A 56957-nucleotide genomic window follows, 5' to 3' on the forward strand; every position below is an offset into this window, starting at 1 on the left:
CGAACCGGGCATCCCGGGAATGGCGTTGGAGGGGTGCAGCTCGTCGGTGCCGTCGTCCCAGCGGAGCAGATAGGGAACCTGCGGATCGGCAATCAATCCGTTGATGCCGATCTGCCGCCAGGTCAGCTCCTGGCCGTCGGGGAACTTGCGGTTGCCCGGCACGGAGGCCCGGCCGAGGCGTTCCTCGAAGGGGGAGAGATCGTCAACGGCAACACACCAGCCCATCCATCCGCCGCCGCATTCGGAGCGCTGGCGCACGGCCTGGCCGAACGGCGCCTTGTCCGACGCCGGGTGGTTCAGGACCTCCACCACCTCGACGTACTGGTTGTTGGCCAGGGGCAGGATCATATTGCGGGTACCGAATCGGGGGTGGACGCCACCCTTCACGTAATCGGCGCCGAGAGCAGCAGCAATCCTCTCGGTGGTGGCCAAAAGACCGTCGGGTTCACAGGCATAAGAAACATGGTCCAAGCGCATGCGGCCCATTGTGGCACGTTGTGATACGCGTCTCGACCAAGGGAAGCCTAAGTGCGGAATGTTCCCGGCCGCAGCTCGGAATTACGGCGAAAAAGCGCCGATATTTCACGGTGCGTCATAGAGGTTGCGCGACGGCGGCATATCGGTTTCCATGGGTGCAGGTCATGAGTGCCAGCAGATAGCCCCGGCTTGCTGGCCGGCAACCCTCCAACCGCGGTGGGGTGCCCCGGGTGAAGACCTGGCCGTACGCCAAACGGGCGTCCGGCAAGCGCGGGTCCCACGACCCCACCGGACATCCGGCGTACCCGGATGCACACCGGCGGCGTTGTGCGGCCCCTGGTTTGAGGGAGCATCATGAGTGCAGATTGGTCATTTGAAACCCGCCAGATCCACGTAGGCCAGGAGCCCGACGCCGTCACCGGTGCCCGAGCCCTGCCGATCTACCAGACCACGTCCTTCGTTTTTCCGAGTGCAGAGGCCGCCGCGAACCGGTTTGCCCTGGCCGAACTGGAACCGATCTACACCCGGATCGGCAACCCCACCCAGGAAGCGGTGGAAAACCGGATCGCTTCCCTTGAGGGCGGCGTCGGCGCCCTGCTGCTCGCGTCCGGGCAGGCGGCCGAAACCTTCGCGCTGCTGAACCTGGCGCAGGCCGGTGACCATGTGGTCGCCAGCCCCAGCCTCTACGGCGGCACCTACAACCTGCTCAAGCACACCCTGAAGCGGTTCGGCATTGAAACCACCTTCGTGCAGGACCCGGACAACCTGGACCACTGGCGCGATGCCGTCCGGCCCAATACCAAGGCCTTCTTCGGCGAGGTGGTCTCCAACCCCCGGCAGGATGTCCTGGACCTGGAAGGCATCAGCGCCGTGGCCCATGAGGCGGGCGTGCCGCTGATCGTGGACAACACGCTGTCGACGCCGTACCTCATCCGTCCGATCGAATGGGGAGCCGACATTGTGGTCCACTCGGCCACGAAGTACCTCGGCGGGCATGGGACGGCCATTGCCGGCGTCATCGTCGATTCGGGCAACTTTGACTTCGCCGCGGACCCGGAGAAGTTCCCCGGGTTCAACACCCCGGACGAAAGCTACAACGGGCTCGTCTACGCCCGGGACCTGGGCGTCAACGGGGCCCTCGGAGCGAACCTGGCCTTCATCCTGAAGGCGAGGGTGCAGCTGCTGCGGGACCTCGGGTCCGCGGTGTCGCCGTTCAACGCGTTCCTGATTGCCCAGGGACTGGAAACGCTGAGCCTGCGGGTGGAGCGGCACGTATCCAACGCCGTCGCCGTAGCGAACTGGCTCGAAGGCCACGACGACGTCGTGTCGGTTGCGTATGCGGGCCTGGAGTCCAGCCCGTGGTTTGCGCGCGGCCGCAAATACGGGCCGCGCGGCACCGGCGCCATTGTCTCCTTCGAGATCGAGGGCGGCGTCGACGCCGGCAAGCGCTTTGTGGACGGACTGGAGCTGCACTCGCACGTGGCCAATGTTGGAGACGTCCGTTCCCTGGTGATCCACCCGGCGTCGACGACCCACAGCCAACTGGGGGCCGAAGCGCAGCTGGCCGCAGGGGTCAGCCCGGGGCTGGTCCGACTCTCGGTGGGCATCGAGCACATCGACGACATCCTCGCGGACCTTGACGCGGGGTTCCGGGCCGCCAAGGGAGCATAGCGACTGTGTCCCGGCACCCGGCACCCCGGCACGAGCCGCTGACGGTGCCCCCGCTGCAGCACCCCGCCGATGGGGTGCTGCAGTACGCCTCCATCGGCGGACTGGAGCTGGAAACCGGCGGGTACCTGCCCGACGTCGTCCTGGCCTACGAGACGTGGGGGCAGCTGGACCCGGACGCCGGCAACGCCGTGCTGATTCCGCATGCGCTGACCGGCAGCACCCACGTAGCCCGCGGGAGCAGCACCGAACCGGGCTGGTGGGACGAGCTTGTGGGCCCGGGCCGGACCGTGGACACTAACCGGTACTTCGTGGTCTCGGTCAACATGCTGGGCGGGTGCTACGGCTCCACCGGGCCTGCCTCGACGGACCCGGACGGATTGGCCTGGGGCTCACGGTTTCCGTTCGTCACCATCCGGGATTCGGTCCGGGCGGAGGCCCGGCTGGCGGACCGGCTCGGCATTGCCCGGTGGCATGCCGTGCTGGGCGGCTCGCTCGGGGGAGCTCGGGCGCTGGAATGGGCGGTGACCGAACCGGACCGGGTGCTGCACTGCGGGGTAATCGCAGCCACCGCAGCCAGCACGGCCGAGCAGATCGCGTTTGCCCAGGCGCAGCTGGCCGCTATCCGGCTGGATCCGGATTTCAACGGCGGGGACTATTACAACGGCATTCCTCCGCTGGCCGGGCTCGGCCTGGCCCGCCGCATTGCGCACATTACCTACCGGTCCGAACCGGAACTGGAATACCGGTTCGGGCGCAGTTCCCAGGCTTCCGAGGACCCCTTCGGTGCCGCCTCCCCGGCCGGAAGGGGCCGGTACTCCGTGGAGAGCTACCTGGACCACCAGGCCCGGAAGCTGGCCGACCGGTTCGATGCCAACAGCTACCTGGTGCTCACCGAAGCCCTGGTCAGCCACGACGTCGCCCGGGGCCGGGGAACCCTGCGCGCGGCGCTCGCAGGCACGACGGCGGACTTCTTCATTGCCGCGGTGGAATCGGACCGGCTCTACTTTCCCCAGCAGTCGGCGGATCTGGCAGCGGCCCTGCCCCGGGGAACGCAGGTCCATCTCATTCGGGCGCCCATCGGGCATGACGGGTTCCTGACCAGCGTCCGGGAGATTTCCGGTGCCTTGAAGCGGGAGGTGTTCGGGCAGGACGCTTAGGCGTCCGGGGCCTCCATCAGCCAGAACGCTGCTCCGGTGGGGTCGGCCAGCTGGACCATCCGGCCGAAGTCGGAATCCTCGGGCACACTCAGCACCGATCCGCCCAGCTGCTCCGCCTGCTCGGCCGCGGCGTCGATATCGGCATGGCCGAAGTAGATCTCCCAGTGTGAGGGGATGTCCTCCGGCAGTTCAGCGGCGGCATCCATCACCCCGGCCACCGGGCGGCCGTTGCTCTGCAGCGTGGTGTAGCGGAACTCATCCGTGTCTGAGAGGACCTCCGTTTCCCAGCCGAACACGTTCCGGTAAAACGCCAGGGCCGCCGGATAGTCATTGGTCATGAGCTCGTACCAGACCGGTGCCCGGGTCTCATCGATCCGCGCGAATCCCCGGTGGGTGTCCGGCTGCCAGACACCGATGGCCGCTCCGGTGGGGTCGCCGAGCACCGCCGCCGTGCCCTGGTCCAGGGCACGCGCCGGGTCCAGCATCACCTGTCCTCCGGCGGCGGCAGCGGAACCGGCTGTGGCGCCGGCGTCGTCGGAGGCAAGGTACACGGTCCAGAAATCCGGGAACGTGTTCTCCGGCGGTTTCTGCATCATGCCGGCCACCACGTCTCCGTTGTGCCGGAAGTGGAGGTAATGTCCGGATTCCCTGCCCAGGTCCACGGCGTCCCAGCCGAGCAGCCCGGCGTAGAACTCCCGGGCCCGGGCAGGATCGGAGGAGGCCAGATCCGCCCAGCAGGGGGAACCGGCAGGGAAACGTTCGGGTGCAGCAGGCATGGCGGGCCCTTTTCCGGAGGAACGGCAGGGGATATCCGCAGTTATACCAACCCCGTTCGGCGGACAACAGGGGCCTACCCCTTGCCCGCCGCGGCAATTCGTGGGAGAACATTCCCCATGGCAGATCGGATCTCGCTTTCCGGCCGGGCGCAGTGCTCCCCGGAGGTTCTCTGGCACGTGCTCGTTGATAACCGGGCGTCCTGGTGGCCGGACATGGACTTCGCCGCGCATCCGGGAGCGCCCCTGAAGGAACGGTGGAGCGAGGACGGAGTGGAGCACACCGCCACCGGTACGGTCCTGGCCGTCGCCCCCGGCCGGCTGCTTTCCTTCCGCTGGACCGCACCCGAATGGGGTGCCCATACGGTGGTCAGTTTCGAACTGACCGACGAAATAGATGCCACGGCGGTAGCGGTGACTGAGAGCGGCTTTGCGGCGCTCGACGCCGGTGTGGGCGCCGAACTCTCCGCAGCCCACCGGGAAGGCTGGGCCTTCCACCTGGCGAACCTCATTGAGCAGGCCGAAAAAACCGACCAGGCGCAGCAGGCGGGCGGTTCCTGAAAAACAGGTCTAGTCAGCTGATCCCTGCGGCATCCGCTGCCCGAACATCGGGCCGGCCTCGGGACGCTTGGCGGAGATCCCGTCTCCCGAGGACTGGTGCCGCACCCGGCGGACCACCCACGGGAACAGGAATTCACGGGCCCAGACCATGTCCTCGGAGCGGGCCGTCCGCCAGTTCTTTGCCGGCAGCGGCTTGGTCTCCAGGGGCTGCAGCGAATGCGGCACCTGCAGGGTATCCAGCACCATCGCGGCAATGGTGTGGTGTCCCAGCGGGGAGAAATGCAGGCGGTCCGGAGCCCACATCTGCGGATCATTCAACTCGCGGAGCGCCCACATGTCGGCAATGACGGCGCCGTGCCGCTTGGCTACGGTCCGCAGGTTTTCGTTGTAGACCGCCGCCCGGCCCCGGACACTGCCCAGCACAGGGGTACTCCCGAGATCCGGGCCGGTGAACAGGACCACGCCGGCGCCTGATCCGCGCAGCCGGGCCACGGCACCGTCCATGCGTTCGGCGAGCCGGTCCGGATCGCCGCCGGGACGGATCACGTCGTTGCCGCCTGCGCAGATGGTGACCAGGTCCGGCTTCAGGGCGAGGGCCGGCTCCAGCTGCTCGTCAATGATCTGGTTCAGCAGCCGTCCCCGGATGGCGAGGTTCGCGTAGGAAAAGTCGGGCTGGCCCAAAGCCAGTTCCTCCGCCACCCGGTCCGCCCAGCCGCGGTTGCCGCCCGGACTGTCCGGATTGGGATCGCCGATACCCTCGGTGAAGGAATCGCCCATGGCCACGAACCGGGACCACAGGTGCAGCGGCTGCTGCTCCTGCCGGGATTCGGGGGCGGAAACGGCTTCGGGCAAGGAATTTGTACTCACCGGTCAATACTTGCAAACCGACCCTTGGCTACGCGACCGTAGGTTGTAAATACCGGCATGCCAGAATAAAAGCATGACGAAATCCGCGTGGAATCCTGTTGTCCTCTGGTCCAAACCCGAAGCTGAACGGGCCGGCACCCCGCTGCTGGTGCTGTTCCACGGATACCTGGCCAATGAAGAGGACCTGATGGGGCTGGCCGATTACCTGCCCTCGGACTTCACCATCGCCTCGGTCCGGGCGCCGCAGCCCTCCGGGCCGGGCTACACCTGGTTCCCGCTGATGAGCGACGCCGATTACTCAGTGGACGCAGTGGTGGACTCGGTAGGGGACGTGGCCGCGTGGCTCGACACCGTTCGGGACAATCACACCAGTGTGAGCCTCCTGGGCTTTTCGATGGGGATGGCCGTGGCCACGACCCTCATGCGGCACCGGCCGCAGGACTTTGCCGCCGTCGTCGGACTCTCCGGTTTTGTGGTCCCTTCGCAGGACAACCCGTTCTTCCACGACGACGAACTGCAGCCGGGCGGCCTGCAGTTCTTCTGGGGCCGCGACCAGGCTGACCCGGTCATCGACGCGCCGCGGATCGAATACACGCACGCCTGGCTCAATGCCCACACCGCGCTGACCAAGATCCTCTATTCGAACATGGGCCACGGCATCAACATGCAGGAGCTGGGCCACGTGAAGGAGTTCCTGGTGCATACGGTGCTGCGTGCGGGCACCCGGGCGAACTAGCCCTCGCGGGTAATCCGCACCGTTTCGCCGTTGACGGAGACGAGGTCGCCGGCGTGCAGCTGGCGGCCGCGGCGCTCTTCTATGTCGCCGTTGACCTTGACCATTCCGTCTTCGATCAGCTGTTTGGCCTGGATGCCGTCCTCGGCCAGGTTGGCGAGCTTGAGCAGCTGGCCCAGGCGGATCATTTCGTCGCGGATGGGAAGGTCTTGGGCATCGGAAGAACTCATGCCTCCATTCTGCCCGACTTTCCCGCCGCTGCTTCCGCTGGCCGGTCCGAGCCGTTTGACAGTTGTAGGGTAGTCGGGTGCCAAATGCTGCTGTGCGGATGTCCCCGCTGATCGGTCTGCCCCTGTCCCTCCTTGCCGGGGTTGCCATCCCGTCCCAGGCCCGCGTCAACGGCGCCCTGGGGGAACGGCTCGACGACGGCCTGGCCGCCGCCCTGGTCAGCTTCCTGGTCGGGCTGGTCGTTATGATCGGCATCAGCCTGGCCCTGCCCCGCGGCCGGGCCGGCGCCGGGCAGCTGATTCCCTCGCTGCGGGAGCGGCGGTTTCCCCGCTACTACGTGCTGGCAGGCATGATCGGCGGCTACTTCGTGCTCTCCCAGACCCTGACGGTGGCCGTCCTGGGTGTGGCAGTGTTCACCGTCGCCGCCGTCGCCGGGCAGACCCTCACCGGGCTGGTGGTGGACCGGCTCGGTATTGGACCGGCCGGCAAGAAGGCGCTGACCGTGATGCGCGTAGTGGGCGCGGTGCTGACGATTGCCGCCGTGGCCTGGGCCGTCAGCCCGAAGCTGGGGGCCGGGGGAGAGCCGTCCGAATGGCTCCTGCCGGTGCTGCTGCCCCTGACCGCCGGCATGCTGATGAGTTTCCAGCAGGCCATGAACGGCACCACGGGCATGCATTACGGCACCCCCATCACCGCCACGCTGGTGAACTTCATTTCCGGCACCGTCCTGCTGGGCGCGATGTGGGGGATCAAGGTGGCGGTTTCGGGACCGGGCAATCCGCTGCCCGGCGAGTGGTGGCTGTACCTGGGCGGGCCGCTGGGCTGCATCTTCATCGGTGTCGGTGCCCTGCTGGTGCGCAGCCTGGGAGTCCTGCTGACCAGTCTCGGGCTCATCGGCGGACAGCTGATCGGCTCGCTGCTCCTGGACATTGTCTTCCCCGCGCCGGGCTCGGTAGTAGTGGCGGCAACGGTGCTCGGCACGCTGCTGACGCTGCTCGCCATCGTGCTGGCTACGCTGCCGTGGAACATGCCCGGCGGCGGTCCGTTCCGCCGTCGTCGTACCGGCCGGCCCCGGACGCAGTCCACCCCGCGCTGAGCGCGGAAAACGCCGCTCGCGCGGGCCGGTAGGTAAGCGGGGTGTCGCCGCCTTAAGCTGGTAGTTGTAGCTTTGCCCGGCGGCTCAGAACCGTGCACCCGTTTCGCGGTGGTGCGATGCCCAAGGGACACCAGAAGAGGACCGCACCCAGCGGCCCCCTCGACACGAAAAGAACGGCGGTACCATTCCATGGCTTCGACCAAATCCAAGCTGGATCCCATCATCTCCCTGGCCAAGCGCCGGGGGTTCGTCTTCCAGTCGGGAGAGATTTACGGCGGGTCCCGGTCCGCCTGGGATTACGGCCCCCTGGGTGTCGAACTCAAGGAAAACATCAAGAAGCAGTGGTGGCAGCACATGGTCCGCGGCCGCGACGACGTCGTCGGGCTGGATTCCGCCGTCATTCTTCCGCGCCAGGTCTGGGAAGCTTCCGGGCACGTTGAGGTGTTCTCGGATCCGCTGGTGGAGTGCCTGAGCTGCCACAAGCGCTACCGGGCCGACCACCTCGAAGAGGCCTACGAGGAAAAGAAGGGCCACGCCCCCGAAAACGGCCTGGCCGACATTGCCTGCGCCAACTGCGGCACCAAGGGCCAGTGGACCGAACCGCAGGAATTCTCCGGCCTGCTCAAGACCTTCCTCGGCCCCGTGGCCAATGAAGAAGGCATGCATTACCTGCGCCCCGAAACCGCGCAGGGCATCTTCGTGAACTTCAACAACGTGCTGACCACTTCGCGCAAGAAGCCGCCGTTCGGCATCGGCCAGATCGGCAAGAGCTTCCGCAACGAAATCACGCCGGGCAACTTCATTTTCCGCACCCGTGAGTTCGAGCAGATGGAAATGGAGTTCTTCGTCGAGCCGGGCACGGACGAGGAATGGCATAAGTACTGGATCGAAAACCGGTTCAACTGGTACACCGAACTGGGCATAAACCCGGAGAACCTGCGCCTCTTCGAACACCCGCTGGAGAAGCTCAGCCACTACTCCAAGGGCACCACCGACGTCGAATACCGCTTCGGTTTCGCCGGCTCCGAATGGGGCGAGCTCGAGGGCATCGCCAACCGCACCGACTTCGACCTCGGCACGCACTCCAAGCACTCCGGCACGGACCTGAGCTACTTCAACCAGGCCACGAACGAACGCTTCACCCCGTACGTGATCGAGCCCGCCGCCGGTCTGACCCGTTCCTTCATGGCGTTCCTCGTGGACTCCTACACCGAGGACGAGGCACCCAACGCGAAGGGCGGCGTCGACAAGCGCACCGTCCTGAAGCTGGATCCGCGCCTGGCACCGGTCAAGGCCGCGGTGCTGCCGCTGAGCCGCAACGAAGACCTTTCGCCCAAGGCGAAGGACCTCGCCGCGCAGCTGCGCCGCAACTGGAACATCGACTTCGACGACGCCGGCGCCATCGGCCGCCGGTACCGCCGCCAGGACGAGATCGGCACCCCGTTCTGCATCACCGTCGACTTCGACACGCTCGAAGACCAGGCTGTGACGGTCCGCGAACGCGACACCATGGCGCAGGAGCGCGTGAGCCTGGACAAGGTCGAGGGCTACCTGGCCGAACGGCTGATCGGCGCGTAATGGCTATTTCGTTCCGCGAATGGCGGGAAGACGACGATCTTAAGCTCAACCAGCTCTGGGGCGACCCGGAGAGTGCGCAGGCCGGGCAGTTCCGTGCCGTGCTGCGCCCGTCCTCCAACGAGCCGTGGAGCCGCTGCATCGTGGCCGAAGACGACGGCATTCCGGTAGCAGCCGGCGTTGTCTACGAGACGAGCCTGCACCCGGACCGGCTGTGGGCCTATGTGGAGGTAGCCCGGGAAAACCGGCGCACCGGCCTGGGCACCACCCTGCTGGGCATGCTGCGCAAGGAAGCCGAGTCGGCGCCGTCGGGCGTGACCAGGCTCCGCGCCAAGGTGGAGCCGGGCACCCCCGCCGCCGGGTTCGCCGAAGCAGCCGGGCTCGCCCCGATCCAGCGGTCCTGCGTGGTGCTGGTGGAACCGGGCAAGCTGAAGCTGCCTGTGTTCACCGACGACGGACCCCAGCTGGACGAAGCGGCCACGGGTTCGGTGGAGCTCACCCAGGCAGTCACGCAGTTCTACAACGCCGTGCATGACTGGGACCGCGCCGACATGACCCTCGGCAAGGCCCAGCAGATGCTGCTCAACGACGCCACCGGTGCTTCCGGCGCCGTCGTGCTGCGGGACAAGCCGAAGAAGGACGGCGGGAAGATCGCCGCCTTCGCGGTGAGCTACACGCAGGAACGCACGGACGAACCCGCCGATGTGCTGGTGGGGTATGACGCCACCCTGGACCTCGACGAGGCGCAGGCCGCGGTGGAATCCCTGGTGGCGATGCTCGCGTACCAGTACCCGGTGCAGCTGGAAGTGGACGAGTCCATGACCGCAGTGGTCCGGGCCCTGGAACCGCTGATCAAGGCGGGCGTGGCCCGGCAGGTCGGCAGCGAAACGCTGATCCTCAGCGACTAGCCTGTCCTGGAACGAAAAGAGGCGGCCCCCGCACCATGCGGGGGCCGCCTCTTTGGTGTCAGGGGTCAGGACTGCAGCCGCCCGGACAACGCATAAAGCACGGCTGCGGCCACATCATCCACGGAACGTTCCGGATCGAACACCAGCCAGTCCAGTGCACCCATCAAAGTGGCGCCAAAGACGCTGCCGGCAATCAGGGTCAGCCGGTCCGATCCGCCGTCGGGCAGGCCGGCGGGCCCGCCGGTCTGACGGATGGGCTCCACGAACTCGGCCAGTGCCTCCTGCCGCAGCAGGTGCAGGGAGTGCTGCCAGGTCCGGTCTGTGCGCAGGATCTCCGCAGCCATGAGTTTGGCCAGGGCGCGGTTTTCGGACAGCAGCTCCAGCAGGGCGCGGACCATCGATTCGATGGCCTGCCAACCGGCCAGGCCGCTGCGCGCGTTCCGGAGGCACTCGGTCAGGGCACCCACACCCTCCAGCAGGAGCTTCTCGAAGAGCTTGTCCTTGGAGGAGAAGTTGTAATAGAGGCTGCCCTTGGCCACCCCGGCCCGTTCGGCCACGTCGTCCATGGTGGTTCCGGAGATGCCGTTGGCGGCGGCCAGGTCCAATGCGGCGTCGAGGATGGCGCGCTTGGTGCCGGATTCGCGGGGCATGCGGTAATGGGTCCTTAGGCGGAAGGGAAATACTGTCCCTTCGATCTTAGATGCCGCCGGGCCCGCGCCGGACTACGGTGCCGGTGCGGGTGCCTCCGGAGGGATCACGGGAGGTTCGAAGCTGAAGGTCATGCCCAGCAGCCAGACCAGCAGCAGCACCACCGGGAGGTGGATGGTGAACTGCAGGAAAGTGAATCCCACCAGGTCCCGGGCCCGCAGCTTCAAGACCGCCAGCAGCGGGAGCATAAAGAAGGGGTTCACCAGGTTCGGCAGGGCCTCGGCTACGTTGTAGATCTGCACGGTCCAGCCCAGGTTCATTTCGACGTCGGTGGCGGACTGCATCACGTAGGGTGCCTCCACCAGCCACTTCCCGCCGCCGGATGGAACAAAGACGCCGAGGATGACGGTATAGACCGCAATCACCACGGCAAAGCCGCCGCCGGAACCGATGCTCGTGAAGAACTCGGCCAGATGCGCGGAGACGGTCATGCCGCCCGATCCCTCCGCCTTGGTCAGGATGGCCGCCATGGCCGCATACAGGGGGAACTGCACCAGGATGCCGGCGGTTGCCGGAACGGCCTTGGTCACCGCCTGGAGGAAGTTGCGCGGGGTGCCGTGCAGCACCAGGCCCAGGACCAGGAAGACCAGCAGGTAGCCGTTCAGGCTTGAGATCACTGTTAGGAAGGGCTTGGTCACGAACTGCGATACCAGCCAGCCCACGGTGAGCAGGCCCAGCAGCACCGGCAGGATACGGCTGTACTCGAGCCACTCGCCGGGACGCTCGCGCTTGGCCGCCGGTTCCGGGGAATCGTCCAGGTCCACGCCCAGGTCCTGCGCCGTGCGGATGGCAGCCCCGCGCGGAGCGGAGAAATGGGCAATGAGGGTGGTCAGCGCGATGAGGATGGCGCAGGTCAGCAGGGACTGCCACGTGAAGATGGTCTTGCCGAAGTCCAGCACCCCGGTGACCTCCAGCAGTGCCGGCGGCAGGGAAGCCGCCGTCGCCTGCAGCTGGGCGGCTGAGGAAGAGAGCCCCAGCGCCCACACGGCGCCCAGCCCCATAAACGCCGCTGCTCCCAGGGCGCGGTAGTCCACCTGGAGGTCGCGCCGGCGGGCAATCGCCCGTGCCAGCAGCCCGCCGAAGACCAGGCTGAGCCCCCAGTTCAGGAAGGACACGGACATGGACAGGAAAGCCACAAAGCTGACGGCGGTTGCCGCGGTCTGCGGAACAAGCGCCAGCCGGGCGATCAGCCGCGCCACCGGCGGGGACGTGGCCACGGTGTAGCCGGTGAGCACCACCATGGCCATCTGCAGGGTAAAGGCCGTGAGGTCCCAGAATCCGTTCCCGAAGGAGTCCACCACGGCCTGCGGCGAGGAACCGTTCAGCAGGGCCGCCAAAGCGACAAGAACCACGCCGCCGAGAGCGAAGACATAAGCATCCGGGAACCATTTCTCCGTCCAGCGGGCCATCACCTGGGCTACCCGGGCCAGCCCCTTCTCGGACGGTGCGGAGGTGCTCTTGGCAGCGGTGGTCATGGGAAACCTCGAATCTTCGGTTGCAGCGGCGAAACCGATGTGATGCGGAAGTGAAAAGTGATGCAGATCACCAGCACGCTAGGGGTGCAGGGAACCGGTGTCAATTCCCCGCACCGGCAGCGTTGCCCGGGCTCGGCGCGGGGCGGTACCGGATTTGCATCGGCTTGCGAGAATAGAGGGGTGACTGTTTTATCTCCGGAACTCAAGCTTGAGCTTCCCCCGCTGCAATTAGGCCCGATCACCGTGGACACCCCGGTGATCCTGGCACCCATGGCCGGCATCACCAACAAGGCCTTCCGCCGGCTCTGCCGCGAATACGGGGGAGGGCTGTACGTGACTGAAATGGTCACCTCCCGCGCCCTCGTGGAACGCTCGCCGGAATCCATGCGGATCATCAAGCACGACGACGACGAAAAGGTCCGCTCCGTCCAGCTCTACGGCGTGGATCCCAAGACCGTCGGTGCAGCCGTCCGCCTCCTGGTGGAGGAGGACCGCGCCGACCACATCGACCTGAACTTCGGTTGCCCGGTCCCGAAGGTCACCCGCAAGGGCGGCGGTTCGGCCCTGCCGTGGAAGCTGGACCTGTTCACCGCCATTGTGCAGACGGCGGTGAAGGAAGCCTCCCGGGGCAACGTGCCGCTGACCATCAAGATGCGCAAGGGCATTGACGAGGACCACCTGACGTTCCTTGACGCCGGGAAGATCGCCCGCGACTCCGGCGTGGCCGCCGTGACCCTGCACGGACGCACGGCGTCGCAGTTCTACTCCGGCAAGGCCGACTGGTCCGCCATCGCGGAACTGCGCGAAGCCCTGCCGGACATGAACGTCCTGGGCAACGGCGACATCTGGTCCGCCGAAGACGCCATCCGCATGGTGCGCGAGACCGGCGTTGACGGCGTCGTCATCGGACGCGGCTGCCAGGGCCGCCCGTGGCTCTTCGGTGACCTGGAAGCGGCTTTCGAGGGAAGCACCGAGCGGCACCGGCCCGGATTGAAGCAGGTGTCCGACAGCGTGTACCGGCATGCGGAACTGCTGGTGGAGACCTTCGGCGACGAAGTGATTGCCCTGCGTGACATCCGCAAGCACATGGCCTGGTACTTCAAGGGCTACGTAGTAGGGGGAGACCTCCGCGCTAAACTGGCCACGGTACCGTCCCTGGCGGTACTCCGTGAACTGCTGGACCAGCTGGACCCCGATGCTCCCTACCCCGGCACAGACGCCGAGGGACCGCGCGGACGGGCCGGAACACCCAAAAAGACAGCGCTGCCGGAAGGCTGGCTGGACGGGCGGGAACTCAACGCCGCCCAGAAATCCATCATCTCGGCGGCCGAACTCGACGTATCAGGCGGCTAAAGCAACCCATGACCTTCCCGCAGGCAGTCCAAACCGCAGGCTATACCGAAGTTGACCTGGCCCGCTGGGTTACGGAACCGGCGAAAAACACCAACCGCACGCAGTTCGGCCGCGACCGTGCGCGGGTGCTGCATTCCTCCGCGCTGCGCCGGCTGGGTGCCAAGACCCAGGTGGTCGCCCCGGACACGGACGACTTCGTCCGCACCCGGCTGACGCACAGCCTCGAAGTGGCGCAGGTGGGCCGGGAACTGGGCAATGCGCTCGGCTGCGATCCCGACGTCGTCGACGCCGCGTGCCTGTCCCATGACCTGGGGCACCCGCCCTTCGGCCACAACGGCGAAACCGCGCTGAACGACATTGCGCATGCGATCGGCGGCTTCGAAGGAAACGCACAGACGCTGCGGCTGCTGACCCGGCTGGAACCGAAGATCATTGCTCCCGACGGCACGCCTGCCGGGTTGAACCTGACCCGCGCCAGCCTGGACGCCGCCACCAAATACCCGTGGTCCATTGCGGATGCTCCGATCGTCAACGGGCACCGCACCACCAAGTTCGGTGTCTACGAGGATGACCTCCCTGTCTTCACCTGGCTGCGCGACGGCGCTCCGGACGGACGTTCCTGCCTTGAGGCGCAGGTGATGGACCTGGCGGACGACATCTCCTACTCGGTGCACGACGTCGAAGACGCGATAGTCGCCGGCCACGTCCAGCTCAAGTGGCTGGACAATCCCGACCAGCGTGCACGCGTGGTCGGCTACACGCAGCAGTGGTACCTGCCCGGTGTTGAAGCCGCGGCCATTGACGCCGCCCTCGCCCGGCTGGAAGCCACCAACGTGTGGGTGCGCGAATCGGACGGCAGCCGCCGTGCGATGGCGGCCCTGAAGGACATGACCAGCCAGCTCATCGGCCGGTTCTGCAACAGCGCCCTCGAAGCGACGCGGGGCATCTACGGCACCGATCCGCTGACCCGGTACAACGCCGAAATGGTGGTCCCCGAGGACACCCAGCTGGAAATCGCCGTCATGAAGGGCCTGGCCACCACGTTCGTCATGACCACTGACCAGCGCCAGCCCCTGTACGAACGCCAGCGTGAAATCCTCACTGCCCTTGTCGCCCAGCTCTCCGCCACCGGGGACAAGCACCTGGACCCGATGTTCGCGGCGGACTGGCGGGACGCGCCCGACGACGGCGCCCGGCTGCGCGTCGTCGTCGACCAAGTGGCCTCGCTGACGGACGGTTCGGCCCTTGCCCTGCATGAGCGGCTGGTAGGACCGGTTCCGGCGCTCTGGTAGGGATTGCCGTTCGGGGCTGACGACGGCATTTTTCGGGCAGCTCTCTGGTCGGTGGGTCCACCGGCCGTTAGCGTGTGGCGTCCAGAGTCTCCCGAGCCACTGTCGGGAGATGCCCAGCCGGACACGCGTATCGAGGACCCTTATGAGCAGCCAGCTGTCTCCTGCAAAACGCCCACGTCATGTCTTTGCCTGGACACGGACGACCCGAGTCCGGCGGATACTGGTTTTTCTGCTGACCCTGGCCTTGGCCGGGTTTCCCCTGGCTGTGCCGGCACAGGCGCAGATTGTTCCGGAACCGCCGCGGAACGAAGCGCCTGCCGACGCGGCGAATACGGACATCGTGATCACCTCGCTGGGAGCCGGGAGAAGCGTGTCGGGAGGGTTGCCGCCCCTGGGGCAGACCTGGCCCATTGACGCGTACCCCGCCGGTGTCCCGGCCGGGTACCAGACGGAAAACGTCAGCTTTGCCGGCATCATCAATACCCAGGACGCCTACGGCACCACCACCGCCGAGATGTACTGCATCGATCTCCGCACCGCCACGCGGGTCGGGATCGGCTACGAAAACGGCACCTGGGACGAGTCCAACATTCCCAACATCGGCTACGTCAACCGGATCCTGAACAGCTATTACCCGACTACCGACCTCCCGGCAGGCAACGTCAACAACAAAGCCGCCGCTGTGCAGGCTGCCATCTGGTTCTTCACGGACGGGTTTGTCCTCAATCGGCAAAGCAGTCTCTATTCGACCGTGGCTGCGATCGTGAATGACACCATCGCAGCCGGCCCCTTGGAGGAACCCGACCCACCGGCTATCGCCATCACGCCGCCGGTCACGGAGGCACCCGTGACCCAAGTGGCAGGGCCGCATACGGTGACGTCGGAAGCTGATGCAATCGAAGTAACGGTGGATGAGGGGTTCAGCCTTTACGCCGACGCCGCCGGAACCGTTCCGCTGAACAGTCCGGTGCCCAGCGGCACGCAGGTCTGGGTGCGCAGCGACACGGGTGCAACAGGACCGGCAAACCTCACGGCCCGGGCAGCGGTCACCGTCCCCACGGGAAACGTCTACCTGTACGACGCGGCAACGCCTGGGGTGGAGAATGCACAGAAGCTGATCCTCGCGGTTACACGTGAGCTCAGCTCCAACGCGACGGCGGCGGCCGCCTTCACCGAGGTGGGCTCCCTTACCGTCACGAAGACGATTGCCGGCCCGGCCGCCGGCAGCCAGGATGCCGTAGTTATCAATATCGACTGCGGCACCGGGAACCAGTTCACCTTCACCATCGACGCGGAGGCCACCGGCACACTCTCCGAGACCTTCAACGATATTCCTGCGGGCTCCACCTGCACCGTCACCGAACCGACCAACGGAGAGAACGACAGCGTCCAAGTCAGCACCATCCTGCCCGGCGCCGTCACGATCGTGTCCGGAACCACTGTGACGGCGGCGGTCACGGACACCTATACCTTTACGCCGGGAACGCTGGTGGTGACCAAGACCAATACCGGGGAGGCCGTCGGCGCACAGGGCGAGGTGACGATCTCGGTCGTCTGCACCCTGGACGGGACCACTGTGGTGGACACCACGGTGACCATTCCGGCCGGAACCATTACCCCCGAGGCGGCCGAATTCCCCGACCTTGAAGCCGGCACCAGCTGTACCGTGACGGAAACGGTTGACGGTTCAAGCGAAGCCGTGGCCGTTACCGTGACCGGGGAAGGGACCGTAACGGTTCCGGCCGCAAGCAGCGTTACTGTCGCCCTGACCAATGACTACACCTTCACCACCGGAACCCTCGCCGTCCGAAAGGACATCGCCGGGGCCGGGGCCGGACGGCAGGGCGTCGTCACACTGCAGGTGACCTGCACCGCCGGGGGTGCGACAGTCCTGAACGAGACGGTGACCGTTGAGGCCGGCGCCACTGAACCGGCCACCGAGGAGTTCGAGAACCTGCCAACGGGAGCCAGCTGCACGGTCACCGAGACCGCCGACGGCGCCACCACCCAGGTCAGTGTGGAAACCGTGGCTGATCCTGCGGGCGGAACGGTAACGATTCCTTCCGGTGCCGGTGTGGAGGTGACCGTGACGAATACCTACACGGTGAACCCCGGTGCCCTGACCGTCGACAAGGTGATCGCCGGCCCGGCAGCCCGGGAGCAGGGGCCCATTACTGTCGAGGTCGTCTGCACCGCAGACGGAGAAGAGGTGATCCGGCAGGACATCACGATCGAAGCAGGTGCCGGAGGGACCGTTCCCCGCACGGTCAATGGAATCCCGGAAGGTGCCAGCTGTGCGGTCACCGAACCGGGAACGGGTGAAACGCCCGCGGTGGGTGTCACCGTCGACCTGCCCGACGACGTGACCATAGCCGCCGGGGAGACGGCGGAAGCCACCGTCACCAACACTTACGCGGTGAACCCGGGGTCCTTGACCGTCACCAAAGTCATTGCCGGTGAGGCGGCAGGAAACCAGGATTCGGTGGAGATCGATGTCCTGTGCACCCTGGACGGGGAGACGGTGTTCGAAGAGACCTCACAGATTCCGGCCGGTACTACCGAAGACGTGGGTGCGGAGTTTTCGAATATCCCGGCAGGAGCCTCCTGCTCCATTACGGAGCCGGTGACCGGGGCCACCGCCGCCGTCACCGTGGACTCTGATCTGCCCGGCGACGTCGAAATTCTCGCGGGCGATACCGTCGCCGCCACGGTGACGAATACCTACAGCTTTGCGCCGGGTACGCTGGCCGTCACCAAGGTGTTTGCCGGTGACGCGGCAGGAGCGCAGGGCGAGGTGGTGCTGCAGGTGACCTGCGGACCGGATGGATCGGTCCTGGACGAAACCGTGACCATTCCGGCCGGAACGGCCGAAACGGTGACCACCAACTTCGCGGACCTGCCCGCCGACACGGAATGCACCGTCGCCGAAACCGAAACCGGTGCCACGGCTACGGTCTCCGTGGACACGGTGATCACCGACCCGGTCACCATCCCGGCCGCCGGCGGTGCGGAACTGACGGTCACTAATACGTACGGCTTCAACCCGGGCGTGCTGGTGGTCACCAAGGTCATTACCGGTGCTGCCGCGGGTGAGCAGGGTGAAGTGGTCCTGGAAGTCCGGTGCGGCACGGACGGGTCCTCCCTGGACGAGACGGTAACCATCCCTGCCGGTGCCACGGGGGAAGTGACCACCCAATTCGACGGCCTTACTGCAGGCGCCGAATGCACGGTGACGGAAACCAGTACCGGCGCCACCTCTGCCGTGCGGGTGGAATCCGAGCTGCCCGATCCGGTGAGCGTGCCGGCAAACGGCACCGCCTCCGCCATCGTGACCAACACCTATGCCTTCGTGGAGTCGCCGGCCCCGACTCCGGCTCCGGAGCCTGAACCCCGCCCGGTGCCTGCACCGGAGCAGCCGGGCCGTTCAGGGCTCCCATCGACCGGCCTGTCGATATCCACCGGTATCTACCTGGCGCTTGGAGCCGGCCTGTGCCTGATGGGTGCCTTGGGTATCTACCTCACCCGGCGCCGGACGGAGGACTGAGCCAACAGGTCCGGACACCGGACGTCTTCAGCGCCCGGGGCTGCGGTCCCGGGCGCTGAGCGCATCCGCTATTGATCCACGGGCCGGTTTGGCGGGGAAGAATAGACTGGATGCTATGGCCGGACTGATCAAGCGTGAAGACATCGATGAAGTGCGGCTGCGCACTGATATCAAGGCCGTGATCGACGGTTACGTGACCCTGAAGTCGGCGGGTATCGGTTCCTTCAAGGGACTGTGCCCCTTCCACGACGAGCGCTCGCCGTCCTTCCACGTCCGCCCGCAGGTAGGCACGTACCACTGCTTCGGCTGCGGTGAGAGCGGCGACGTCATCTCCTTCGTCCAGAAGATGGACCACGGCACCTTCTCCGAAACGGTGGAGAAACTCGCTGCCCGGCTCGGCTACGAGCTGCACTACGAAGACGGCGGCACCGGGCCGCGCCGCGAAGACGTCGGCAAACGCCAGCGCCTGCTGGACGCGCACAAGGTGGCGGCCGAGTTCTTCCGCAGCCAGCTCGGCACCCAGGGAGCCGCCGCCGCCCGGAACTTCCTGCAGGAGCGCGGCTTCGACCCGGCAGCAGCGGAGCACTTCGGGGTCGGCTACGCCCCGCAGGGCTGGGATTCGCTGCTCAAGCACCTCACGTCGAAGGGCTTCACCCGCGAGGAACTGGCCGAAACCGGAATGTTCTCCACCGGCTCGGATGCCTCCCGGTTCTATGACCGCTTCCGGGGCCGGCTGATCTGGCCTATCCGGGACCTCACCGGCGCTGTCATCGGCTTCGGCGCGCGCAAGCTCTACGAAGACGACCAGGGCCCCAAGTACCTCAACACTCCCGAGACGCCGCTCTACAAGAAATCGCAGGTCCTTTACGGCATCGACCTGGCTAAACGGGACATTGCCAAGACCCGGCAGCTGGTGGTCGTGGAAGGCTACACCGACGTGATGGCGTGCCACCTCGCAGGCATCACCACCGCCGTCGCCACCTGCGGCACCGCCTTCGGCACCGACCACATCAAGATCGCCCGCCGGCTGCTCTCCGACGACGGCACCGGGGGAGAGGTCATCTTCACCTTCGACGGCGACGCCGCCGGACAGAAGGCAGCACTGCGCGCCTTCGAAGAGGACCAACGGTTCACCGCCCAGACCTACGTGGCCGTGGACCCCAACGGCATGGACCCGTGCGACATCCGCCAGACCCACGGCGACTCCGCGGTTGCCGAACTGATCTCGTCCCGCCGCCCGCTGTTCGAGTTCGCTATCCGCTCCACGCTGCGTAAGTTCGACCTCAACACCGTGGAGGGCCGCGTTTCCGCACTGCGCGCGGCGGCGCCGGTGGTGGCGGACATCCGTGACCCGGCCATGCGCCCCGCGTACGCCCGGGAACTCGCGGGATGGCTCGGGACCGACGTCGACGACGTCAGCCGGGCGGTCAACGCCGCAGCCAAGCGCGGAACGGCGGGGTCGGGCGGAGACAATAGCGGCCAGAAGGTACCGGCCGGACGCAGCCCGGAAGGGCAGCAGGGTCGGCAGCAGTACGGCCAGCGAGGGGGCCAGCAGCAATACGGCCAGCAGCGTGGGGGCCAGCAACAATATGGCCGGCGCGATGAGCAACCGCCACGCCAGTGGCAGGGCCAGCAGGGCGGGCAGCCGGAGCCGGAGCCGTCATCCGGGTTCAGCCGTCCCAACCCGAATGATCCCGCTGCCCGGATGGAACGGCAGGCACTGGAAGTCGCCCTGCAGCAGCCGGGCATGCTCGACGACGGACAATGGGAACGCTTCAAGGCGGCCCGGTTCACGGTTCCGGCCTACGTGGCTGTCCACGACGCAATCCGTGCTGCCGGGGAAGCCGGAACCGCGCCCGCCGCCTGGGTGGAACGGGTGCGCGAGGAACTGCCGGAGCCGATGCGCGGTTTCGTCAGCGAGCTGGCCGTGACGCCGCTGCCGGCCCGCGACGCCGATGCGCTGGCCCTGTACTGCCGGGACATTTTGAACCGGCTCTTCGAACTGCAGGTGACACATCTCAAGGCCGAAAAGCTGGGGCAGCTGCAGCGCCTGGACCCCAACGCCGATCCGGAACTGTTCCACCAGCTCAACCGTGAGCTCATGGAGCTGGAGATGCAGCGCCGGGCCCTGCGGGGAGACCAGTAACCGCCCGGATTCCTCCGGCAGGGTGCCGATTTCGTTTCGGCGCAGAATCTCTGTAAAGTAAAACCTGCCGCTTTCCCCCGTAGCTCAATTGGCAGAGCATTCGACTGTTAATCGAAGGGTTACTGGTTCGAGTCCAGTCGGGGGAGCAACTAAGAAGGCCCCTGATCTGCAGCTATGCAGGTCGGGGGTCCTTTTTGTGCTGCCCGAGCCCGCCAAGCATGGTGCCGAGGCCCGCGGCGAGGACGTGGGCCCGGGGGAGCGGTATCCACCAGCAGGTCCAGGCTGCGGGTGGCCCGCCGTGCTCCGGATCCGGCTCGCCGGCGTCCCAGCGGGCCGCCGGATCCATGGCAGGAACCTCCAGCAGGAAGAAGTGCCGGGTCGCAATCTCCTGCCGCATCGGCCGCAGGTCGCACCGGGACTCACCGAGATATGCCGAGACCTTGCCAGGTAATCCGGTTTCCTCCTGCAGTTCGCGGACTGCGGCATCGGCCGGCTCTTCACCGGGCCGGATCGTTCCCGCCGGAACCTGCACGCCCGTGACTTCCAGGGGCACTTCCTTATGGGTAAACACCAGCAGGTGGCCCTGCTGTACCGCATAGCAGACGACTTTCCGGGTATGCGTGATCATGCGCAACTGTCTCATGCCGGAGTCCGGCGGTCGGTCTTCGATGTATTCATTGACGGGGTGGAGAGCCGGGCGGATACTCCCCGTATGAACGTCGACGAGGCGGGATAGTGCGGGAGGAACCGCCGACAAGCGGCGGCAGGGACTCGAGCGCGAGGTGGTGGAAGCGGCCTGAGATCGTTCTGGGAGTGCCTGGCTTAGCTATCGCGGCATGGACCTTGGCAGCGGAGCTGCAGCCGCTGGCTGATCCTGTTGCCGAGTGCCGGAAGCAACACCCCGAGGCGGACGGCACCCCGGTCCAAGTGGACCAAGTGGACCAAGGACAACCGCCCGCTTATGTGATCAGAGGATGCAAGCAGCCCGGGACTCCGGGAGTGGGGGAGGACGGGCTTTGGCAGGTTGACCTCAGCATCTATGCCGTCCCGGGTGCGTCCTTAGTGGACCCTGTTACCCAAGCGGAATTGTTTCTCACCGACTGCCCTGTCCTAGACCTTGGTTATCATTACTCCCGGGGACACTTGGCGGGCAACAACCGCCTCGTCGTTCAGATGGGGCAGGTGGTCTTTGCCGGGAACGGGGAACCTGCGAGTATCCCCACGGAAGCGGGTGCGCTTGTGGGCGTGGAAGAGTTAACCCCCTTACCCGATCGGCTGATAGTGCTCAACCACGGCAGAAACCAGTTGACAACGGTTAGTTGTGAACCGCTGTCAGCCCCGTCAGCCGGGGGTGGGTAGGTCGACGCCGTGGTGGGCCGACCGGTACGAATGGGTGGAACACCTCCAGGGAGGTGTGGTTCGGAAGGACCGGAAACTTCCTGTATAGTTGAGGACGCCGCTTTCCCCCGTAGCTCAATTGGCAGAGCATTCGACTGTTAATCGAAGGGTTACTGGTTCGAGTCCAGTCGGGGGAGCCAGCAAAGGGTCTGTGACCGGGTTTCCCGTGTCCCAGGCCCTTTTTCGTGGGCGCTTCAGCGGTCCTCCCGCGGTGTGTCTGGATCCCCGCACTTTGTCCGGTTTCCTGCGGTGCGCGGCGCAGGGATCTGCACAAAACGCAGGGATGCACCCGCTCCCCGGGGGGATTAGCTCGCGCGCCAAGTGGACGGCCGGCCCATTCCTGCGCTTACACTGGCAGTTATTGCGCCCGGCAGGGCAGTTCCGGCATCCCCGGACCCCGCCCCCGGCCGCTAAGGCATCCCATCCTGTTGCCTCTGGCCCGGAGCCCCACGGCTTCCGGTATCCGCCGTCCCTGCGCCCGTTCATCCCGGGCCCGCACGGCGGGACCTTCCCTGGAACCAACAGCTGGAGCACACCGCTATGCCTACACCAGAAACTCCTTCACCCGCGCCCGCCGCCGCCAATTTGAACAGTGCCGATCCCATTACGGCCGAAGAAATCCTTGCCGCGCACAAGGGAGGGAAACTCTCCGTGGAAACCCGGCTGCCGCTGGATTCCAAGCGGGCCCTGTCCATTGCCTACACGCCGGGTGTCGCCCAGGTCAGCCGGGCCATCGCCGCCGACCCGGAACTGGCCGCAACCCACACCTGGGCCTCCCGGCTGGTGGTGGTGGTCAGCGACGGCACCGCCGTCCTGGGACTGGGCGACATCGGTGCGGCCGCGTCACTGCCGGTGATGGAAGGGAAATCCGCACTCTTCCGCACCTTCGGCGGCCTGAACTCGATTCCGCTGGTGCTGGATACCACCAACGTGGACGAAATCATCGAAACCCTCGTCAGGCTGCGGCCCAGCTACGGAGCCGTGAACCTGGAAGATATCTCCGCGCCGCGCTGCTTCGAACTGGAACAGCGGTTGATCGAAGCGCTGGACTGTCCCGTAATGCACGACGACCAGCACGGCACCGCCATTGTGGTGCTGGCAGCACTGCGCAACGCCGCCCGCGTGACCGGCCGGGAACTGCGGGACCTGCGGGTGGTGATTTCCGGCGCCGGCGCTGCCGGGGTCGCATGCGCCAACATCCTGTTGGAGGCGGGGATTGCGGACGTCGTTGTGCTGGACTCACAGGGCATCGTTTCGGATTTCCGGAGCGGACTCACCAGCATCAAGGCGGACCTGGCCGCCCGGACCAATCCGCGGGGCGTCGACGGCGGCGTGGCCGAGGCGCTGAAGGGTGCAGACGTTTTTGTCGGCGTCTCCTCGGGAACGGTCCCGGAGGAGGTCCTGTCCGGCATGGCACCCGAAGCCATCATTTTTGCCCTGTCCAACCCCGATCCTGAAGTCCATCCGGACATCGCCCGCCGGCACGCCGCCGTCGTCGCCACCGGCCGCAGCGACTTTCCCAACCAGATCAACAACGTCCTGGCCTTTCCGGGCGTCTTCCGAGGCGCGTTGGACAGCGGCGCCCGCCGAATCACCGCCCGGATGAAGGTTGCCGCGGCTGCGGCAATTGCGGATCTCGTGGGGGAGGACCTGCACGCGGAATACATCGTGCCCAGCCCGTTGGATCCCCGGGTGGCACCTGCCGTGGCAGCAGCCGTGGCGGCGGCATCAGGATAACCGGCTGCGGTCGAAGCAAAGCCGGGGCCGTGTGAAGTGGACGACATTGGGCATGTTCCCCTTCCACGGTTCCGGTGCCCCGACGGGGCGCTCCGCCCGGTGCCTGCGCCGGAATTCCAGGGCGGGGACCTCCAGCCGGGGCGGATCGATGGGTGCGTATCTGTTGCTGGAGGCGTGCTCCGGCTACCGTGCATGAACAAGCATGCTTAGTGTTATGCGTAGGCTTAAGTGTTTTGACACCAGTCACATGTACGAAGCTAGTTGAGTAGAAAACGAGGAACGGTCGATGGGCGCGACGCAGCCAGGACCTAACAAAGGCGGATCCGAACGGGTGGCCCACCCCGGCAAGGTGATCGGCGTCACCGTTGCCGCAGCGGTGGGCGGGTTGCTCTTCGGGTTCGATACCGCAGTGATCAACGGTGCGGTGGATGCCATCGGCGAGGAATTCACGCTCAGCCCGGGCATCCTCGGCTTTACCGTGGCCATCACGCTGCTCGGCTGTGCTGCCGGTGCATGGTTTGCCGGCCAGCTGGCGGACAAGCTGGGCCGGAAACTGGTTATGGTCGGTGCCGCGGTGCTGTTTGCGGCGAACTCCGTGGGCTCGGCACTGGCCTTCTCGGAGTGGGACCTCATGCTGTGGCGTCTGATCGGCGGCCTGGCCATTGGTACCGCGTCCGTCATCGCCCCCGGTTACATTGCCGAAGTAGCACCCGCAAAATGGCGCGGTGCGCTGGGTTCAGTCCAGCAGCTGGCAATCACGATCGGCATCTTTGCCGCCCTGCTCTCCGACGCCTTCCTGGCGAACACCGCAGGCAGCGCGCTCGGCGAACTGTGGTGGGGCCTGCCGGCCTGGCGCTGGATGCTGCTGGTCGGCGTCGTCCCCGCCATTGTCTACGGTGTCCTGGCACTGACCATTCCGGAATCCCCGCAGTACCTGGTCCGGAAGAACCGCGACGCAGAAGCCGCCAAGGTGCTCACCAGCATCTCCGGTGTGACGGATACGGACCGCAAGATCGCCGACATCCGCGACAGCTTCAAGAGCCCGCAGCCGACGTTCCGGGACCTGCGCGGTCCCAAGTTCGGGCTCCAGCCCATCCTCTGGGTCGGTATGGCCATTGCCGCATTCCAGCAGCTGGTCGGCATCAATGCGATCTTCTACTACTCCACCACTCTGTGGCGGTCCGTAGGCTTCAGCGAAAGCGATTCCTTCACGACGTCGGTGATCACCTCGATCGTGAACGTCGTGATGACGCTGGTTGCCATCGCCTTCGTGGACCGCATCGGCCGCCGCAAACTGCTGATGATCGGCTCGGCCGGTATGTTCGTGGGCCTGCTGGCAGCCACGGTTTCGTTCTTCCAGGCCGTGGACGTAGACGGCGAAGTCTCCCTCCCCGGTATCTGGGGACCGGTTGCCCTGGTGGGCGCGAACCTGTTCGTGGTCTTCTTTGCGGCGACCTGGGGGCCGGTCATGTGGGTAACCCTGGGCGAGGTCTTCCCGAATAACATCCGGTCCCTGGCCCTGGGCCTGGGCGCGATGGTCAACTGGATCTTCAATTTCATTGTTACCCTTGCCTTCCCGTGGGTCAGCGATAACTTCGGGGTCTGGATCATGTACGCCATCTTTACCGCGTTCGCGGTGCTGTCCTTCTGGTTCGTGAAGACCAAACTTCCCGAGCTGTCCGGCCGCGAACTCGAGGACCGCGAGGGCCTCGAAACGTCCTGACGCGCAGCTGGTGCGGATGGGCAAACTGATAACACTGAGGAGAATGGTAATTTGGGGTTATGGCAACGGTGAATACTGAACAGGGGACGGAGGCTGGGCGCATGAACCGCTCCGCTAGCACTCGGACACAGCGAACGGCGGGAAGCTCGTCGCTGGTTGGGCTGGCGAAAGTCATGGCCCGCCTGACGCCGCGTCAGCTGAATGACGAGTTCGCCCTCGCCACAGCCGAAATGAAGCAAAAGGGCATCAAAGCCGGCGTTGCTGCCGCGTTTATGGTGGTGGCGCTGCTTATGGTCGCCGCGCTGGCCATTTCGCTGCTGGTAGCCGGCATCCTCGCACTGTCGCTGGTCCTGCCGGGCTGGCTGGCTGCCCTGCTGGTTGCCGCGCTGTTCCTGGTGATTGCAGGCATCGCCGGATTCATTGGCTACAGCCGATTCAAGAAGACCCTCCCGCTGCTTCCGGAGGAGGCCATCCGCGGCATCCGCTACGACGTCGGCGTGCTGAAGGAAGGCCGCAGCTTCGATCCGGCCACGCTGGACAAGCCCAAGGAACCGAAGGAAAAGAAGGACAAGAAGGCCGAGAAGGACGACAAGCCTGAAGGCCCGAAGCAGCCCACTCCGGAAGAACTGCGCACCCGTGCGCGGCAGCGCCGCGAGCACCTCGCGGCCGTCCGGGACGGGCTCGGCGAGAAGGTGGACGTCAAGGCCCGCATCCAGGAGCTGAAGTCCCGCCGCGCCGCTGCAGCCCGAGGCAAGGACAGCAGCAGCGACGGTCCCTCCACGGCCGACGACGTGCTGGCCATGATCAAGGAACGCTGGCAGCCGCTTTCGGTAATGGCCGCGTCCCTGCTGGCACTGCTCCTCCTGTCCCGTCGGCTCGCGCGAAAGTAAGCTGTACTCGTACATCTTTGACGAGGGGAACGGACCGTGATCAGATTTATCGGTGCCGGAGCGCGTCCCGATACGGAAATCACCGTATTGGAACGCTTCTGGACCCTACCGAATCTGGTCACGGTCCTTCGCTTTCTCGGCATCCCCCTGTTTGTGCTGTTCATCAGCCAGGACCGCTACGGGAGTGCGTTCCTCACCCTGGTGGCAGTGGGCTGTACCGACTGGATAGACGGCTACCTGGCCCGCCGGCTGAACCAGGTCTCCGCTACCGGCCAGTGGCTGGATCCGGTCGCCGACAGGCTGGCACTGATCATAGTGGCTGCCACCTTTGTGGCAGACGGCATCGCACCGGCCTGGTTGATCCTGAGCATCGCCATCCCCGACGCCGTCCTGATCGCCAATTCGCTCCTGCTGTTCCGGGGCAACCCCGACCTGCCGGTGAGCATATTCGGGAAAATCCGCACCGCGTTGCTGCTGTTGGGTGCGCCCCTGCTGCTGCTGGAACGGGTGGAGGGATTTGACCACCACTGGCTCTCGGTTGCCGGTTCCGCCGTGCTGGCACTGGGCTGCATCGGCCACGTTGCGGCGGCCGCCGGATACCTCGTGGCTGCGTGGAGCAAATACCTGCACCAGCGCGAGCATGTACCGGCCGGAACCGGAACCGGCCATGCACCCTAGGACACACTCCGTTTCCCCGCACAGCACGGCAGCACCTGGACCGGGCCGATGGTAGGGATCGCCGTAGCCTGTGCCTTGGCCAGCGCTTTTTTCCTTGCCTTCGGTGCCCAGCGCCAAGGCAGCGCCGTCAAGGCGGACACCGGCGGCCTGGGCCTGAACTCCTCCCAGATCAGCCGCCTGCTGCGCAACCCCCGCTGGCTTTTCGGGCTTTTGCTGCTGGGGACGGGCATGGCCCTGAACGTGGCTGCACTCTCGATGGCGCCCCTGACGGTGGTGCAGCCGATTGGTTCCATCGCATTGGTCATCACGACAGTGGTGAATTCCCGGGACCAGGGCCTGCACATGAACCGCATTACGGTCGCGGCGATTACGGCGTGCGTGGCCGGCAGCATGCTTTTTGTGTCGCTGGCCATCATGGTCACCCGTTCAGAGCAGGTCGTCGAACCGCGGCAGGAAGTGACCATTGTCCTCATCCTCGCCGTCGTCGTGATCTTCTTCGGCGGACTGAACGTGCTTTTCGGCAAGCGGCTCCGCGCCATCGCCCATATCCTCGGCGCCGGCATCCTGTTCGGCTTTGTTGCCGTCCTGACCAAGGTCATTGCCGGGGACCTGCTCAACCCGAACGGCCGGTTCCTCCTGAACGTGCCCTGGTACACCATCGTGGCGATCGCCGCTGCCGGTGCACTCGGTTCCTGGTTCGTGCAGAACGCCTACTCGAGCGGCCCGCCGGACCTGGTGATTGCGGGGCTGACGGTAATCGACCCCATGGTGGGGATCGCCATCGGCATCGGAGTCCTGCACGAACTGCGGCCGGATGTGCCGGCCGTGGCCGCGGTGGCCATGTCCGTGGCGGCCCTGATTGCTATTGTTGGGGTCGTTGCCCTTTCGAGGTATCACCCTGACGTTATCCAGCGTCGGAACGAAGAGCGGAGGCGGCAGAAGCCGGCCTCAAAGAATCCGAAAGCAGGACCTACAACGTGACCGACGCCCCGGTAGACAAACCGCTGACTGTCCTCATCGCTTGTGACACCTATCCTCCCCACCTGAACGGCGCCGCGCAGTTCGGCTACCGGCTGGCCCGGGGGATGCACGGGCGTGGGCACAACGTCCACGTACTGGCTCCCAATGATGTCAACGGCGGCAGCCGAAGCGACCTTGAGGGAGAGTGGCCGGTCCACCGGCTCCGTTCCCACGGGGTGCCTACCCATGAATACTGGCGGATCTGCCTGCCCTGGGAGATCAAGAAGGAAATCACGCTGCTGTTCGACCGGGTGCAGCCCGACGTCGTGCACATCCAGTGCCACTACATGGTGGGGGAGTACACGCTCTACGAAGCCCGTAAGCGCGGCATCCGTGTCATCGCGACCAACCACTTCATGCCGGAAAACCTGGATCCGTTCCTGCCCTTCCCGAAATGGGTCAAGCAGATTGTCGCCACCAATTCCTGGAAGGACATGGGCAAGGTCATGGGCCAGGCCCACGTGGTCACCACGCCCACGCCGCTGGCTGCCGAGGCGATGTACCGCCACGCCTTCCTGCACGACGTGATGCCGTTGTCCAACGGCATTGACGCCTCGGTTTACGAGCTGCGCGACGGGGAGCAGATTCCCCCGCACGAAGCGCCCACGGTTCTTTTTGTCGGCCGGCTGGCCGAGGAAAAGCACGTGGACGTGCTGATTGACGCCGTAGCGAAGACTCCCGCCCACCTTGGAGTGCGGGCGGAAATCATCGGCGGCGGCGAAGTCCGTCCAGCGCTGGAAGCCCAGGTGCAGCGGCTGGGACTGCAGGACCGGGTGGTCTTCCGCGGACTGGTCTCCGATGAAGAACTGCGCGAGGCGTACCTCAAGGCCGACCTGTTCTGCATGCCGGGTACCGCCGAGCTTCAGTCACTGGTGACGCTGGAGGCGATGTCGGCATCGAAACCGGTCCTGCTGGCAGATGCGATGGCGTTGCCGCACCTCGTGGACAAGGGACGCAACGGCTACCTGTTTACGCCGGGCGACAGCTCCGAGCTGGCCGGGCGCATCACGGAAATCCTGGAGCTGCCCGCCGACGAGCGGGCGAAGATGGGCCGGACCAGCCGCGAGATGGTGGACCGGCACAGCCTGGAAGCCACGTTGTCCACCTTTGAAGATCTCTACCGCGGGGATCCGGGCAAGCGCGTGGACGCGCGCTGATTGGTTGTCCAGTCCCCGGACCCACTAGGATGGCATCGTTGCCTTCTTGGGCACCCGGGGCTGTAGCTCAGCTGGTCAGAGCAGCGGACTCATAATCCGTGGGTCGTGGGTTCAAGCCCCACCAGCCCTACCTGTAATGGATCGGACGACGTCCCGATCCGCCTTAGTAAACGCCCCGGTCTGCGGACCGGGGCGTTTTCTTTTGCCTGGGCATTCCTGCGATGTCGCCGGAGGCACCCCGTAAGCCCCTTATTTGTCCTCCCAGTGGGCCGCACGCCGCCGCACGCCGTCGGAGGCAATTTTCCGCAGACGTTGTGATCGTTGTTACTGGTGGGTAACATGGGCTCAGCCGGTTCCCGGATGGGCACCAGCGGATCACCGATGATCAGCAGCGAAGGACAATTTCCATGGCACTTATCGACGTCGACAACCTTCCGTACCCGGACGGCGACTTCTACGCATTTGAAGATCTGCTCACTGACAAGGAGCGCGACCGCCTGCACGAGATCCGTGCCTGGCTCGCAGCCGAGGTCAAGCCGCATGCTGCTGACTGGTGGAACGCCGGAGAATTCCCGCACCACATGATCCCCAAGATTGCCGAACTGGACGTTATGAGCCCGGTTTACCGGCAGGGTTACTCCAACCTTTTCGCGGGCCTCTGCCATGCCGAAATGACGCGTGCGGACACGTCCTTCGCGACCTTCATGGGCGTCCACGACGGTCTCTTCACCGGCTCCATCGAGGCCCTGGCCTCCGAGGAGCAGAAGGCAGCCTGGCTGCCGGACATCTACGCCATGAAGAAGATCGGCGCCTTCGGCCTGACGGAACCGCTGGGCGGATCCGACGTTGCCGGCGGCACCCGCACCACTGCCCGCCGCGAGGGGGACAACTGGATCCTCAACGGTGAAAAGCGCTGGATCGGCAATGCGACCTTCTCCGACTGGGTGGTTGTTTACGCCCGCGACCTCGAGGACAACCAGGTCAAGGGTTTCCTGGTGGACACCAAGACCCCGGGCTACACGGCCACGAAGATCGAAAACAAGATCGCCCTGCGCACGGTCCAGAACGCCGACATTGTCCTCGACAACGTAGTGGTGAGCGACGAGTTCCACCTCAAGGGCGCCAACAGCTTCCGCGACACGAACAAGGTCCTGAAGGTCACCCGCCTTGCCGTGGCCTGGCAGGCCGTGGGCCAGCAGATGGCTGCCTTCGACGTCGCCCGCAAGTACGCGGTCGAGCGCAAGCAGTTCGGCAAGCCGCTGGCATCCTTCCAGCTGGTGCAGGAACAGCTGGTGAAGATCCTGGGCAACACCGTCAGCTCGCTGGGCATGATGGTCCGCCTGGCGCAGCTCGAAGACCTCGGACAGGCCAAGGATGAGCAGTCCGCCCTCGCCAAGGCCTTCACCACGGCCCGGATGCGCGAATCCGTTGCCATGGGCCGCAGCATCCTGGGTGGAAACGGCATTGTCACCGATTACGGCATGGCTAAGATCTTCGCTGACGCGGAGGCCATCTACTCGTACGAAGGCACGTACGAGATCAATACTCTGGTCACCGGACGCGCGATCACCGGAGTGGCTGCGTTCGTATAGCAGCTTTCGGAATCAACGTCCGCTAGACCAGCAAAGAACCCCGGCCGGATCCTGCAAAGGGTCCGGCCGGGACGTTTAACCGGGGCGTTTAGCCGGAATGTCTACCGGGGCGGTTCACGGGAGGCCGGCGGCGGCACCGGAAGCAGGACCGAGGGCCGGCGGTCGGATACATAGTTGAGCGGATCCACATAGTCCCCGTCCAGCCGGACTCCCCAATGCACGCAACCCCGGCCGCAGTGCGATCCCGACCGGACGGACCCCACCGCAGTGCCCTTGGACACTTCGGTACCCACCGGCACGGAAGCTTCGACGGGTTCAAAACTGCTCAACAAGCCGCCTCCGTGGTCAATGGTCAGGACCGGCCTGTCCACCACCCGGCGGGCAAAAACGACGCGCCCGTCCGCAGGGGCCAGGACCGCGGCGCCCTCGGCCGCGGCGACGTCGATACCGCGGTGCCCCGCCAGCCACGGCTGTGCCGGGGGATCGAAGGACCGCAGGAGGGCAGGCTCCGGGGCCAGGGGCCAGCTCCAGGGCGGGGAATATGCCGCCGCGGTGGCAGCGGACGGCGGGTCGACTGCCACCGACCCGGGGGCAAGGACGGACAGTACCGCCGCGAGGAGCAGGACAGGTGTTCGCTTCATGGAGCAACGGTGCATCCGCGCGGGCCCCCGATGCCGATTTCCCGGGCGTCCTGTTCGGAGTCCGGCCGCGGAAGTCGGGTGGGGAGGAAAGGTTGACGCCGGATGGCGGGGGTCCGGCGCTGTAGTACACTTGACGGAGCAGCTTGCTGTGCCATGGGACCTGCCCGGACGTTTTAGTCCAGGTCCGGTCCCGGGTTTGTCCGGTATTCACCGGGTTCACCCACCGGCATGGAGGCTGACTACGCGTATCCCAATTATCCCCGTCACAGGGGGTGCATCTCCAACGGTCCGGCAACGCCGGCAGGGGAGGCATGCCGCAGCTCCTACGGGGCAGCGGCTGATGGATACCAGGAGCTTCGCCCGCCCGGGCGTACAGCTAAAACCGTCAATTGGCAGTAGGACCAGTGCGCCGTGCGCACGGCTGCTGCCGGAAGGAGTGACGACATGCCCGTCGTTACAATGCGCCAGCTGCTCGACAGCGGCGTCCACTTTGGTCACCAGACCCGCCGTTGGAACCCGAAGATGAAGCGTTTCATCTTCACCGAGCGCAACGGCATCTACATCATTGACCTGCAGCAGTCGCTGTCCTACATCGACCGTGCATTCGAGTTCGTCAAGGCCACTGTTGCCCACGGCGGAACCGTACTGTTCGTCGGTACCAAGAAGCAGGCACAGGAAGCAATCGCCGAGCAGGCCACCCGTGTTGGCCAGCCGTACGTGAACCAGCGCTGGCTCGGTGGCATGCTCACCAACTTCCAGACTGTCGCCAAGCGTATCCAGCGCATGAAGGAACTCGAAGAGATCAACTTCGAGGACGTCGCTTCCTCCGGCCACACGAAGAAGGAGCTCCTGCTTCTCCGTCGTGAACTGACCAAGCTGGAAACCAACCTCGGCGGCATCCGCAACCTGACCAAGGCTCCGTCCCTGCTCTGGATTGTTGACACGCAGAAGGAACACCTCGCCATTGACGAGGCCAAGAAGCTGAACATCCCCGTTGTTGCCATCCTGGACAGCAACTGCGATCCGGACGACGTCGACTTCCCGATCCCGGGTAACGACGACGCCATCCGCTCCGTCAACCTGCTGACCCGCGTCATTGCCGACGCCGTGGCCGAGGGCCTGATCGTCCGCCACAACAAGTCCGGCAACACGGAAGCCCCGGCCGAGCCGCTGGCCGAGTGGGAGCGCGAGCTCCTCGAAGGTGCTGCTGAGACCCCGGCCGCTGACGCCGCTGCTGAAGCTCCCGCTGCTGAAGCCGCTCCGGCCGCTGAAGCTGCTGAGGCTCCCGCCGCTGATGTCGACGCCATCGTTGACGCCCCGGCCGCTGAAGTAACCGAGAAGTAAAGAACGTATTTCCTTAGTCCGGGGGAAGTTATCCCCTGGACGTGGGTTGTGGTGCGGCTGGCCGGTTTACCGGCCAGCCGCACTGGCAGAACCGCACCAATACTTATTACGGGAGGACTGGAGTCCAAATGGCGAACTACACTGCTGCTGATATCAAGGCACTGCGCGAGCGCACCGGCGCAGGCATGATGGATGTAAAGAAGGCTCTGGACGAGGCCAACGGCGATGCCGACAAGGCCATGGAGCTTATCCGCATCAAGGGCCTGAAGGGCGCGACCAAGCGTGAAGGCCGTTCCACCGCTGAAGGCCTGGTTGCCGCCAAGGTCATCGACGGCACGGTTGGCGTCATGATCGAGCTGAACTGCGAGACTGACTTCGTTGCCAAGTCCCCGAAGTTCATCGAACTGGCTGACAAGGTTCTGGCCGCTGCAGTTGAATCTGCTGCTGCCGACGCCGAATCCCTCCTCGCCTACAACGTTGACGGCAAGCCGCTGTCCGAGGTTGTTGTCGAAGAAGGCGCCATCCTGGGCGAGAAGGTTGTCGTCCGCCGCGTGGCACGCATCGAAGGCAAGACCGTCGACGCGTACCTGCACAAGACCTCCAAGGATCTTCCGGCACAGGTCGGCGTGCTGTTCGCCGTTGACGGCGAAGGCGCAGAAGCTGCCACCGCCGCCCACGACATCGCCGTGCACACCGCTGCGTACGCCCCGACCTACCTGACCCGCGACGAAGTTCCGGCAGAGACGGTCGAGAACGAACGCCGCATTGCAGACGAGACGGCACGCGCAGAGGGCAAGCCCGAGGGCGCACTGCCGAAGATCGTCGAAGGCCGCCTGACTGGTTTCTTCAAGGAAATCGTCCTGGTGGACCAGCCGTTCGCCAAGGACGCCAAGAAGACCGTGGGCAAGGTTCTCGAAGAAGCCGGTGTTGCACCGGCAGGCTTCGCCCGCTTCCGTGTAGGCGCCTAATTAGTTAGGTAACAACGGTTTCGACGGAAACGTCATCACAGCAAAGGGGGTGGTCACCACGGGTGACCACCCCTTTTCTCTGCCCAGAACAGCTCACTAGTCTTAAAAGCAGTACCAGCACCTATGCCCGGGAGGCACAATGGCCCACGTATTGAAAGAAACCGATTCCCCGCGACGACGCGTCCTGCTGAAGCTCTCGGGAGAGGTGTTCGGCGGCGGCAAACTCGGTGTGGATCCGGATACCGTGCGGGCAGTGGCCAAGCAGATCGCTGCGACCGTGGGCGAGGTTGAAGTGGCCATCGTCGTCGGCGGCGGCAACTTCTTCCGCGGCGCGGAGCTGTCCACCAGCGGCATGGACCGCTCCCGTGCGGACTACATGGGCATGCTCGGCACCGTGATGAACTGCCTGGCACTGCAGGACTTCCTGGAGCAGGCCGGCGTCGAGACCCGCGTCCAGAGCGCCATCACCATGGGACAGGTGGCTGAGGCCTACATTCCGCGGCGCGCCATCCGGCACCTGGAAAAGGGCCGCGTGGTCATCTTCGGTGCCGGTGCAGGCCTGCCGTACTTCTCCACCGACACGGTCGCCGCCCAGCGCGCGCTGGAAGTGCACGCAGACGAGGTGCTGATGGCCAAGAGCGGCGTGGACGGTGTCTACACTGCCGATCCGAACAAGGATTCCACCGCGGTACGGCTGGAGACCCTGACGTACGATGACGCCCTGCGCCAGGACATCCGCGTTATGGACCAGACGGCCATGACCATGTGCAAGGACAACGACCTGAACATGGTTGTCTTCGGCATGGAGGGCGAAGGCAACGTAACTCGGGCACTCCGCGGAGAGAAGATCGGCACGATCGTCTCCAACTAACTCTGGGGCGATATACAGGGTGCGGGTTCCCCTTCACCTCGCAGGCTCGGTGCAGGGAACCCGCACCCTTTTGGCTTAGGATGATAGAAGAGTCCGGCCACTAAGCTGATAGCGCTTGGTGGACACTGTTTTATGAGGAGAGACCGTGATCGAAGACACCTTGAAAGAGGCCGCCGACAAGATGGACAAGGCGGTGGAAGTTGCTAAGGAGGACTTCTCCTCCGTCCGCACAGGCCGCGCCAACCCGGCGCTGTTCAACCGGGTGCTGGTGGACTACTACGGTTCCCCGACGCAGCTGCAGCAGCTGGCATCCTTCGCCACTCCTGACGCGCGCACACTGCTCATCACGCCCTACGATGTCAGCGCCCTGCGCGCCATCGAGCGGGCACTGAGCGACTCCGAGGTCGGTGCCAACCCGTCCAACGACGGTAAGGTCATCCGGGTCATCATGCCCGAGCTGACGCAGGACCGCCGTAAGGAATACGTCAAGATTGTCCGCGGCAAGGCCGAGGACGCCAAGGTTTCCGTCCGCAACATCCGCCGCAAGGCCAAGGACGGCATTGACCGCCTGGTGAAGGACAGCGAAGTGGGCGAGGACGACGGCGCTCGTGCGGAAAAGGATCTCGATGCACTGACCAAGGCGCACACGGATTCCATTGACGAGCTCCTCAAGCGCAAGGAAGCCGAGCTTCTCGAGGTCTGATGAGTGACGCCCAGCCTCCAACCCGGGCTGGCGGTTCACCGTCCGTCGAGACAGTTCCGGCAGCAGCAAAGGCCAAGGAAATGAGTGCAGCTGATTCAGGACAGGTCGGCGGCCGCACCGCCCGGGGCCGCCGGTCTGCCGAGAAACCCGTAAAGGTCTCGCGCGCCGGACGCAATCTGCCTGCTGCCATCGCCGTTGGCGTGATCCTGCTCGGCTCCCTGCTGAGCGGCCTGCTGTTTTTCCCTTTCGCCATTGTGATTATTGCGGTCGGCTTCGCTGCCGTCGGCGTCTGGGAAGTCAACCGTGCGCTCGAAGTCCGCGGCATGAAAGTGCCGCAGGTGCCGGTGCTGGTCGGTTCCGTGGCGCTGCCGTTCGCGGCGTTCTTCGGCGGCACGGAAGCATTGGCCTTTGCGATGGTCGCAACGTCCGTTGCCATCCTCCTGTGGCGGAGCATCGACACCGCTGCCGAAGCGATCCAGAGCATCCTCGCCGGTATTTTCGTGGTTCTCTGGGTGCCGTTCCTGTTGAGCTTTGCGCTCTTGCTGCTGCGCGAACCCGATGGACAGGTTCGAGTCGCCGTACTGCTCCTGCTCGTGGTCTCCAATGACACCTTCGGCTACCTGGTAGGTGCCTTCTTCGGCAAGCACCCGATGGCGCCCAAGATCAGCCCGAAGAAGTCCTGGGAAGGCTTTGCAGGCTCTGCCGTCGGCGCCGCCATCGTCGGCGTCGGGGCTGCAGTCCTGTTCCTGGACCAGCCCTGGTGGTTCGGCGTGGTGCTCGCAGTGGCGACAGTGGCCGCGGCCACCGCCGGCGACTTCTCCGAGTCCATGGTCAAGCGGGAACTCGGGGTAAAGGACATGTCCAACCTCCTGCCGGGACACGGCGGAGTAATGGACCGGCTGGACTCCGTGGTCTTCGCCTCCCCGGTGGTGTTCCTGCTGTCGGTACTGCTCTCTACGGCTTCCTAGCCAGGAGCAACCGTAACGGTCCGGCAACGGCCGGTGTGCCGGATCACGTCCGCGGCACGGGCATCGTAAGATGTTTGAGAGTTTTCAGACGATGCCCGGCAGGAGCCCTGTAGGGACAACCGGCTCCAGCGGCAATAACTCCGCGGGGAAAAACCACAGAGGAACAATTTATTCATGGACGATGTGCGGCAGGCCAGTGCCCCTTTCGAACGCGTGGGACGACGGGACTACGGCTACAACATCCGCCAGGTCGATGAGTTCCTGACGAAAGCCAGGAACTACTACAACTCGGATTCCACGTCGGCTAACCCGGTGACCAGCGCGGACGTCCGGTCCATGGCGTTCGACCCGGCGAAGGGCGGTTACGAGCCGCAGGCGGTGGACGCCGCGCTGGACCGGCTGGAGGACGTTTTCGCCCAGCGGGAACGGGACCGCCTGATTTCCGACCGCGGCGAAGAAGCCTGGCTGCTGCAGATCGGGCGGATGTCCGCGGTCCTCAGGGCCCGCCTGCACCGCAAGCCGGGGGAGCGGTTCCGCCGCCCCGGCCGGAAACGCGTCACCAGTTACAACGTCGAGGACGTTGACGCACTGTGCAACGAACTCCTCGGATACTTCGAACACGACCGGCCCCTCAGCGTAGACGTGGTGCGCCGCGCCGTCTTCCGTGAGGCCAAGGGCGAGCAGGGATACGAGGAAAGCCAGGTGGATGCCTTCCTGGACCGGGTGGTCGAACTGATGGCTTCCATCGACTAGGTGGTCCTAGCGGGCCCCTGTTCCGGTCCCCGGCCGGGGCCGATCCAGTGGTTCCGGCGTGTGCAGCTGCGCCATGAACTTTGCCGTTCCGTCCGGCGCTGATCCGGCCGTCAGCCGGGACACCACCACCATCACGGCAAACGCTGCGGGAACTGTCCAGGCCGCGGGCTGTTCGATCCAGGCGGGTACGCCGGCACCCGCCCGCGGCAGGATGGCCGCGGCGGCCATTGCCCCGCCGCACAGCAGCGCGCCGGTCAGCATTCCCGCTCCGGCGCCCGCCGCCGTCAGCCGGCGCCACCAGATGCCCAGCACCAGCAGCGGGCACAGGGTGGAGGCCGTGAATGCGAAAACCGTGCCGATGCTGCCGGCCAGCGCGGAGGATTCGGTCAGCAGGGCAATGACCAGGGGTACGACGGCGGCCAGCACGGCGGAGACCCGGAACCCGCCGACACTGCCGCGGAAGAACTCCTGGCTGATCACTCCCGCGAGCGAGACCGTCAGCCCGCTGCTTGTGGAGAGGAACGCCGCGAATGCCCCAGCCGTGACCAGGGCCGCCAGCAGGTCGCCGGTGGCGCCGTCGAACACCCGCCCCGGCAGCAGCAACACGGTCGCATCCGCGGCACCGCCGGCGGCCAGGTCCGGGGTATAGATCCTGCCCAGCACGCCGTAGGTGATCGGGAAGATGTAGAAGAGCGAGAGCAGCCCCAGGACAATCAGGGTGGTCCGCCGGGCGGAGGGGCCGTCGGGGTTGGTGTAGAAACGGACCAGCACGTGGGGGAGTCCCAGGGTGCCGCAGAGCAGGGCGATGCTCAGCGAAATATTGCGGTACAGCGGAGCGTGGGTTTCCGGGTTCAGTGCCTCCGCCAGGATCTGCCCGCCGCCGGCGGGCGGGCCGTCACCGGCGAGGCGGAAGAGGACGAACAGCACCGGTACGGCAATCGCCACCAGCTTCAGCCAGTACTGGAAAGCCTGCACAAACGTGATGGAGCGCATCCCGCCGGTCACCACGCTGAGGCAGACGACGCCGGTGACCACCAGGCAGCCGATCTCCGCGGGCAGCCCGGTGGTGATGCGCATGGTCAGTGCCGCACCGTGCAGCTGCGGCACGATGTACAACCAGCCGACGGCGATCACCAGCAGGCTGGTGAGGCGCCGCACGGGGAGCGACTCCAGCCGGGCCGAGGCGAAGTCCGGCACCGTGTAGGCGCCGGACCGGCGCAGCGGCGCCGCGACGAAGAGCAGGAGCATGAGGTAGCCGCCGGTGTAGCCGATGGGGAACCAGAGCGCGTCCACCCCGGAAGCGACAATCAGCCCCGCCACACCCAGGAAGCTGGCTGCCGAGAGGTACTCGCCGCCGATGGCCGAGGCGTTCCACCAAGGTTTCACCGTCCGGGAGGCAACATAGAAGTCGCTGGTGGTCCGCGAGATCCGCAGGCCGTAGAAACCGATCAGCAGGGTCGCGGCGGAAACCAGTGCCAGCGCCGTGTAGCCGATGCCGGGGTTCATGCCTGCGGCCACATCCCAGTTCACCGGCTACCGTCCGTCCACCAGGTCGCGGTACCGGTTTTCGTTCCGCTGGGCACTCAGCACGTAGAGCAGCCCGCAACCGATAACCAGCGGATAAACGCCGACGCCGAGCAGGATCCACGGAGCAGGGACACCGAAAACGGACAGTTCGGCAATCACGGGCAGGAAAGCCAGCAGCACCGGAACGCTGAGCAGGATCAGCAGGAAGCCGCCGCCCACCACCAGTGCCAGCCGGAGCTGGCTGCGGATCAGGGAACCGATGATCAGCTCGCCCACCTCGGACTGCTCGTCCAGCTCCCGGGACACCGGGAACGGGGCCGCGCCCGTGCCCGGTGCGGTCACCCGGACGCGCCGGGAACCAGGTTCGGCGGCGGGAGTGGATTCCCCGGTCACTGCGTGGGCCGGACGCGGCCGGCGGCGAGTGTGTTGCGCACGGCGGGCAGGTGCCGCCGGCTGACCGGAAGGTCCACCTCGCCCAGCCGCACGCTTGCCCGTCCTCCGGTGAGCCGCACCTGGCGGATGTGGGTCCGGGCCACCAGGAAGGACCGGTGGATGCGCACGAACCCGGCACCGGCCCACTGCTCCTCCAGGTCCGCCAGCGGAACCCGGATCAGGTAGCTGGCGTCCGCGGTGTGCAGCCGGGCATAGTCGCCCTGCGCCTGGACGTAGCGGATGTCGCCGCGGGGGATGATCCTCGTCGTCGCGCCCTGGACCACGGTGACGACGTCGGCGTCCTCCGGTTCGGCGTCGGCCGCGAGCTCGCAGATCCGGCGGACCGACTCGGAGAGCCGCTCCGGCCGGACGGGTTTCAGCAGGTAGTCGAGGGCGGCGAGGTCAAAGGCCCGCAGTGCCTGGTCCTCATCCGCGGTCACGAAGACGACGGCGGGCGGACGCTCGCGCCGGCCCAGCGCCTTAGCGATGTCCAGGCCGGAGAGGGCCGGCATGTGGATGTCGAGGAAGACGGCGTCGACGTCGCGGGTCTCGATTTCGTGCAGTGCCTGGGCGCCGCTGGCGGCCCGGTGGACCGTGCCGATCCGGGCATCCAGGCCCAGGAGGTAGGCGAGCTCCTCGACGGCGGGGGCTTCGTCGTCGGCCACTACCACGGTGAGCGGCCGGAGAGGTTTGCGCATGGAGAACAGGTTACGCGTTCGTGGGCCGGTTCTCCGGCTGCGACTTGGGTACCCGCATGGTGATCAGGGTGCCGGCACCGGGTGCCGTGTCAATGACGAGCCCGTGCTTTTCGCCGTAGACCTGCCGCAGCCGCACATCCACGTTCCGCAGGCCCACATGGTCCCCGTCGGCGTGGCCGGCCAGGACGGAGCGGAGGTACTCGGGGTCCATGCCCACCCCGTTGTCCTCGATGGTGATGACGGCGTCCGCTCCTGCGTCGACGGCTGCAATGCTGATCCGGCCCTGCCCGTCCTTGGTCTCCAGTCCGTGGCGGACGGAATTCTCCACCAGCGGCTGCAGGGACAGGAACGGAATGACCGTACCCAGTACCTCGGGGGCGATCTGCAGGGCCACCTTCAGCCGCTCGCCGAAGCGTGCCCGTTCCAGCAGGAGGTACCGGTCCACGGATTCCAGTTCCTGGGCGATGGTGGTGAAGTTGCCGTGCCGGCGGAAGGAATAGCGGGTGAAATCCGCGAACTCGACCACCAGCTCGCGGGCACGGGCCGGGTCCGTATTGATGTAGGATGCGATCGCGTTCAGCGAGTTGTAGATGAAGTGCGGACTGATCTGTGCCCGCAGTGCCCGGACCTCGGCCTCCATCAGCTGCGCGCGGGAGGCATCCAGCTCCGCCAGCTCCACCTGCGTGGCGAGCCAGGCCGCCACCTCGTTGGCTGCCCGGACCAGGCCGGCGCGGACGGTCGGGGCGAACACGGCGACGGTCCCGAGGGTCTGGCCGTTGACCGGCAACGGGGAGACCAGCAGCTCGCCGCAGTCCTCCATGCCCAGGGCGCGCAGCGCGGCGCCGCGGAAGACGCGTGTCCGGCCGGATTCGAGCACCAGCGCCGCTGCCGACAACAGCCGTTGGCGGCGGAACGGAGTGTCGCTGACCGCGCCGTCCCACGCCAGCACGGCGGATGCATCGGTGATCACCAGGGTGTCGCAGTCCAGCAGGTCGCGCAGGTGCCGGCTGGCCTTGCGGGCGCCGGCCGGGGTCAGGCCGGCCCGCAGATGCGCCGAGGCGAGCGACGCCGTGTGGAGCGTTGAGTAGGTGGCCTGCTCGGCGTCGGACCCCAGGTCCCGCTGCGAACGGCTGAGCCGAAAGCCCAGCGCGCCCACGACGGCGACGGTCAGCACCGCAACGGCGCAGACCAGGGCAATATCGACGGCGGGACTGAGCATGGACCAACCCTAACGGCCCGTCCGGCCGGAACGCCGTTCATCGCTGTTCAACGCCGTTCACCGCCGTTCACCGCACGGAACCAACCGTTCACCGACGCCGCGGGGCGGCGGATCGACACCGTGCCGGGACTATAGGAAAGTGATCAGCGTCACAGCTTGCACAGCGTCGTGTCCTGACCTCCACAGGTGGATGCCGCGCGGCGGGCCCCACTAGAGGAGGAACAATGGCTGAAGAGCAGCCGGTTTCACACGCTGCGCACCCGGAACAGGTGGACTTCCGGGACGTCCAGAGCTCGCCTGAGTTCCAGGAACTCCGCAAGCGCCAGCGCAGCTTTATTTTCCCCATGGCCGTGGTTTTCCTGGTCTGGTACTTCGCGTACGTCCTGCTGGCCGACTACGCCCACGACTTCATGTCGACCCCGGTGATCGGGAACATCAACATGGGACTGATCCTCGGCCTGCTCCAGTTCGTGAGCACGTTCGGCATCACCATGTGGTACGTCAGCTACGCCAACCGCAAGATGGACCCGATTGCGGCGGATCTCCGCCGTGACCTTGAGGCCCACGGAGTAAGCCGCCCGGAGGAGACGAAGTGAACAGCCTGCACATTTCCGCCGCCACCGAAGTGACGGCCGAGTCCATCAAGGACACCGGCCTGCTCAACATGGTCATCTTCGGTGTCTTCGTGGCCGTCACCCTCGTGGTGGTGCTGCGCGCGAGCCGCAACAACAAGACGGCGGCCGACTACTACGCCGCCGGCCGGTCCTTCACCGGACCGCAGAACGGCACCGCCATTGCCGGCGACTACCTCTCGGCGGCGTCCTTCCTCGGCATTGTCGGGGCCATCGCCGTGAACGGCTATGACGGCTTCCTGTACTCCATCGGCTTCCTCGTTGCCTGGCTCGTCGCCCTGCTCCTGGTCGCTGAAATGCTGCGCAACACCGGCAAGTTCACCATGGCCGATGTGCTCTCCTTCCGCCTCAAGCAGCGGCCGGTGCGCATTGCCGCAGCCATCACCACGCTGGCGGTCTGCTTCTTCTACCTGCTGGCCCAGATGGCCGGTGCCGGCGGACTGGTCTCCCTGCTTATGGGGATTGACAGCAAGGTCGGACAGTCCGTGGTCATCACCGTCGTCGGCGCCCTGATGATCATCTACGTACTGGTCGGCGGCATGAAGGGCACCACCTGGGTGCAGATCATCAAGGCCTTCCTGCTGATTGTCGGCGCGGCCGTCATGACCATCTGGGTCCTGGCCCTGCACGGCTTCAACCTCTCCGAACTGCTGGGTGCCGCCGTCGAAACCACCGGCAACCCCGCCATCCTGGATCCGGGACTGCAGTACGGCAAGTCGGACACCTCCAAGCTGGACTTCGTCTCCCTCGGCCTGGCTCTGGTGCTCGGCACCGCCGCCCTGCCGCACGTGCTGATGCGCTTCTACACGGTCCCCACCGCCAAGGAAGCCCGCCGGTCCGTTGTCTGGGCCATCTGGCTGATCGGCATCTTCTACCTCTTCACCCTGGTCCTGGGCTACGGCGCCGCGGCGCTGATCGGTTCAGACGCCATCAAGAGCGCTCCGGGCGGCGTGAACTCCGCAGCACCCCTGCTGGCCTTCGCGCTCGGCGGGCCGGTACTGCTGGGACTGATTTCCGCCGTCGCCTTCGCCACCATCCTCGCGGTGGTCGCGGGGCTGACCATCACGGCAGCTGCTTCGTTCGCCCATGACATCTACGCCAACGTCATCCGCAAGGGAGAGGTGGACGCAGACGGCGAGGTCAAGGTAGCCCGCACCACGGTAGTGGTGATCGGTATCATCTCGATCCTCGGCGGCATCGGCGCCCAGGGGCAGAACGTGGCCTTCCTGGTGGCCCTCGCCTTCGCGGTGGCGGCCAGTGCCAACCTGCCCACGATTATCTACTCGCTCTACTGGCGGAAGTTCTCCACCCAGGGCGCGCTGTGGAGCATGTACGGCGGCCTCGGCTCCGCGATTGTGCTCATTGCCTTCTCGCCGGTCGTCTCCGGTGCGGAAACCTCAATGATCGCCGGCGCGGACTTTGCCTGGTTCCCGCTGAACAACCCGGGCATCGTGTCCATCCCGCTGGCCTTCTTCCTTGGCTGGCTGGGCACCGTGCTGGACAAGAACACCGAATCCGCCGTCAAGCAGGCGGAGATGGAAGTCCGGTCCCTGACCGGCGTCGGCGCCGAGAAGGCCGTCGACCACTAGGGGGCAACAGCCTCGGCAAAAGGCAGGTTCCGCTCAGGCGGGGCCTGCCTTTGCCGTTGCCGGGGCCTGGTCCCGCCGTTCGGGGGTCGACGACGGCGGCTGCGGCAGCCCTGCTCCGCGGCGCAGGAGGGGAGCGGCGCGCAGGGGAATGAGTTCACCCATGGCCAGATTGGTGTCGCAGCGCTGGACGCCGTCCACGGCGAGGATCTGCTTGTTGATGCGGAACAGGTCTTCGGCGTCTGCAGCTACGACGCGCAGCAGGATGTCCGCGTCCCCGGTGAGGCCGTGGGCTTCGACAACCTCGGGCAGCGCGGCCAGGTCTTCGGTGATCCGCGCCAGGCTCGGCTGGTGGACATGGACATGCACAAACGCCATCAGCGGGTAGCCGAGCGCGGCAGTGCTGATCCGGCGTTCAAACGGCAGGAACGCTCCTTTGCGTTCCAGTCCGGCCAGCCGGGCCTGGACGGTGTTGCGGGAGAGGCCGAGGACTGCCGCCAGGGCCACGGCCGTACGTGTTGAATCCTCCGCCAGGGCAAGGAGGAGGCGTAGGTCCGTGGTGTCGAGGGGCTGCATAGTGCGCAACGCTAGCACGGTGTTTTGGCCGTTTACAGGGCAGGATGCTCGGTCTTTGCCGGAATGGTTGTGCCGGGTGCTGAGTGTGAGTAGGGTCACATGTACCCGGGCAATGGAGCCCGGGGTCGGTTTGGCCCCGCCACCCCAGAGGCCCAAACACGGAAGGATGCGTATCCAAGTGTCCCTGCATACCCCGGTGCGGCACCCGGAAAACTCCGGCAGCTCACCCACCGACCCATACGTACAGCTTGTCACCCCCGACGGCGTCCGTACCCCGGACCCCCTGTATGACCGCTGGGTCGAGGATATCGACGGCGCCCGGCTGCAGGAGCTCTATATCGACATGGCGGTCATCCGCCGGATCGATACCGAAGCCACCGCCCTGCAGCGGCAGGGCGAGCTGGGGCTGTGGCCTCCGCTGCTCGGCCAGGAAGCCGCACAGATCGGCTCCGTACGGTCCCTGCGGTCCTCCGACTTCGTTTTCCCCAGCTACCGGGAGAACGGCGTGGCTTTCTGCCGCGGTGTGGAAGTGGGTGACCTGATGCGGGTCTGGCGCGGCAACGCCGGCGCCGGCTGGGATCCGTATCAAGTGAACATGGCGCCCACCCAGGTCATTATCGGCGCCCAGGCACTGCACGCCGCCGGTTATGCCATGGGCATCACCCGCGACGGTACCGATGACGCGGTGATCAGCTACTTCGGCGACGGCGCCACCAGCCAGGGGGACGTCCACGAGGCGATGGTCTTCGCCGCGAGCTTCAACTCGCCGGTCGTTTTCTTCTGCTCAAACAACCAGTGGGCCATCTCCGAACCGGTCACGCTGCAGGCACAGGTACCCATCGCCAACCGCGCCCCGGGCCTCGGCATCCCGTCCATCCGGGTGGACGGCAACGATGTCCTTGCGGTTATGGCCGCAACCCGGGAGGCACTGGACCGGGCCCGCTCCGGCAACGGACCGACCTTCATTGAAGCGGTCACCTACCGGATGGGTCCGCACACCACGGCAGACGACCCCACGCGCTACCGGGACCAGGCCGAACTGGAACGGTGGCGGCGAAAGGATCCGCTGTCCCGGCTGCAGGCATTGCTGGCCTCCATGGGGCTGTTCACCGACGGGTTCGCCGCCGAAGCCAGCCGCCGGGCCGACGACGTGGCTGCCGAGCTGCGCGCCGCGTGCCTCGGGATGCCGGATCCGGTGCCCGCGGATGTTTTTGCCCATGTCTATTCCGAGCCCAACTCCTGGCTGGACCGCCAGCAGGAGCAGTACTCGCGCTATCTCAGCGGTTTCGCTGGCGAGGAGAACCGTTAATGACCAGCATGACTTTCGGGCGGGCGATCAACGCCGGCCTGCGCCGGGCAATGGAACAGGATCCCCGCGTCCTTATTATGGGCGAGGACGTCGGCAAACTCGGCGGCGTCTTCCGGATCACCGACGGACTCCAGAAGGACTTCGGTCCGCTGCGCGTCGTGGACACCCCGCTCGCCGAGTCCGGGATCATGGGCACAGCCGTGGGGCTGGCGTTCCGCGGCTACCGCCCCGTAGTGGAGATCCAGTTCGACGGCTTCATCTACCCGGCGTTCGACCAGATAGTTTCCCAGGTGGCCAAGATGCACTACCGGACCCGCGGAGCTGTGAAGCTGCCGCTGACCATCCGGGTGCCGTTCGGCGGGGGCATCGGCTCACCCGAACACCATTCCGAATCACCCGAGGCCTATTTCACCCATACCTCGGGGCTGCGCGTCATCAGCGTGTCCAACCCGCAGGACGCGTACACAATGATCCAGCAGGCCATCGCTTCCGACGATCCGGTGCTCTACTTCGAGCCGAAGCGGCGCTACCACGTCAAGGGGGAGGTGGACGAGGCAGCGGCACCGCAGCTGCCCATGGGTTCCGCCCGGGTCCTGAACGAGGGGAGCGACGTGACACTGGTCGCCTACGGCCCTCTTGTCCCCACCGCCCGTGACGCCGCAGTCGCGGCCTCGGATGAGGGCGTCTCGGTGGAGGTCATCGACCTGCGCTCGCTCGCACCCGTCGACTTCGCCACCGTGGAGGCCTCCGTGCGCAAGACCGGACGGCTGGTGATCACCCACGAGGCGGCCCAGTCCGGCGGCCTGGGCGCGGAAATCGCGGCCAGCATCACCGAGCGCTGCTTCGAGTACCTCGAGCATGCTCCGGTGCGGGTCACGGGCTTTGACATCCCGTATCCGCCCTCCCGGCTCGAGTCCCACCACCTGCCGGACCTCGACCGCATCCTCGACGGAGTGGACTGCGCCATGGACCGGCCCAGTTCCCTGGCCGGCGCCGTTTCCGGATCGGCGGCGAGCTGATGCTGCGCGAATTCCGCCTCCCCGATCTGGGGGAGGGGCTCACCGAGTCCGAGATCCTGAACTGGCACGTCAGCGTGGGGGACATAGTCCAGCTGAACCAGGTAATTGCCGATGTGGAAACCGCCAAGGCGGTGGTGGAGCTGCCATCCCCGTATGCCGGGACAGTGGCGCACCTGCACGAACAGGCCGGAACGGTGGTCGAGGTCGGATCCCCGATCGTTTCATTCGAGGTAGCGGTGCCTGCGGGTGCCGATGCAGAAGCGGCCGGTGAGCCGGTGCAGGCCAAGCGGGAGCCGAACCTGGTGGGGTACGGTGCGGTGCCGGATGCCACCGGCCGCCCCGCCCGACGACGCCGCGGGGCGGCTCCTGCCCCGGGACCCGTATCTGCCGCGGTGCCTGCACCTGTGGCTGCAGCTGCACCCGTGCCTACACCCGCGCCTGATCCCGAGCAGGAGCGTCCGCGCTCCACCCCGCCGGTCCGCAAGCTGGCCCGGGATATGGGAGTGGATCTCACCCAGGTACAGGGCTCCGGCCCGGGCGGGCTCGTGGTGCGTACCGACGTCGTCCGTGCTGCTTCACCCGCCGCCGAAACGGAGCCAACGTCCGTATTTGACTCCGCCGCTGCCGTGCCTGCCCCGCCGGTGCCGGAGGGACGGGAGGAACGGATCGCCATCTCCGGCATGCGGAAGCACACTGCTGCCGCCATGGTGGCCAGCGCCTTCACTGCTCCCCATGCCACGGTGTTCCTCACGGTGGACGTCACTCCCACCATGGAACTGCTGGAACGGCTCCGGCAGCAGCCGGCCTTCAACGGCTTGAAGCTGTCTCCGCTGACGATGGCAGCCAAGGCGGTTTGTCTGGGGCTGAAGCGTTTCCCGTCGCTGAATTCACGGTGGGATGAGTCCGCGAGGGAAATCATCCGCTACAACTACGTGAACCTCGGCATTGCCGCGGCCACGCCGCGCGGGCTGATGGTTCCCAACATCAAGGATGCCCAGACAATGAGCCTGCATGGCCTGGCTGCTGCGGTGACATCCCTGGCACAGACCGCACGGGAGGGCAGGACGCAGCCCGCGGACCTGGCAGGCGGGACCATCTCCATCTCCAACGTGGGCGTGTTCGGCGTCGACACCGGAACGCCCATCCTGAATCCGGGAGAGGCAGCCATCCTGGCGCTGGGGGCCGTCCGCCGGCAGCCGTGGGAGTACAACGGAGCCATTGCCCTGCGCTCGGTAATGACCCTGAGCCTCTCCTTTGACCACCGGCTCGTCGACGGCGAGCAGGGGGCAGGGTTCCTGAGCGAAGTGGGAGCCGTGCTGGCCGAGCCCGCACTGGCACTGGCCATGGCGTAGAAGCGTTTAGACGCATCAAGGGCCGCCTGCGGAGAAATCCCCACCCGCTTCGGTGCCCCGGCCTTTCCTTCGTTTTGTCCAGATCCCTACGGATTGTCCGGATCCCTGCGCAGCGCGGCGTAGGGATTGTCACAAACCGTAGGGATTCCGACAATCCGAAGGGAAGCCGGGCCCGGTGCCCTGGAATCACGCGCTTCCCGGTCCTGCGTGGCAGGAAAGTCGTGGGAGCTAGGCCAGCTCGAGCTCGAGTTCCTTGACCACGGCGCCGCGGGCATTGGCGAAGCCCTGCGTTTCACCGATGACGGTGAAGCCGTATTTCTCCAGGATGCGGATGGAACTGACGTTGTCCGCAACGGCACGTGCCCGGATCGGGCGTTCGGCGAATTCCTCCAGGAACAACCCCACCGCCGCGGTGGTGATGCCCTGCCCCCAGTGCGCCTTGTCGATCCAGTAGCTGATCTCGGGAATGTCGCCGTCACGGTAGGCGAGGATGCTGCCGACCACTTCGCCGTCGGCCACAATGGTGCGCACGGTGACGGTCGGATCGTTCAGGATGCTCTGCCAATGGTGGTCAAAGACGCCGCGGTCCGCCGGGTTCTTGGCGCTGAACGCGGCCATATGGTTGGCACTCGGGTCCAGCTGGTGGGAGAAAAACTCCTCCAGGTCGGCGGGAACTACGGCACGAAGCTCAATCACGGCAGGTCTTTCTGCTCGGGGGGTGGAGTTCTGCCTGCCGGGAAAGCCGGCAGGCCTGACAGCTATCGGACGTTCAAGGCCGCCCACGCCATTCTATCGAGCAGCGTACGCAGCCTTGCCGTCTCGCGGGCGCTGATCCGGCCGCGGACAGTATGGGAGGTGGAATTGATCAGGCCGAAGACACCCTGGGCCCGGTGGCGCAGCAACGGCAGGTCGGAACCGGGGTGCAGCGCGGAAAGCGCGTCCACCCAGACCTCGACGTACTGGCGCTGCAGGGAGCGTACCCGCCGCTCGTCGCTTTCCGGCAGGCTGCCCAGATCCCGGTCCTGGACCCGGATCACGTCCGCCTGGCGCAGCGCGAAATCAACCTGGAATTCCACCAGGCCGCGCAGGGCGATTTCCGGGGTGGAAGATTCGGCGACCACCGCCTTCCCGCCCTCCAGCAGGTCCTCGCTGACACCGATCAGCAGGGCGGAGAGCACTGCAGGTTTGCCGCTGAAATGCCGGTAGACCGCCGGTCCGCTGACCCCTGCGGCGGCACCGAGCTCCTCAATGGAGACACCGTTGTAGCCGCGTTCGGCAAACAGGGATGCGGCGGCGTCGAGCATTACTGCCCGCCGGGAGGCCTTCGCCTGGCTGCGCCCGGTCATTCGGGCCTCCGCTGTTGCTTCGTCTTTTGCTACGTCCATTCCCACCCCTTCTGATTGGACTGCGCATTTATTCCTATTGTGGTGGACAGGTGAGTTAATAACCAATAACCTGACTTGGGTTAGGGGTTATTAACTCAGCTTAGTGCTGGTTTTCCCTCGCCACTGTTGCAGAAAGACGTCAATGGAGACACTGAAATCCGGCTTGGACACGGCTTCGGCCGCGTTTGCCGCCAATGCCGCGGCGCAGCAGGCGCTGGTACAGGAGCTGCGCGGACGGCTGGCGGACGCCGCCGCCGGCGGACCGCAGCGTTCCCGCGAGCGGCACACCGCACGCGGAAAGCTGCTGCCCCGCGAGCGGGTCATCCGTCTCCTGGACGAGGGCAGCCCGTTCCTTGAAGTGGCACCGCTGGCCGCCGCGGACATGTACGACGGCGAGTGCCCCGGTGCGGGACTGATCGCGGGCATCGGCCTGGTGCAGGGCCGGCAGGTGATGATCCTGTCCAATGACGCCACGGTCAAGGGCGGAACGTACTACCCGATGACGGTCAAAAAGCATCTGCGGGCACAGGAAATCGCCCTGGAAAACCGGCTGCCGTGCATTTACCTGGTGGACTCGGGCGGGGCTTTCCTTCCCCGGCAGGACGAGGTTTTTCCCGACCGCGAGCATTTCGGCAGGATTTTCTTCAACCAGGCGCAGATGTCCGCGCGGAAGATCCCGCAGATCGCCGCCGTCCTGGGCTCCTGCACCGCCGGCGGCGCCTATGTTCCGGCAATGAGCGACGAAACCGTGATTGTGCGCAACCAGGGGACGATCTTCCTGGGCGGCCCGCCGCTGGTGAAGGCCGCCATCGGCGAGATCGTCACCGCGGAGGAACTCGGCGGCGGAGACGTGCACTCCCGCACCAGCGGCGTCACCGACCATCTGGCCGAAAACGACGCCCACGCCCTGGAGATAGTGCGCAGCATCGTGGAGACCTTCCCGCAGCAGGAACCCGTGTGGGACATTGCCGAGTCCCGGCCGCCCGCCGAGGACCCCGCGGAAATCTACGGCACCGTTCCCACCGATCTGCAGACCCCCTATGACGTTCGCGAACTGATCGCCCGACTGGTGGACGCCAGCGAGTTCCACGAGTTCAAGAAGGAGTACGGCACCACCCTGGTCACCGGGTTCGCCCGGCTGCACGGCCACCGGATCGGCATCGTCGCCAACAACGGCGTGCTGTTCAGCGAATCCGCGCTCAAGGGCGCCCACTTCATTGAGCTGTGCGACCAGCGCGGCATCCCGCTGGTGTTCCTGCAGAACATTTCCGGGTTCATGGTCGGCCGGGATTACGAAGCGGGCGGAATCGCCAAGAACGGCGCCAAAATGGTGACCGCGGTGGCCACCTGCCGGGTTCCCAAACTGACGGTGGTGGTGGGCGGTTCCTTCGGGGCCGGGAACTACTCCATGTGCGGGCGGGCGTACTCGCCGCGCTTTATGTGGATGTGGCCGGCGGCCCGGATTTCCGTCATGGGCGGAGCCCAGGCATCGTCGGTGCTGGCCACCGTCAAGCGGGACCAGCTCGAGGGCCGCGGCGAGGAATGGCCGGCGGAGGACGAGGAAGCCTTCAAGGCCCCCATCCGCGAAACCTACGAAACCCAGGGCAGCCCCTATTACTCCACGGCACGGCTGTGGGACGACGGCATCATCGACCCACTCGACACCCGCACCGTCCTGGGCCTGGCCCTGGACGTCTGCGCCAACGCACCCCTGCCGGAGACCTCCTTCGGCCTGTTCCGGATGTGAGCGACTATGACCCCGCAGCCCTATAACGCCGCACCGCTTTTCGACACCGTCCTGGTCGCCAACCGCGGCGAAATCGCCTGCCGCGTGATCCGCACCCTGAAGACGCTGGGGATCCGGTCGGTGGCCGTCTACAGCGACGACGACGCCGGTGCGCGCCATGTGCGCGAAGCCGACCTCGCGGTCCGGCTCGGGCCGGCACCCGCCCGGCAGAGCTACCTCTCCGTGGACGCAGTGCTCGCCGCCTGCCGCAGCACCGGGGCGCAGGCAGTGCATCCCGGCTACGGTTTCCTGAGCGAAAACGCGGACTTCGCCTCCGCCCTGGCAGATGCCGGAATCACCTTCATCGGCCCGCCGGTCCGGTCCCTTGATCTGATGGGGGACAAGATCCGCGCCAAGAACCATGTGCAGGCGCACGGCGTGCCGGTGGTTCCCGGGATCGCCGAACCGGGCCTGGACGATGCCCGCCTGCTGGCGGCCGCGTCCGACGTCGGCTATCCCCTCCTGATCAAGCCCTCCGCCGGCGGCGGGGGCAAAGGCATGCAGGCCGTGCAGAACTCCGCCGACCTGCCGGCGGCGCTGCAGACGGCCCGGCGGGTGGCCGCGTCGGCCTTCGGCGACGACACCCTGTTCCTGGAACGGCTGGTCTCCTCACCCCGGCACATCGAGGTGCAGATCCTCGCGGACACGCACGGGAACGTCGTCCATCTGGGGGAGCGGGAATGCTCCCTGCAGCGGCGGCACCAGAAAGTCATCGAGGAAGCACCCTCCGTGCTGCTGGATGCGGCCACCCGGGAACGCATCGGCGAGGCGGCGTGCAATGCCGCCCGGTCCGTGGATTACACCGGCGCGGGAACCGTGGAGTTCCTGGTGTCCGACGCCGCTCCGGACGAGTTCTTCTTCATGGAAATGAACACCCGCCTGCAGGTGGAACATCCGGTGACCGAAATGGTCACCGGCGTGGACCTGGTGGCCGAGCAGATCCGCATTGCCGCCGGGCATCCGCTGTCCCTCAAACAGGAAGAGGTCACCCTCACGGGGCATGCCGTGGAAGCCCGGATCTACGCGGAGGACCCGGAGCGGGACTTCCTGCCGACGTCGGGCTCGGTGCAGTGGCTGCGCGAACCCGCCGGCGACGGCGTCCGGGTGGATTCCTCCCTGCTGCCCGGACTGGCCGTTTCCTCCAGCTATGACCCCATGCTGGCCAAGGTCATCGCCTGGGGGCCGGACCGTGCTGCCGCACTGGCCCGCCTGGACACGGCGCTCGCGGGTACCGCAGTGCTGGGCATCGGCACCAACGTGGAATACCTCCGGTTGCTGCTGGCCGATCCCGATGTCCGCGCCGGACGGCTGGACACCACCCTGATCGAGCGGCGCCTGCCCGGACTGAAGTTCCGGACCCCGCAGGTTCCCGAACTCGCCGCAGCCGCCCTGCTGTACGCGCAGGAGCTGGCGGACACGGCGTCGGGTTCTCCCTGGCGGCGGGCGGACGGCTGGCGGATCGCCGGCAGCGGTGCGGGCGGCGGGAACGGCAACGCCGGAGGCACGCCCCTGCACCTGGTCTTTGCCGCCCCCGTTCCCGGCGGTGACGACGTCGAAGTGGGCGTTACCGGCACCGCACGGGACGCTACGGTGCGGATCGGCGGGACCACGCACACCGCCTCCCTGCCGGCAGGCAGCGGGACCCGGGACCCGGGACGCGTGAGCGTTTCCCTGGACGGGGTCCTGCACAGCTTCACTGTTGCCGCCGAACCGGAAACCGGGGCGTTCTGGCTGGCCGGAGGAACGGCCGGCGAGCTGTTCACGGTCCGGCTGCGCCTGCGCAGCCGGCGCGAGCAGCTGGACCGGCACATGGCGGCAGCCGGACGCGTTGCCGGCGAGGCGGACCCGGTGGTGCGCTCGCCGATGCCGGGCACCGTCGTCGCGGTAGCCGTGGCGGACGGGGACCGGGTACCCGCCGGGGCGCCGCTGCTCAGCGTCGAAGCCATGAAGATGGAACACCAGCTGCGGGCACCCATGGCCGGCATCGTCTCCCTCGGCCTGAAGCCCGGAGACCTGGTGAAGGCCGATCAGGTCCTGGCCACACTCACGCCGGAAACGGAAACGGATTCCGTCACCGACGCCGCAACAGACCCGCACAACGAACAAGGAGCAGACCATGCCCGACTTTGAACTCAGCGAGGAATACCAGGACCTCTCCGACACGGTGCGCGACTTCGCTGACGAAGTCATCGCCCCCGTGTCCGCCCAGCACGACGCGGAGCACAGCTTCCCGTACAAGGTCATCGCCCAGATGGGGGAGATGGGACTGTTCGGGCTGCCCTTCCCGGAGGAATACGGCGGCATGGGCGGAGATTACTTCGCCCTGGCCCTGGCGCTGGAACAGATCGCCAGGGTGGACCAGTCCGTGGCCATCACGCTGGAAGCCGGCGTCTCGCTCGGTGCCATGCCCGTGTACCGGTTCGGCAATGAGGAGCAGAAGCAGCAGTGGCTGCCACTGCTCGCCAGCGGCGAAGCGCTCGCAGGATTCGGCCTCACCGAACGCGAGGCAGGCTCCGACGCCGGCGGCACCAAGACCACCGCCCGGCTCGAGGACGGACAGTGGGTCATCAACGGCAGCAAGGAGTTCATCACCAACTCCGGCACCGACATCACCCGCCTGGTGACCGTCACGGCCGTGACCGACACCGTCACCGAGCCGGACGGTTCCGTCCGGAAGCTCATCTCCACCATCCTCGTGCCGACCGAAACCCCCGGCTTCACGGCTGAAAAGCCGTACAACAAGGTGGGCTGGAATGCCTCGGACACGCATCCGCTGACCCTCACCGACGTCCGGGTGCCCGAGGCGAACCTGCTGGGTGCCCGGGGGCGGGGCTTCGCGAACTTCCTGCAGATCCTGGACGAGGGCCGCATCGCCATCGCGGCGCTGGCCACCGGTGCCGCGCAGGGGTGCGTGGATGAATCCCTGCGGTACGCCAAGGAACGCGAGGCGTTCGGTGCGGCCATCGGCACCTACCAGTCCATTTCCTTCAAGATCGCACGCATGCAGGCACGGGCCCACACGGCTCGCCTGGCCTACTACGATGCCGCCGCCCGCATGCTTGCCGGACGCCCGTTCAAGACGCAGGCGGCGATCGCCAAGATGGTGGCCGGAGAAGCGGCCATGGACAACGCCCGCGACGCCACCCAGATCTTCGGCGGCTACGGTTTCATCAACGAGTTCCCGGTGGCCCGGCATTACCGCGATTCCAAGATCCTGGAAATCGGTGAGGGAACTACTGAGGTGCAGTTGATGCTGATTGCCCGCAGTATGGGCCTGTGACAACCGACGGTGACTTTGCCAACTGAGAACGAACGGACACTGCCATGATCAACAAGGTGTACCCCGGCGCGGCCGAAGCCGTCGCCGACATTCCGGACGGCGCTTCCCTCGCCGTGGGCGGCTTCGGCCTCTGCGGTATTCCGGTGGCGTTGATCGACGCCCTGCATGCGGCAGGCACCACGGACCTGGAAACCGTCAGCAACAACTGCGGCGTGGATGACTGGGGGCTGGGCCGGCTGCTTGCCGACCACCGGATCCGGCGCACCGTCAGCTCCTATGTCGGCGAGAACAAGGAATTTGCCCGCCAGTTCCTCTCCGGCGAACTGGAAGTGGAACTGACCCCGCAGGGCACCCTCGCCGAGAAACTGCGCGCCGGCGGTGCCGGCATTCCGGCCTTTTACACCCCGGCCGGGGTAGGCACGCAGGTGTCCGAGGGCGGCCTGCCGCAGAAGTACGACGCCGAGGGCGGCGTGGCGCTGGCCTCCGACCCGAAGGAGGTCCGCAGCTTTCACGGCGCGGACTATGTGCTGGAGGAATCACTGACCCCCGACTTCGCCCTGGTCCATGCAGCGAAGGGAGACCGGCACGGAAACCTGGTCTTCCATGCCACGGCCATGAACTTCAACCCGCTCTGCGCCATGGCCGGGCGCATCACCATCGCCGAGGTCGAAGAGCTGGTGGAGCCCGGGGAACTGGACCCCGAACACGTCCACGTCCCGGGGATCTTTGTCCAGCGGGTGGTCCTGGCACCCGAACCGGAGAAACGCATAGAGAAGCGGACGGTCACGGCCGGCGCAGGCAGCACCAACGGAAGCAAGGAGTCCTGAGATGGCACTGAGCCGGCAGGAACTGGCCGCCCGGGTAGCCCGCGAGCTGCACGACGGCGAATACGTGAACCTCGGCATCGGCATGCCCACGCTGATTCCGAACTACATCCCCGAAGGCGTGGAAGTGGTGCTGCACTCCGAGAACGGAATCCTCGGCGTCGGGCCGTACCCCACCGAAGACCAGCTGGACCCGGACCTGATCAATGCCGGGAAGGAAACCGTCACCGTGAACAGCGGTGCGTCCTTCTTTGATTCCGGCGCTTCCTTCGGCATGGTGCGCGGCGGGCATGTGGACGTCGCGGTACTGGGTGCCATGGAAGTGGCAGCGAACGGCGACCTGGCCAACTGGATGGTGCCCGGAAAGATGGTCAAGGGCATGGGCGGGGCAATGGACCTGGTGTTCGGCGCCAAGCGGGTGATCGTCATGATGGAGCACCTGGACCGGGCGGGACGGCCCAAGATCGTGCGCGAATGCTCCCTGCCGCTGACCGGAAAGGGATGCGTGGACCTGATCGTCACCGACCTGGCCGTGATCGAGGTGGGCCCCCAGGGGCTGGTGCTGCGCGAGACCGCGCCCGGCGTCAGCATCGAGGAAGTGGTTGCGGGCACGGATGCACCGTTGGAGGTTTCCCTTGACGTATGAGGAGCCCGACGCCGGCACCGAGGAGGTCGCGATGGCGCCCCGGGTCATTGAGCAGCGCGGCCTCTGGTACGAGGAGTTCGAGCCGGGAGCCGTTTACCGCCACCGGCCCGGCCGCACCGTCACCGAGGCGGACAACGTCCTGTTCACCACCCTGACCATGAACACCCAGGGCCTGCATCTGGATGCCGCCTACAGTGAGGCCCAGCCGTTCGGGCAGCGGCTGGTGAACTCCATGTTCACCCTGGCCACGATGGTGGGCCAGTCGGTGGCGCAACTGACGCAGGGCACCCTGGTGGCGCAGCTGGGGCTGGGGGAGATCAGCTTCCCGCACCCGCTCTTCCACGGAGACACCCTGTATACCGAAACCGAAGTCGCGGACAAACGGCTCTCCTCTTCCCGGCCCGGGCAGGGGATCGTCACGCTGACCCATACCGGCAGGAACCAAAACGGTGACATTGTCGGGCGGTGCACCCGGACCGCCCTGATGTGGACGGAGGAGGGCTACGCCGCACGGGAGGCCGGCGCCGGTACGCGATAGGTTGGATCGGCAAGCACAACAGGAAAGACCTAGGAGTACAGCGATGACGACCTTCCCCATGGGACCAGCACTGCTTTTCTGCCCGGGGGACCGGCCCGAACGCTTCGGCAAGGCTGCCGAGCGGGCGGATGCCGTCATCCTGGACCTCGAGGACGCCGTCGCTCCCCGGGACAAGGAAGCGGCCCGGAAGAACATCATCGCCGCGGACCTGGACCCCGAACGCACCATTGTCCGGGTCAATCCGCTCGGGACGGAGGACTTCGAGCGGGACCTCGCCGCCCTGTACCAGACCCCCTACCGCACCGTGATGCTGGCCAAGACGGAGGACGGAGGCGCCGTCGCCCGGGCGCTCGCCGGTTTCACCGTCGTCGCCCTGCTGGAAACGGCGCTCGGCGTGGTCCGGGCCGCGGACATTGCCGCTGCGGAGAACGTGGCGGCCCTGATGTGGGGCGCCGAGGACCTGCTGGCTTCGCTCGGCGGGGAATCCAGCCGCCACCAGGACGGCACCTACCGCAGCGTCGCCGTGCAGGCCCGCTCCACGGTGCTGCTCGCCGCCGGCGCCTTCGGCAAGGGGGCCATCGACTCGATCTACGGCAACATCCCGGATACCGAGGGGCTGGAGGTCGAAGCGCGCGACGCCGTCGCCTCGGGGTTCGCGGCCAAAGCCTGCATCCATCCCGGCCAGGTCGCTGCCGTGCGCGCCGCCTACGCACCCGACCCCGCAGACGTCACCTACGCCGAGCAGGTGCTGGCCGAGGCCGGGAACCACGGGGGAGTGTTTAACTTCCGCGGACAAATGATCGACGGTCCGCTGCTGAAGCAGGCCGAGCAGACGCTGCGCCGCGCGCAGGGCTGAATCCGGCCGTGACGGCCGCTACTCTTTCATCATGCGCATAGTCATAGCGGGAGCCCACGGAAGAATCGCACGCGAACTGGGACGACTCATGGCGGCGGACGGACACGATGTTGCCGGCCTGATCCGTAACCCCGACCAGGCAACGGACCTGGAGGCGGACGGCGTCGCACCGGTGGTGCTGGACCTGGAGAACAGCACCCTGGAGGACGTAGTACAGGTCCTCACCGGTGCGGATGCGGCCGTCTTTGCCGCCGGCGCCGGACCCGGAAGCGGTGCTGCCCGCAA

At 66.3% G+C, this 56957-nt stretch carries 52 protein-coding genes, 3 tRNA genes and 1 riboswitch (2 of these 56 cut by a window edge); of the genes, 40 read left to right on the forward strand and 15 right to left on the reverse strand.

The window, feature by feature from the left end; all coding sequences use genetic code 11:
• Positions 1 to 477, reverse strand: partial view of a VOC family protein gene (locus NNX34_RS14015; RefSeq protein ID WP_255767122.1) — the 5' portion only. Its footprint begins 174 nt before the window's first position; the window shows 477 of its 651 coding nt (coding positions 1-477); the start codon lies at positions 475 to 477; the stop codon falls past the left edge of the window.
• A gap of 160 nt (positions 478 to 637) precedes the next feature.
• Positions 638 to 754: riboswitch (SAM riboswitch) on the forward strand.
• Positions 755 to 831: 77 nt separating this feature from the next.
• Here NNX34_RS14015 and NNX34_RS14020 point away from each other — a divergent pair.
• Both NNX34_RS14020 and NNX34_RS14025 read left to right on the forward strand, forming a co-directional pair.
• Complete coding sequence (locus NNX34_RS14020; RefSeq protein ID WP_255767123.1) at positions 832 to 2148, forward strand: bifunctional o-acetylhomoserine/o-acetylserine sulfhydrylase; 1317 nt, start codon at positions 832 to 834, stop codon at positions 2146 to 2148.
• A gap of 38 nt (positions 2149 to 2186) precedes the next feature.
• A complete protein-coding gene (locus NNX34_RS14025) occupies positions 2187 to 3305 on the forward strand; it encodes a homoserine O-acetyltransferase (protein ID WP_255767274.1) in 1119 nt (372 codons plus the stop codon).
• Here the strand turns inward: NNX34_RS14025 and NNX34_RS14030 are convergent.
• Positions 3302 to 4081, reverse strand: a complete 780-nt coding sequence (locus NNX34_RS14030; protein WP_255767124.1) for a VOC family protein — start codon at positions 4079 to 4081, stop codon at positions 3302 to 3304. The genes NNX34_RS14025 and NNX34_RS14030 overlap by 4 nt on opposite strands.
• A 117-nt stretch (positions 4082 to 4198) precedes the next feature.
• Here NNX34_RS14030 and NNX34_RS14035 point away from each other — a divergent pair, with 117 nt between their 5' ends.
• The gene (locus tag NNX34_RS14035; protein WP_255767125.1) at positions 4199 to 4639 is read left to right on the forward strand and encodes an SRPBCC domain-containing protein; all 441 of its coding nucleotides are present in this window, start codon (positions 4199 to 4201) and stop codon (positions 4637 to 4639) included.
• 9 nt (positions 4640 to 4648) lie between these two features.
• Here NNX34_RS14035 and NNX34_RS14040 read toward each other — a convergent pair whose 3' ends face one another.
• Positions 4649 to 5491 carry an SGNH/GDSL hydrolase family protein gene (locus NNX34_RS14040; RefSeq protein ID WP_370647089.1) on the reverse strand — a complete coding sequence of 281 codons (843 nt, stop codon included), beginning with the start codon at positions 5489 to 5491 and terminating at the stop codon, positions 4649 to 4651.
• A gap of 88 nt (positions 5492 to 5579) precedes the next feature.
• Between NNX34_RS14040 and NNX34_RS14045 the strand changes: the two genes are divergently transcribed.
• Entirely contained in the window at positions 5580 to 6242 is a 663-nt protein-coding gene (locus NNX34_RS14045) for an alpha/beta hydrolase (protein WP_255767126.1), read from the forward strand.
• Here the strand turns inward: NNX34_RS14045 and NNX34_RS14050 are convergent.
• On the reverse strand, positions 6239 to 6469 hold the full coding sequence (locus tag NNX34_RS14050; RefSeq protein ID WP_229953222.1) for an RNA-binding S4 domain-containing protein: 231 nt from the start codon (positions 6467 to 6469) through the stop codon (positions 6239 to 6241). The two genes, NNX34_RS14045 and NNX34_RS14050, sit on opposite strands and share 4 nt — an antisense overlap.
• A gap of 98 nt (positions 6470 to 6567) precedes the next feature.
• Here NNX34_RS14050 and NNX34_RS14055 point away from each other — a divergent pair, with 98 nt between their 5' ends.
• The 3 genes from NNX34_RS14055 to NNX34_RS14065 all read left to right on the forward strand — a co-directional run bounded on the left by NNX34_RS14055 (position 6568) and on the right by NNX34_RS14065 (position 10046).
• On the forward strand, positions 6568 to 7563 hold the full coding sequence (locus NNX34_RS14055; protein ID WP_255767276.1) for a DMT family transporter: 996 nt from the start codon (positions 6568 to 6570) through the stop codon (positions 7561 to 7563).
• 189 nt (positions 7564 to 7752) lie between these two features.
• Positions 7753 to 9141 carry a glycine--tRNA ligase gene (locus NNX34_RS14060; protein WP_255767127.1) on the forward strand — a complete coding sequence of 463 codons (1389 nt, stop codon included), beginning with the start codon at positions 7753 to 7755 and terminating at the stop codon, positions 9139 to 9141.
• Complete coding sequence (locus NNX34_RS14065) at positions 9141 to 10046, forward strand: GNAT family N-acetyltransferase (protein WP_255767128.1); 906 nt, start codon at positions 9141 to 9143, stop codon at positions 10044 to 10046. The genes NNX34_RS14060 and NNX34_RS14065 overlap by 1 nt, the downstream gene beginning before the upstream one ends.
• 65 nt (positions 10047 to 10111) lie before the next feature.
• Here NNX34_RS14065 and NNX34_RS14070 read toward each other — a convergent pair whose 3' ends face one another.
• Entirely contained in the window at positions 10112 to 10696 is a 585-nt protein-coding gene (locus NNX34_RS14070) for a TetR/AcrR family transcriptional regulator (protein ID WP_255767129.1), read from the reverse strand.
• A gap of 72 nt (positions 10697 to 10768) precedes the next feature.
• Positions 10769 to 12229 (reverse strand): short-chain fatty acid transporter, encoded by a 1461-nt coding sequence (locus NNX34_RS14075; RefSeq protein ID WP_255767130.1) that lies wholly within the window; start codon positions 12227 to 12229, stop codon positions 10769 to 10771.
• Between the two features lie 60 nt (positions 12230 to 12289).
• On the opposite strand from NNX34_RS14075, the gene dusB reads away from it, so the two are divergent.
• The 5 genes from dusB (at position 12290) to NNX34_RS14100 (ending at position 20710) form a co-directional block, all read left to right on the forward strand.
• On the forward strand, positions 12290 to 13582 hold the full coding sequence (dusB, locus tag NNX34_RS14080) for a tRNA dihydrouridine synthase DusB (RefSeq protein ID WP_370647075.1): 1293 nt from the start codon (positions 12290 to 12292) through the stop codon (positions 13580 to 13582).
• An 8-nt stretch (positions 13583 to 13590) separates the two neighbouring features.
• Positions 13591 to 14874, forward strand: a complete 1284-nt coding sequence (locus NNX34_RS14085; RefSeq protein WP_255767131.1) for a deoxyguanosinetriphosphate triphosphohydrolase — start codon at positions 13591 to 13593, stop codon at positions 14872 to 14874.
• 142 nt (positions 14875 to 15016) lie between these two features.
• A complete protein-coding gene (locus NNX34_RS14090; RefSeq protein ID WP_255767132.1) occupies positions 15017 to 18418 on the forward strand; it encodes a thioester domain-containing protein in 3402 nt (1133 codons plus the stop codon).
• A gap of 115 nt (positions 18419 to 18533) precedes the next feature.
• A complete protein-coding gene (gene dnaG, locus NNX34_RS14095) occupies positions 18534 to 20564 on the forward strand; it encodes a DNA primase (protein ID WP_255767133.1) in 2031 nt (676 codons plus the stop codon).
• A gap of 73 nt (positions 20565 to 20637) precedes the next feature.
• Positions 20638 to 20710, forward strand: a tRNA-Asn gene (locus NNX34_RS14100).
• 26 nt (positions 20711 to 20736) lie between these two features.
• Here the strand turns inward: NNX34_RS14100 and NNX34_RS14105 are convergent.
• Positions 20737 to 21192, reverse strand: coding sequence for an NUDIX domain-containing protein (locus tag NNX34_RS14105; protein ID WP_255767134.1), 456 nt, complete (start codon positions 21190 to 21192; stop codon positions 20737 to 20739).
• A gap of 834 nt (positions 21193 to 22026) precedes the next feature.
• On the opposite strand from NNX34_RS14105, the gene NNX34_RS14110 reads away from it, so the two are divergent.
• From NNX34_RS14110 to NNX34_RS14150, 9 genes are all read left to right on the forward strand, one after another.
• Positions 22027 to 22102 (forward strand) — tRNA-Asn (locus NNX34_RS14110).
• A gap of 400 nt (positions 22103 to 22502) precedes the next feature.
• A complete protein-coding gene (locus NNX34_RS14115) occupies positions 22503 to 23699 on the forward strand; it encodes an NADP-dependent malic enzyme (protein ID WP_255767135.1) in 1197 nt (398 codons plus the stop codon).
• 286 nt (positions 23700 to 23985) lie between these two features.
• Positions 23986 to 25422, forward strand: a complete 1437-nt coding sequence (locus tag NNX34_RS14120) for a sugar porter family MFS transporter (RefSeq protein WP_255767137.1) — start codon at positions 23986 to 23988, stop codon at positions 25420 to 25422.
• A 101-nt stretch (positions 25423 to 25523) separates the two neighbouring features.
• The gene (locus NNX34_RS14125; protein ID WP_255767138.1) at positions 25524 to 26312 is read left to right on the forward strand and encodes a phage holin family protein; all 789 of its coding nucleotides are present in this window, start codon (positions 25524 to 25526) and stop codon (positions 26310 to 26312) included.
• A gap of 36 nt (positions 26313 to 26348) precedes the next feature.
• The gene (locus tag NNX34_RS14130) at positions 26349 to 26990 is read left to right on the forward strand and encodes a CDP-alcohol phosphatidyltransferase family protein (protein ID WP_255767139.1); all 642 of its coding nucleotides are present in this window, start codon (positions 26349 to 26351) and stop codon (positions 26988 to 26990) included.
• A 48-nt stretch (positions 26991 to 27038) separates the two neighbouring features.
• Positions 27039 to 27971, forward strand: coding sequence for a DMT family transporter (locus NNX34_RS14135; protein WP_255767140.1), 933 nt, complete (start codon positions 27039 to 27041; stop codon positions 27969 to 27971).
• A complete protein-coding gene (locus tag NNX34_RS14140) occupies positions 27968 to 29167 on the forward strand; it encodes a glycosyltransferase (protein WP_255767141.1) in 1200 nt (399 codons plus the stop codon). The genes NNX34_RS14135 and NNX34_RS14140 overlap by 4 nt, the downstream gene beginning before the upstream one ends.
• Before the next feature lie 56 nt (positions 29168 to 29223).
• A tRNA-Ile gene (locus tag NNX34_RS14145) sits at positions 29224 to 29297 on the forward strand.
• A 277-nt stretch (positions 29298 to 29574) separates the two neighbouring features.
• Positions 29575 to 30759 (forward strand): acyl-CoA dehydrogenase family protein, encoded by a 1185-nt coding sequence (locus tag NNX34_RS14150; RefSeq protein WP_255767142.1) that lies wholly within the window; start codon positions 29575 to 29577, stop codon positions 30757 to 30759.
• A 101-nt stretch (positions 30760 to 30860) separates the two neighbouring features.
• Here the strand turns inward: NNX34_RS14150 and NNX34_RS14155 are convergent, their stop codons facing one another.
• Entirely contained in the window at positions 30861 to 31400 is a 540-nt protein-coding gene (locus NNX34_RS14155; RefSeq protein WP_255767143.1) for a peptidoglycan DD-metalloendopeptidase family protein, read from the reverse strand.
• A gap of 444 nt (positions 31401 to 31844) precedes the next feature.
• Here NNX34_RS14155 and rpsB point away from each other — a divergent pair, with 444 nt between their 5' ends.
• The 6 genes from rpsB (at position 31845) to NNX34_RS14185 (ending at position 37007) form a co-directional block, all read left to right on the forward strand.
• Positions 31845 to 32744, forward strand: a complete 900-nt coding sequence (gene rpsB / locus NNX34_RS14160; RefSeq protein ID WP_227924434.1) for a 30S ribosomal protein S2 — start codon at positions 31845 to 31847, stop codon at positions 32742 to 32744.
• A 128-nt stretch (positions 32745 to 32872) separates the two neighbouring features.
• On the forward strand, positions 32873 to 33712 hold the full coding sequence (gene tsf / locus NNX34_RS14165; RefSeq protein ID WP_255767144.1) for a translation elongation factor Ts: 840 nt from the start codon (positions 32873 to 32875) through the stop codon (positions 33710 to 33712).
• Positions 33713 to 33851: 139 nt separating this feature from the next.
• Entirely contained in the window at positions 33852 to 34583 is a 732-nt protein-coding gene (pyrH, locus tag NNX34_RS14170) for a UMP kinase (protein ID WP_229953202.1), read from the forward strand.
• Positions 34584 to 34728: 145 nt separating this feature from the next.
• On the forward strand, positions 34729 to 35286 hold the full coding sequence (gene frr, locus NNX34_RS14175) for a ribosome recycling factor (protein ID WP_227924437.1): 558 nt from the start codon (positions 34729 to 34731) through the stop codon (positions 35284 to 35286).
• Between the two features lie 80 nt (positions 35287 to 35366).
• Positions 35367 to 36254 (forward strand): phosphatidate cytidylyltransferase, encoded by an 888-nt coding sequence (locus NNX34_RS14180; protein WP_255767146.1) that lies wholly within the window; start codon positions 35367 to 35369, stop codon positions 36252 to 36254.
• A 174-nt stretch (positions 36255 to 36428) separates the two neighbouring features.
• Positions 36429 to 37007, forward strand: a complete 579-nt coding sequence (locus NNX34_RS14185) for a DivIVA domain-containing protein (protein WP_255767147.1) — start codon at positions 36429 to 36431, stop codon at positions 37005 to 37007.
• A 6-nt stretch (positions 37008 to 37013) separates the two neighbouring features.
• Here NNX34_RS14185 and NNX34_RS14190 read toward each other — a convergent pair whose 3' ends face one another.
• From NNX34_RS14190 to NNX34_RS14205, 4 genes are read right to left on the reverse strand one after another with little or no spacing between them, the layout of a single operon-like run.
• Entirely contained in the window at positions 37014 to 38513 is a 1500-nt protein-coding gene (locus NNX34_RS14190; RefSeq protein WP_255767277.1) for a cation acetate symporter, read from the reverse strand.
• Between the two features lie 27 nt (positions 38514 to 38540).
• Entirely contained in the window at positions 38541 to 38927 is a 387-nt protein-coding gene (locus NNX34_RS14195; protein ID WP_255767148.1) for a hypothetical protein, read from the reverse strand.
• Positions 38924 to 39664 (reverse strand): LytTR family DNA-binding domain-containing protein, encoded by a 741-nt coding sequence (locus tag NNX34_RS14200; protein ID WP_255767149.1) that lies wholly within the window; start codon positions 39662 to 39664, stop codon positions 38924 to 38926. The genes NNX34_RS14195 and NNX34_RS14200 overlap by 4 nt, the downstream gene beginning before the upstream one ends.
• A 10-nt stretch (positions 39665 to 39674) precedes the next feature.
• Positions 39675 to 40883 (reverse strand): sensor histidine kinase, encoded by a 1209-nt coding sequence (locus NNX34_RS14205; RefSeq protein ID WP_255767150.1) that lies wholly within the window; start codon positions 40881 to 40883, stop codon positions 39675 to 39677.
• Positions 40884 to 41107: 224 nt separating this feature from the next.
• Between NNX34_RS14205 and NNX34_RS14210 the strand changes: the two genes are divergently transcribed.
• Complete coding sequence (locus tag NNX34_RS14210; RefSeq protein WP_255767151.1) at positions 41108 to 41479, forward strand: DUF485 domain-containing protein; 372 nt, start codon at positions 41108 to 41110, stop codon at positions 41477 to 41479.
• 68 nt (positions 41480 to 41547) lie between these two features.
• A complete protein-coding gene (locus NNX34_RS14215; protein WP_255767278.1) occupies positions 41548 to 43104 on the forward strand; it encodes a cation acetate symporter in 1557 nt (518 codons plus the stop codon).
• Between the two features lie 33 nt (positions 43105 to 43137).
• On the opposite strand, the gene NNX34_RS14220 is transcribed toward NNX34_RS14215, so the two are convergent.
• Entirely contained in the window at positions 43138 to 43677 is a 540-nt protein-coding gene (locus NNX34_RS14220; RefSeq protein WP_255767152.1) for an Lrp/AsnC family transcriptional regulator, read from the reverse strand.
• A 166-nt stretch (positions 43678 to 43843) separates the two neighbouring features.
• Here NNX34_RS14220 and pdhA point away from each other — a divergent pair, with 166 nt between their 5' ends.
• From pdhA to NNX34_RS14235, 3 genes are read left to right on the forward strand one after another with little or no spacing between them, the layout of a single operon-like run.
• Positions 43844 to 44986 carry a pyruvate dehydrogenase (acetyl-transferring) E1 component subunit alpha gene (gene pdhA / locus NNX34_RS14225; protein WP_370647278.1) on the forward strand — a complete coding sequence of 381 codons (1143 nt, stop codon included), beginning with the start codon at positions 43844 to 43846 and terminating at the stop codon, positions 44984 to 44986.
• Positions 44986 to 46005: an alpha-ketoacid dehydrogenase subunit beta gene (locus NNX34_RS14230; protein ID WP_255767153.1), complete on the forward strand. Its 1020-nt coding sequence runs from the start codon at positions 44986 to 44988 to the stop codon at positions 46003 to 46005. The genes pdhA and NNX34_RS14230 overlap by 1 nt, the downstream gene beginning before the upstream one ends.
• Complete coding sequence (locus NNX34_RS14235) at positions 46005 to 47357, forward strand: dihydrolipoamide acetyltransferase family protein (RefSeq protein ID WP_255767154.1); 1353 nt, start codon at positions 46005 to 46007, stop codon at positions 47355 to 47357. Before NNX34_RS14230 ends, NNX34_RS14235 begins: the two co-directional genes overlap by 1 nt.
• 228 nt (positions 47358 to 47585) lie before the next feature.
• Here the strand turns inward: NNX34_RS14235 and NNX34_RS14240 are convergent, their stop codons facing one another.
• Together NNX34_RS14240 and NNX34_RS14245 are read right to left on the reverse strand one after the other, a co-directional pair.
• Positions 47586 to 48053 (reverse strand): GNAT family N-acetyltransferase, encoded by a 468-nt coding sequence (locus NNX34_RS14240; RefSeq protein ID WP_227924447.1) that lies wholly within the window; start codon positions 48051 to 48053, stop codon positions 47586 to 47588.
• A 62-nt stretch (positions 48054 to 48115) separates the two neighbouring features.
• Positions 48116 to 48742, reverse strand: a complete 627-nt coding sequence (locus NNX34_RS14245) for a TetR/AcrR family transcriptional regulator (RefSeq protein WP_255767155.1) — start codon at positions 48740 to 48742, stop codon at positions 48116 to 48118.
• A gap of 142 nt (positions 48743 to 48884) precedes the next feature.
• Here NNX34_RS14245 and NNX34_RS14250 point away from each other — a divergent pair, with 142 nt between their 5' ends.
• The 8 genes in view from NNX34_RS14250 to NNX34_RS14285 are tightly spaced (at most 44 nt apart) and all read left to right on the forward strand, a layout consistent with a single transcriptional unit that may run on beyond the window.
• Entirely contained in the window at positions 48885 to 50489 is a 1605-nt protein-coding gene (locus tag NNX34_RS14250) for a carboxyl transferase domain-containing protein (RefSeq protein ID WP_255767156.1), read from the forward strand.
• A 6-nt stretch (positions 50490 to 50495) separates the two neighbouring features.
• Positions 50496 to 52658, forward strand: coding sequence for a biotin carboxylase N-terminal domain-containing protein (locus NNX34_RS14255; RefSeq protein ID WP_255767157.1), 2163 nt, complete (start codon positions 50496 to 50498; stop codon positions 52656 to 52658).
• Positions 52645 to 53808: an acyl-CoA dehydrogenase family protein gene (locus NNX34_RS14260; protein WP_229953186.1), complete on the forward strand. Its 1164-nt coding sequence runs from the start codon at positions 52645 to 52647 to the stop codon at positions 53806 to 53808. Before NNX34_RS14255 ends, NNX34_RS14260 begins: the two co-directional genes overlap by 14 nt.
• Before the next feature lie 44 nt (positions 53809 to 53852).
• Complete coding sequence (locus tag NNX34_RS14265; protein ID WP_255767158.1) at positions 53853 to 54635, forward strand: CoA transferase subunit A; 783 nt, start codon at positions 53853 to 53855, stop codon at positions 54633 to 54635.
• A gap of 1 nt (position 54636) precedes the next feature.
• Complete coding sequence (locus NNX34_RS14270) at positions 54637 to 55278, forward strand: CoA transferase subunit B (protein WP_255767159.1); 642 nt, start codon at positions 54637 to 54639, stop codon at positions 55276 to 55278.
• A gap of 31 nt (positions 55279 to 55309) precedes the next feature.
• Entirely contained in the window at positions 55310 to 55816 is a 507-nt protein-coding gene (locus NNX34_RS14275; protein ID WP_255767280.1) for a MaoC family dehydratase, read from the forward strand.
• Between the two features lie 43 nt (positions 55817 to 55859).
• Positions 55860 to 56672 (forward strand): CoA ester lyase, encoded by an 813-nt coding sequence (locus NNX34_RS14280; RefSeq protein ID WP_255767160.1) that lies wholly within the window; start codon positions 55860 to 55862, stop codon positions 56670 to 56672.
• 31 nt (positions 56673 to 56703) lie between these two features.
• A protein-coding gene (locus NNX34_RS14285; RefSeq protein ID WP_255767161.1) for an NAD(P)-binding oxidoreductase crosses the window boundary here: on the forward strand, positions 56704 to 56957 show its 5' portion. Its footprint extends 424 nt past the window's final position; only the first 254 of its 678 coding nucleotides appear in the window; the start codon lies at positions 56704 to 56706; its stop codon lies beyond the right edge, outside the window.

Origin of the sequence: Arthrobacter sp. zg-Y1116 (genome assembly GCF_024385485.1) — a bacterium.
GTDB lineage: Bacteria > Actinomycetota > Actinomycetes > Actinomycetales > Micrococcaceae > Arthrobacter_B.

Coding starts and splice junctions, on each gene's coding strand:
- NNX34_RS14020 (WP_255767123.1), top strand. CDS start 832: ATGAGTGCAGATTGGTCATTTGAAACCCGCCAGATCCACGTAGGCCAG.
- NNX34_RS14030 (WP_255767124.1), bottom strand. CDS start 4,081: ATGCCTGCTGCACCCGAACGTTTCCCTGCCGGTTCCCCCTGCTGGGCG.
- NNX34_RS14035 (WP_255767125.1), top strand. CDS start 4,199: ATGGCAGATCGGATCTCGCTTTCCGGCCGGGCGCAGTGCTCCCCGGAG.
- NNX34_RS14045 (WP_255767126.1), top strand. CDS start 5,580: ATGACGAAATCCGCGTGGAATCCTGTTGTCCTCTGGTCCAAACCCGAA.
- NNX34_RS14050 (WP_229953222.1), bottom strand. CDS start 6,469: ATGAGTTCTTCCGATGCCCAAGACCTTCCCATCCGCGACGAAATGATC.
- NNX34_RS14055 (WP_255767276.1), top strand. CDS start 6,568: ATGTCCCCGCTGATCGGTCTGCCCCTGTCCCTCCTTGCCGGGGTTGCC.
- NNX34_RS14060 (WP_255767127.1), top strand. CDS start 7,753: ATGGCTTCGACCAAATCCAAGCTGGATCCCATCATCTCCCTGGCCAAG.
- NNX34_RS14065 (WP_255767128.1), top strand. CDS start 9,141: ATGGCTATTTCGTTCCGCGAATGGCGGGAAGACGACGATCTTAAGCTC.
- NNX34_RS14070 (WP_255767129.1), bottom strand. CDS start 10,696: ATGCCCCGCGAATCCGGCACCAAGCGCGCCATCCTCGACGCCGCATTG.
- NNX34_RS14075 (WP_255767130.1), bottom strand. CDS start 12,229: ATGACCACCGCTGCCAAGAGCACCTCCGCACCGTCCGAGAAGGGGCTG.
- dusB (WP_370647075.1), top strand. CDS start 12,290: ATGCAGATCACCAGCACGCTAGGGGTGCAGGGAACCGGTGTCAATTCC.
- NNX34_RS14085 (WP_255767131.1), top strand. CDS start 13,591: ATGACCTTCCCGCAGGCAGTCCAAACCGCAGGCTATACCGAAGTTGAC.
- NNX34_RS14090 (WP_255767132.1), top strand. CDS start 15,017: ATGAGCAGCCAGCTGTCTCCTGCAAAACGCCCACGTCATGTCTTTGCC.
- dnaG (WP_255767133.1), top strand. CDS start 18,534: ATGGCCGGACTGATCAAGCGTGAAGACATCGATGAAGTGCGGCTGCGC.
- NNX34_RS14105 (WP_255767134.1), bottom strand. CDS start 21,192: ATGATCACGCATACCCGGAAAGTCGTCTGCTATGCGGTACAGCAGGGC.
- NNX34_RS14115 (WP_255767135.1), top strand. CDS start 22,503: ATGCCTACACCAGAAACTCCTTCACCCGCGCCCGCCGCCGCCAATTTG.
- NNX34_RS14120 (WP_255767137.1), top strand. CDS start 23,986: ATGGGCGCGACGCAGCCAGGACCTAACAAAGGCGGATCCGAACGGGTG.
- NNX34_RS14125 (WP_255767138.1), top strand. CDS start 25,524: ATGAACCGCTCCGCTAGCACTCGGACACAGCGAACGGCGGGAAGCTCG.
- NNX34_RS14135 (WP_255767140.1), top strand. CDS start 27,039: ATGGTAGGGATCGCCGTAGCCTGTGCCTTGGCCAGCGCTTTTTTCCTT.
- NNX34_RS14150 (WP_255767142.1), top strand. CDS start 29,575: ATGGCACTTATCGACGTCGACAACCTTCCGTACCCGGACGGCGACTTC.
- NNX34_RS14155 (WP_255767143.1), bottom strand. CDS start 31,400: ATGAAGCGAACACCTGTCCTGCTCCTCGCGGCGGTACTGTCCGTCCTT.
- rpsB (WP_227924434.1), top strand. CDS start 31,845: ATGCCCGTCGTTACAATGCGCCAGCTGCTCGACAGCGGCGTCCACTTT.
- tsf (WP_255767144.1), top strand. CDS start 32,873: ATGGCGAACTACACTGCTGCTGATATCAAGGCACTGCGCGAGCGCACC.
- pyrH (WP_229953202.1), top strand. CDS start 33,852: ATGGCCCACGTATTGAAAGAAACCGATTCCCCGCGACGACGCGTCCTG.
- NNX34_RS14180 (WP_255767146.1), top strand. CDS start 35,367: ATGAGTGCAGCTGATTCAGGACAGGTCGGCGGCCGCACCGCCCGGGGC.
- NNX34_RS14185 (WP_255767147.1), top strand. CDS start 36,429: ATGGACGATGTGCGGCAGGCCAGTGCCCCTTTCGAACGCGTGGGACGA.
- NNX34_RS14190 (WP_255767277.1), bottom strand. CDS start 38,513: ATGAACCCCGGCATCGGCTACACGGCGCTGGCACTGGTTTCCGCCGCG.
- NNX34_RS14200 (WP_255767149.1), bottom strand. CDS start 39,664: ATGCGCAAACCTCTCCGGCCGCTCACCGTGGTAGTGGCCGACGACGAA.
- NNX34_RS14205 (WP_255767150.1), bottom strand. CDS start 40,883: ATGCTCAGTCCCGCCGTCGATATTGCCCTGGTCTGCGCCGTTGCGGTG.
- NNX34_RS14210 (WP_255767151.1), top strand. CDS start 41,108: ATGGCTGAAGAGCAGCCGGTTTCACACGCTGCGCACCCGGAACAGGTG.
- NNX34_RS14215 (WP_255767278.1), top strand. CDS start 41,548: ATGGTCATCTTCGGTGTCTTCGTGGCCGTCACCCTCGTGGTGGTGCTG.
- NNX34_RS14220 (WP_255767152.1), bottom strand. CDS start 43,677: ATGCAGCCCCTCGACACCACGGACCTACGCCTCCTCCTTGCCCTGGCG.
- pdhA (WP_370647278.1), top strand. CDS start 43,844: ATGCGTATCCAAGTGTCCCTGCATACCCCGGTGCGGCACCCGGAAAAC.
- NNX34_RS14230 (WP_255767153.1), top strand. CDS start 44,986: ATGACCAGCATGACTTTCGGGCGGGCGATCAACGCCGGCCTGCGCCGG.
- NNX34_RS14235 (WP_255767154.1), top strand. CDS start 46,005: ATGCTGCGCGAATTCCGCCTCCCCGATCTGGGGGAGGGGCTCACCGAG.
- NNX34_RS14245 (WP_255767155.1), bottom strand. CDS start 48,742: ATGGACGTAGCAAAAGACGAAGCAACAGCGGAGGCCCGAATGACCGGG.
- NNX34_RS14250 (WP_255767156.1), top strand. CDS start 48,885: ATGGAGACACTGAAATCCGGCTTGGACACGGCTTCGGCCGCGTTTGCC.
- NNX34_RS14255 (WP_255767157.1), top strand. CDS start 50,496: ATGACCCCGCAGCCCTATAACGCCGCACCGCTTTTCGACACCGTCCTG.
- NNX34_RS14260 (WP_229953186.1), top strand. CDS start 52,645: ATGCCCGACTTTGAACTCAGCGAGGAATACCAGGACCTCTCCGACACG.
- NNX34_RS14265 (WP_255767158.1), top strand. CDS start 53,853: ATGATCAACAAGGTGTACCCCGGCGCGGCCGAAGCCGTCGCCGACATT.
- NNX34_RS14270 (WP_255767159.1), top strand. CDS start 54,637: ATGGCACTGAGCCGGCAGGAACTGGCCGCCCGGGTAGCCCGCGAGCTG.
- NNX34_RS14275 (WP_255767280.1), top strand. CDS start 55,310: ATGGCGCCCCGGGTCATTGAGCAGCGCGGCCTCTGGTACGAGGAGTTC.
- NNX34_RS14280 (WP_255767160.1), top strand. CDS start 55,860: ATGACGACCTTCCCCATGGGACCAGCACTGCTTTTCTGCCCGGGGGAC.